The following is a 57,116-nucleotide window of genomic DNA, read 5'->3' as shown; positions in this document are numbered from 1 at the left end:
ACCATCGGGCTTTCGGCCAGCACCGTGACGGGGGTGAGGTCGGCCGCGGGGTCGTAGTCCAGCCGGGCGTAGAGGGACTTGTTCACGGCGTGGCCGGTGTTGCTGAACAGCAGGGTCGCGCCGTCCGGGCGCGACTTGGCCACCACCGAGGCGCCGATATTGCCCCCCGCGCCGGTCCGGTTCTCGACCACCACACGCTGGGGCAGGCGCTGGGAGAGTGCGTCCGCGATCATCCGCGCGATCACATCCGTGGGGCCGCCGGGTGCGTAGGGAAGGACCAGGCGCACGGGCTGGGTCGGCCAGACCTCCTGGGCGAGGGCGCCGCGCGGGGCCAGGAAGGGGGCGGCGCAGGTCGCCAGGGCAAGGCGGCGCGAGAGGCCACGGGGTCCAGCCGGCACGGTCATTTCCTCTTTTTTCCACTTGACAGAAAATATTTCTATTCCGAGTATTCCGTCACGGAACAGCTTCTGGCGTCAAGGGAAATGCGCTCCGGCCCGCCCTCCTCAGCTTCTCTGCCGGAGAGCGGCCCGGCGCCCGCCGGCCGCCGGCGCGGGCGGCCGCCGGGCGCGGGACGGGCCGCGGAGGAGGGCCACCGCGTGGAAGCGGTGGAGCGCGCGCTCTCCGTGCTCGAAGCCTTCGCGGATGGCACGCCGCGCCTGGCCCTGGCCGATATCGCGGCCCGCACCGGCCTCTATCCCAGCACCATCCTGCGCCTGGCCGGCTCGCTCGGGCGCTTCGGCTATCTCCGGCGGGACGAGCACGGGCTGTTCCGCCTGGGGCCAGCCTCGCTGCGTCTTGGCGCGCTCTACCGCCAGGCCTTCTCGCTCAGCGACCATGTCCGCCCCGCCCTGCGCCGGCTTGTCACCCGCACGGGCGAGACGGCCGCCTTCTATGTGCGCGAGGGCGAGAGCCGGATCTGCCTCTACCGCGAGCCCTCGCCGCGCCCGATCCGCCACCATGTGGAGGAGGGGGCCGCGCTGCCGCTGGACCGTGGCGCCAGCGGCCATGTGCTGATGGCCCATACGGGCGGGGAGGGGCACCGGCTGGATGCGGTGCGCGCCCGTGGCCTCGCCGTCTCCCTCGGGGAACGCGACCCGGAGACGGCGGCGGTGGCGGCGCCCATCCGGGGCCATGGCGGCACCTTTCTCGGCGCGCTGGGCGTGACGGGCCCGCGGGGACGCTTCGAAGGGGCCGATCTCGCCTCCATCGAGGAGGCGGTCGCCGAGGAGGCGCGCGCGCTCAGCCATGCGCTCGGCGGATGAACCACCGGAAGGGGGAGGGCAGGATGCTGCCATCGGACATCGAAACCCGGCTTCTCACCGAGATGCCTGCCGCGCTGCGGCGGCCGGTCGTCACCGAATGGTCGCGGGCGAACAAGCGCGGGCTGCCGGTGGACAGCTTCCTCGAGGGGCCATGCCTTGACAGGGCGGGGAACCTGCATGTCACGGACATCCCGCATGGGCGCATCCTCCGCATCTCGCCGGAGGGAGAATGGTCCGTCCTCGCCGAGTATGACGGCGAGCCGAATGGGCTGGCCCTGCACCCCTCGGGGGAGCGCATGGCGATCGCGGATTACAAGCAGGGCCTGCTGTCACTCGACCTCGCCTCCGGCGCCGTGACGCCGCTGCTCACCCGGCGCAACAGCGAGCGGTTCAAGGGGCCGAACGACCTGCTCTATGCCGGCGACGGCACGCTCTACTTCACCGACCAGGGCCAGTCCGGCCTGCACGACCCCACGGGCCGCGTCTACCGCCTGCGCCCGGATGGCGGGCTCGACGTGCTGCTATCGAACGGGCCCTCGCCCAACGGGATCGTCCTTTCCGCCGACGAGGAGGTGCTCTTTGTCGCCATGACGCGCGACAACGGCATCTGGCGCCTGCCGCTGCTGCCGGATGGCAGCACCGCCAAGGTGGGGCGCTTCGCCGCCTTCCACGGCACCAGCGGGCCGGATGGCATGGCGATGGACGGGGCCGGCAACCTGCTCGTCGCCCATGCCTCGCTCGGCTGCGTCTTCGTCCTCTCGCCCCAAGGCGAGGTTCTCGCGCGGCTGCGTTCCTGCCGCGGCCGCACGGTGACGAACCTGCTGCTGACCGGGGACGGCCGGGCCCTGATCACCGAATCCGAGACCGGCGCCATCCTCTGGGCAGCCTGGCCCGGCCCGGGCTGAGCGGGGGCGCCGGAAGGCGGGATTTCGCCGGAGGGCCCGGCGGTTGTACATCCCGGGCATGCCCATCGATCCCCGCCCGACCCTGGCCGCCCCGGATGACGATCCCTGGCTCTGGCTCGAGGAGGTGGAGGGCGAACGCGCCCTGGCCTGGGTGGCCGCCCAGAATGCCGCCACCCTCGCCCGGCTGGCCGATTCCCGCTTCGAGGCGGACCGGGATGCGGTGCGGACGGCGCTGGACCGGCCGGACAAGCTGCCCGCCGTCACCCGGCGTGGCGCCTGGCTCTACAACTTCTGGCAGGATGCGGCCCAGCCGCGCGGACTCTGGCGCCGCACGACCCTCGAATCCTACCGTGGCGCCGCCCCGGACTGGGAGCCGCTGCTCGACCTCGACGCCCTGGCGCGGGAGGAGGGCGAGGACTGGGTCTGGCATGGCGCCACGACCCTGCCCGGCACGCATGACCGCGCCATGCTTCGCCTCTCCCGCGGCGGCGGCGACGCGGTGGTGCTGCGGGAGTTCGACCTCACCGCCCGGCGCTTCGTGCCGGATGGCTTCGCCGCGCCGGAAGCCAAGGGCGGCGTGGATTGGCTGGACCGCGACACGCTCCTCCTCTCCTCGGCACTGGGGGAGGGGATGGCGACGCGCTCGGGCTATGCGCGCAGCGTGCGGATCTGGCCCCGCGGCACCGATCCGGCCGCCGCGCCCGTCATCTTCGGCTGCGACGCGGAGCATATGGGCGCCTGGGCGGGGGTGGAGCGGGAGGGCGGGGAGCGTCTCGCCTTCATCGACCAGATCGGCTTCTACGAGACCACCGTGCATATCGGCGATCGCGGCGGCCCGAGGCAGCGGATCGACCTGCCGGCGGATGCCGAGTTCCGCTGGCAGCGCGGCTGGATGGTGGTGCGCCCGCGCAGCCCCTGGGCCGTGGACGGCCAGACCCATGCGCCCGACACGCTGCTCGGCATCGGGTTGGACGCCTTCCTGGCCGGCGACCGCCGCTTCCAGACGCTGTTCACCCCCGGCGAGCGCCGGGCCTTGCAGGGCTTCTTCTGGTGCGACGGCCGGCTGGTCATCTCCGTGCTCGACGAGCTGCGCCCGGACTTCACGGTCTTCACCCCGGGGGCGGAGGGTTGGGCCGGCGCCCGGCTGCCGGGGCTGCCGGAGGCCGGCGTCGCGCATCTCTGGCCGTTGGATATGGAGTCGGAGGAATCGGACGGCTCGCTGCTCGCCCAGGTCGAGGACCCGATCACCCCGGCCAGCCTGCTGCTGACCGATGTGCGCCTCGCCACGCCCACGCTGCTCCGCCGCTCCTCCCCGACCTTCGACGCGCGCGGGATGGTGGTGACGCGGCACGAGGCGGTTTCGGTGGATGGCGAGCGCATTCCCTATGTGCAGACAGGGCCCGCCGGGGAGACGGGCGAGGCGCCGGTGCATCTCTCCGGCTATGGCGGCTTCCGCATCTCCCGCCTGCCCCATTACCAGGGGATGCTGGGCAAGCTGTGGCTGGAGAAGGGTGGCACCACCGTCGTGGCGAATATCCGCGGCGGCGGCGAGTTCGGCACGCGCTGGCACGAGGCGGGGCGGCGAGAGGGCAAGCGGCTGTCGCATGACGACTTCGCGGCGGTGGCCGCCGACCTCGTCCGGCGCGGCGTCACCCGGCCCGGGCGCATCGCGGCGGAGGGGGGCTCGAATGGCGGGCTGCTGATCGCCAACATGCTCACCCGCTATCCCGAGCGGTTCGGCGCGCTGTTCTGTACCATCCCGCTGATCGACATGCGGCGCTACACGAAGCTGCTCGCGGGGGCGAGCTGGATCGCGGAATACGGCGATCCCGACAAGCCGGAGGACTGGGCCTTCCTCCAGCACCTCTCCGCCTATCACGCCGCGGAGCCCGGGCGGCCCTATCCGCCGATCCTGCTGGCCACCACGCGGCGCGACGACCGCGTGCATCCGGGCCATGCGCGCAAGATGGCGGCGAAGCTGCAGGCCATGGGCTACACGGCCCTGTTCCATGAGCCCGGGGCGGGCGGCCATGGCTATGGCAAGGACAATGCGGAGATCGCGGGCTTCGCGGCGCTCGGCGCGGCCTTCCTGCGCCGGGCGATCGGGTGGGAGGCGGCGGAGGTTTAGGGCGGGCGCGCGGGCGCTCGCGCCGTCCTCGCTGCCCGGAACCGGCCCGCCGTGCGGCGGGCCGGTGCCTTCAACTGGCTGGCTGCAGGGACCCTGTGCGGCGCAGCTCCCCGTCGAAATGCGCGATGGTCGCGCGCAGCCCTTCCAGCAGCTTCACCTTCGGCTGCCAGCCCAGCACCTCGCGCGCCTTGGTGATGTCGGGCCGGCGCTGGCGCGGGTCGTCGCTCGGCAGGGGCTGGAAGACGAGGCGGCTCCTGCCGCCGATCTCGGCGAGGACCAGCTCGGCGAGCTCGCGGATGCTGAACTCCTCGGGGTTGCCGAGATTGATGGGGCCGGTCACCGAGGCCGGTGATTCCATCAGGCGCACGAAGCCGTCGATCAGGTCCGAGACGTAGCAGAAGGAGCGGGTCTGGGTGCCCTCGCCATAGATGGTGATGGGCTCGCCCCGCAGCGCCTGCACGATGAAGTTGGACACCACGCGCCCGTCATTCGGATGCATGCGGGGCCCGTAGGTGTTGAAGATCCGCGCCACCTTGATCTCCAGCCCATGCTGGCGGTGGTAGTCGAAGAAGAGGGTCTCGGCGCAGCGCTTGCCCTCGTCGTAGCAGGAGCGGATGCCGACCGGGTTCACGTTGCCCCAGTATTCCTCGACCTGCGGATGCACCGTCGGGTCGCCATAGACCTCGCTGGTGGAGGCCTGGAAGACCGGCACGCGCAGCCGCTTGGCCAGGCCCAGCACGTTGATGGCGCCGTGCACGCTCACCTTCGTCGTCTGCACCGGGTCCTTCTGGTAGTGGATGGGCGAGGCCGGGCAGGCGAGGTTGTAGATCTGGTCCACCTCCAGATAGATCGGGAAGGTGATGTCGTGCCGGATCACCTCGAAATAGGGGTTCGAGAGGAGCGGCGCGATGTTGTCGCGCGTTCCGGTGAAGTAGTTGTCGAGGCAGAGGACGTGATCGCCCCGGGCGAGCAGCAGCTCACACAGGTGCGAACCGAGGAAGCCCGCGCCTCCGGTGACCAGGACGCGCCTGCGTGTGTGCATCAAAGGCTCCCTTGGTGAATGCGCCGGCCCCTCTTCGCGCCGGCGCCGCCCGGCTTCAATAGAGGCTCGCCTTGAAGGTGCCCACCGGCGGCGGCGGCATCTGCCGCTGACCATAGGCTTCGGTGCAATTGGTCTCGTAGATCTTCCGCTCGGCCAGGTTCATGGCGGTCAGCCGCTCCTCGTCCGGCCAGTCGAAGTCCGGGAGGGGATCGGTGAAGATCTGCTCCTGCCCGTAGCCCCGCTTGGCATAGGCCTCGGGCGTGAAGTTGAGGCCGCTGGCGCCGACATAGCTCGCCTGGCACACGAAAGGCATGAGGCGGACCCGCCCGAGCCAGGCGGTGGCGATGGTCTTCATCGCATCCTGCGACAGGGCCCGGGTGGCGAGGCCGAGGGATTTGTGCACGCCGCCGATCCGCGACTTCGGCCGCTTGCGGTAGTCGCATTCCGAGACGATCTGGATATAGGGGTCGATCACCTCGCGCACCTTCAGCCAGTGCTCGCGGTTCACGGCATAGCCCCAGGCATGCCCCATCTCGACGATCTCGCGCTGGCGGGCGCGCTGCGTCTCGAGCGTGGCGCGGTGGTTCCCGTAGGCCGCGACATAGCCGACCTTGCCATGCGCGGCGGGAGAGGCCGCGAAATCCAGCATGCGCTGCAGCGTTTCGACATAGTGCGGGCCGAGGACCATGTCGTCCTCGAAGAACATGGCGCTGGGAAAGCCGCGTTCGATGAACACGTAGCGCTCCGCGCGGTCGAAGTTCAGCGCCACGCCGATGTTCTTCTCGGAGAGATGGACTTGGCCCTCCGGGAAGACCTCCTGGAAGGTGGCCACCGACGCGGCGATCTCCTCATCGGTCGCGTAGCGCTCGCCGCTGATGAAGTTGACGCCGTGGTCCTGGAAGAGGTGCACCTCGCGCAGGCCCTTGGCCACCTGCTCCTGCGCGCGGAGCGACAGCAAGGTCTCGCGCAGGTAGTCCGGCCGGTTGAAGGCCATGACCACGACGGGGCCGAGCCCGGCAGAGCCCGTGGCGGCCGCCAGGGCGTCTGACCGGGCGTCCGACCGGGTCTGGGTGTCGGCGGGTGGGGTCAATTCCCGTTCTCCAAGGCAGCGGCGTGGCGGTGGAGCCCCGTCGGGTGGCAGGCGGCGTCTCGGGCGGGGAGGGGTGGGCGGGACGAGGCGCAGCGCCCGAAGGCTCGCTCTCGCCGCGGGTACCGCAAGCTGGAACCGACGACCAGAGCCCACCTCCGTCCCGTGGCCGATGAGATGGCCGCCCCGGCATGGCGTTGTCTCACGCCGCCGTGTGGCGAGGCTAATCCAGGCACATGGCCGAAACAAGGGCGCTGCACCGCAGCGTAGCCGCCTGGGAGAGGGGCGGGGAGAGGGGCGGGCGGCCCTCCCCACGGCCCCGCCGCCGGCCTATCATTGCGGGTCCGCGCCCGACCGAGCCGCGGCCTCGCCCAAGACGGAAGACCGATGGCAGAGACCGACACCTTGCCCCTGGCGCAGCCCCCGACGGAGATCGACGAGGGGGAGGGGAAGGTGTTCCGCCACGCGCCCCGGATCTTCGCCGAGCGCGTTCCGGGGGCGGTGCGCCTGGGCGACGCCTGGGCGCCCGGGCCGCTCGAAGGGCTCGCGGACCGGGTCTTCTGCCCGGACGAGGCAAGCTGGGCCGATCTCGTGAAGGCGCAGCCCGGCTTCGCCGCGGCAGGGCTTCCCCTGCCGGCGGCCTCCCTCCTGCAGCTGCCGGCGGCCTCGCTCCTGCACCATGCGCGCGTCGAGGGCTTCGTCTTCACGGAAGGGCCCCGCTTCGTCAGGGAGTCGCGGGGAAGCCCGCGCGTGAATCCGGACAACGACCTCGTCCGCAATGTCGGGCGCGAATGGTATCTCGGCACCGAGCATCCCTTTGCCGGACAGCTGCGGCGGGGGGTGGTCTGCTACGATTCCGCCTCCCGCAACTACGCGCATTTCCTGATGATCTTCCTTCCCCGGATCGTCTTCGCGAACCGGCGGGTCTCCGATATGCCCTTCATCGTGCCCGACCTGCCGAGCTATGCGGCGGGGGGCGCGGGCATCCGCAACGAGATGCTCTACCGGCTGGCCGACATCCTCCCGCTCGACCGGGGCAACGTCTACTGGCACCTCCCGGACGGGCGCTGGTCCTTCGACGAGATCTCCGTCGTCGCGGTGGGGCCGGACCGCTGGGGCCTCGTCTTCCACCCCGAGGTGCAGGCCTGCTTCACCCGGATCTCGCGGGAGGCGCTGCGGCGCCGTGACCTGCTGCGGGGCGGGGGCGAGGGGCCACGCCGCATCTATGTCTCCCGCCAGGGCGCCCAGCGACGGCGCGTGCTGAACCAGGAGGCGCTGGACCCCGTGCTGGCGCGGCATGGCTTCGTGCCCGTGCGGCTGGAGGCGCTGGACTTCTTCGAGCAGGCGGCGCTTTTCGCCGGGGCCGAGGCGGTGATAGGCCTGCATGGCGCGGGGCTCGCGAACATCCTGTTCAACGACGGTGGCGCCACCCTGTTCGAGCTCTATCCAGAAGGCGAGGCGCAGCCGCATTTCGCGAATTCCGCCCTGAGCCGCGGCTGCCGCTACGTCCCGCTGCGCTGCCGCAAGATGAGCAAGCACCGGGACGTGGCGATCGACCCGGCGGCGGTCGAGGCCGCCCTGTCGCGGCTGCCGCCGCCGGCGGCGTGATCAGCCCGCGGGCTCGGGGTAACGGATGCCGGTGATCTCGATGCTGCTGGGGCCCGCGGGCGTTCGCACCACCACCTCGTCACCCACGCGCGCGCGGAGCATGGCCAGTGCCATGGGCGAGGCGATGCTGATCTTGCCCTGGGCCATGTTCGCCTCGTCCACGCCCACCAGCGTCACCGTCGCCTCCTCGTCGCGTTCGTTGAGATAGGTCACGGTCGCGCCGAAGAAGACGCGGTCCCGCTGGGTCTGCGCCGCGGGGTCCACCACCTCCGCCGATTCCAGCCGGTGGCCGAGGAACCGGAGGCGCCGGTCGATCTCGCGCAGGCGGCGCTTGCCCTCCTTGTAGTCGGCATTCTCGCTGCGGTCGCCATTGCCCGCCGCCCAGGCGACGATCTCCACCACGCGGTGCCGCTCCGCGCGCATCGCCTCGCGCTCCGCCCGCAGCGCGGCCTCGCCGGCGGGCGTCATGTAGAACTTGCCCCGGGGCAGTTGCGGTGCCGCGCCTTCCTCATCCTCGTCCATCAACCGCTCCAGCGCCTGCTATGGCGGCCGCCCATAGCACGGTCCGGGAGGGGATGGCCCAGAGGGGGTGGTTCCAGGCTCAGGCCCCGGCGGGGCGTGGGGCGCGGCCGTTCAACATTCCTTGGGCGGGGCTCGGCGGCCCTGGCCGGGGGCGCTCCGCCCTCCCATCCTCTCTCCGGAACGGGCAGGGGTGAGCGGGTGCGGTGTGTCGGCGCGATCGAAAGAGTCCGGCTGGCGCCAGCCCTCAGCCCCTTCATCCCCGAGGCGGTGGTGCTCGACATGGACGGCACGCTGCTGGACACGGAGAGCGCCTATCGTGAGGCCTTCCGCGCCGCCATGGCGCGCCTCGGCCATGAGCTGGACGAAGCCTTCTATGCGCGGCTGCTTGGCATCTCGAGCCGGGAGCGGGGGCCGATCATGCGCGCGCGCCTCGGCCGGGACTTCCCCTGGGAGGAATGCCTGCGGGACTACCGGACCCGGAAGGCGCTTCTGCTGGAAGGCCCGGTGCGCATCAAGCGCGGCGCGGCGGAACTCCTGGCGGCCCTGGCGGCGGAGGGGATGCCCTGCGCCATCGCCACCTCCGCCGGCCGCCGCACCGCGCTGACGGCGCTGGAGCGGGCCGGCCTGCTCCCCGCCATTCGCGTCCTGGTCACGCGCGACGAGGTTTCGGCCGGCAAGCCGGACCCCGCCCTGTTCCTGCGCGCCGCCGAGGCGCTGGGCGCGGCACCGGCGCGCTGCCTGGCGGTGGAGGATTCCCCGCCCGGCATCGCCGCGGCGCGCGCTGCCGGCATGCGCGTGGTGGTGGTGCCAGACCTCTTGCCGCCCGGGCCGGAGGCGGAGGAGGCCGGGCTGACGATCGCCGCCGATCTTCTGGAAGTGCGCGCGCTGCTGCGGAACTTACGAAATGGTGAAGCGCCGACGGCTTGATGGCGCGCCCCATCTGCCGAGGATCGTCTCTGGATATCCGGACGGATCTGATGCCCCTGCCTGCCCCATCCGCCGCATGTCCCCGGCCGCATGCCGCGCCGCCTGAAGAGGGCGCGGCATGAGGCTCGTCGTCTTCGGGCTCGCTCTTTCCTCCTCCTGGGGGAACGGGCATGCCGCGCTGTGGCGCGCCCTCATCGCCGCGCTGCTCGCCGATGGCCACCGCGTGACCTTCTTCGAGCGCGACGTGCCCTATTACGCCGAGAACCGCGACCTGCACGCGCTGCCCGAGGGCGGCGAGCTCGTTCTCTACAAGGATTGGGCGGAAGCCCTGCCGCAGGCGCGCCGTGCCCTCGCGGAGGCGGATGCGGGGATGATCACCTCCTATTGCCCGGATGCGGCGGAGGCGACGGCGCTGCTGCTGGACAGCCGCGCGCTCCGCGTCTTCTACGACCTGGACACGCCCGTGACCCTCGCGCGCCTCGAGGCGGGCGAGCCGGTCGGCTATATCGGCCCAGAGGGGCTGGGCGCCTTCGACCTCGTCCTCTCCTATACCGGGGGCGCCGCGCTGGATGCGCTGCGCGAGCGGCTGGGTGCGCGGCGCGTGGTGCCGATCTACGGCTCGGCCGATCCCGCCATCCATTGCCCCGTGCCGGCGCGGCCCGAATACGCGCTCTCCTATCTCGGCACCTATGCGGAGGACCGGCAGGCGCTGCTCGAGTCGCTCTTCCTCGAACCGGCGCGCCTCCGCCCGGCGCACCGCTTCGTGATCGGCGGCGCGCAATACCCCAAGGACTTTCCCTGGACGCCGAACACTTGGTTTCTGCGGCATCTTCCACCGGCGGAGCACCCGGCCTTCTACGCCGCCTCGCGCCTCACGCTGAACGTAACGCGGGAGGCGATGGCGCGTTCGGGCTGGTGCCCCTCCGGCCGGCTCTTCGAAGCGGCGGCCTGCGGGGTCGCGATCCTGTCGGACTGGTGGGAGGGGCTGGATGCCTTCTTCGAGCCGGGCCGCGAGATCCTGATCGCCCGTTCCACGGAGGAAGCCCTGGCCGCCATCGACCTGCCCGAGGAGGAACTGGCCGCGGTGGCGCGGCGCGGCCGCGAGCGCTGCCTGGCCGAGCACACCGCCCAGCGCCGCGCGCGCGAGATGGTGGCGGCCATTGAGGCCGCCAGTTCGCCCTTGCATTCCCCTGCATTCTCGCCGGCCCAGGGCGCGGGCGGATGAGCCGCGTCTGGGGCATCGTGCCCGCCGCGGGGCAGGGCACGCGCATCCAGCCGCTCGCCTTCTCGAAGGAGTTGCTGCCGGTCGGCAGCCGCGTGGACGAGAGCGGCGTGGAGCGCCCGCGCGCCGTCAGCGAGCATCTGGTCGAGCGTATGCTGCTCGGCGGGGCGGACCGCATCCTCTTCGTCATCTCCCCGCTGAAATCCGACATCCTCCGCTACTACGGCGCGAGCTACGGCGATGCCGCCATCGCCTATGCGGTGCAGGAGCGCGCGGCCGGGCTTTGCGACGCCATCTTCCGCGCCGTTCCCTTCGTCGCGCCGGAGGACCAGGTGCTGGTCGGCCTGCCGGACACGGTGTGGTTCCCCGCCGGGGCCCTGCGCGAGCTGGCCGATGACCGCCTCTCCTTCCTCCTTTTCCCCGTCGAACGCCCGGAGCTGTTCGATGCGGTGGACACGGACGCGGCGGGGCGCGTGCGTGAGGTGCAGGTCAAGCGCCACGGCGCCGCCACTCGCTGGATCTGGGGCGCCTTCAAGATGCCCGGCGCCACGCTGCATGCCCTGCATGAGCTGTGGGAGGCCCGTGACCGGCAGGACGAGTATATCGGCACGCTCGTCAATGCCTGGATCGCGCGCGGCAACGCCGCCTGGGGCGTGCGCGCGGGAAGCAGCTATGTGGATACCGGCACGTTGAACGGCTACCGCGACGCATCCCGGCTGCTCGATGGCCCGAGCGACACGCTCGGCCATGCGCTGCGGGAGATTGGCCGCGACACGGCGGGAGAGAAGGCTTGAGCGAGACGGAAGGCTGGACGAGCGAGCGCATCGCCGCCCGCGCGGTGGAGCTGGGCCCCTGGTTCCACAACCTCGACCTGCGGGGCGTGCGCACCGCGCCCGACCACTTCCTTGGCGACTATCCCGCGAGCAAGTTCCGCGGCTTCGCCCATGCCATTCCCGCCGATCTCACGGGCAAGACCGTGCTCGATATCGGCTGCAACGGCGGCTTCTACTCGATGGAGATGAAGCGGCGCGGCGCCGCGCGCGTGCTGGGCGTGGACTTCGACGAGGACTACCTCGCCCAGGCGCGCTTCGCCGCGGAGGTGGAGGGGCTGGACATCGAGTTCCGCCGCCTCTCGGTCTATGATGTCGCGCGGCTCGGCGAGCGCTTCGATGTCGTCGTCTTCATGGGCGTGCTCTACCATCTCCGGCACCCGCTCCTCGCGCTCGACCTCCTCTACGAGCATGTCGCGGACGACCTGCTGATCTTCCAGTCCATGCAGCGCGGCAGCGACCGCGTCGCGCCGGTCGCGCCCGACTACCCGTTCAGCGAGACAGCGGTCTTCGACGATCCCGGCTTTCCGAAGATGCATTTCATCGAGCAGTCCTATTCGGACGACTTCACCAACTGGTGGGCGCCGAACCGCGCCTGCTCGGCGGCCATGCTCCGCTCCGCCGGCTTCGCGATCGAGGCCGAGCCGGAGCCGGAGGTCTTCGTCTGCCGCCGCGCGGGGCGCGACCAGCGCTTCTACGGCGCCGTCTATCCCGCGCGCGGGCCGGAGGATGCGGAGGGCGGCGGCATCGCGCCCTGGGACGAGCGGCGGGACGAGTGAGCGCCACTTCCCTCCTCGCGCGCCTCGCCCGGCGCGAGGCCGTGGAGGAGCCGGTCGCCTTCGTCCTTGCCCATCCGGATGACGAGACTCTCGCAGCTGGGGCGGTGATGTCGCTGTTCCGCCGCCTGCTGCTGGTGCAGGTGACGGATGGCGCGCCGCGCAACCTGGAGGATGCGCGCGCCGCCGGCTTCGAAAGCGCCGCCGATTATGCCGCCGCGCGGGAGCGGGAGGCCCAGGCCGCGCTCCTGCGGGGCGGGGTGGAGGCGCGGCGCGTCACCCTCGGCGCCGCGGACCAGGGCGCCTCCCTGGCCATGGCGGAGCTGGCGCGCGCTGTGGCGGAGCAGCTGGCAGGGCACGGGGCGCGGGTGGTGCTCACCCATCCCTTTGAAGGCGGCCACCCCGACCATGACGCCGTGGCCTTCTGCGCCCATGCCGCGGCGGCGCTCCTCGCGGCGCGGGGCGAAGACAGGCCCGCGATCATCGAGGCGCCCTTCTACCACGCGGCGCCGGAAGGCTGGTCCATCGGCCGCTTCCTCCCCGGGCCGGAGCCGATCCGGCTGCAACTCACGCCGGGCGAGAGCGCTCGGAAGCGTGCCATGATGGACGCCTTCGCGACCCAGGCCGCCACGCTTCGCCAGTTCCCGCTGCGGCAGGAACTGTTCCGCCCGGCGCCGGCCTATGACTTCAGCGCGCCGCCGCATCCGGGGCAGCTCCTCTACGAGCGTCATGGCTGGGGCATGGAGTGGCCGCGCTGGCGCGCCCTGGCGGCAGAGGCCCGCCAGGCCCTCGGCCTCGCATGAGCGCCGCCCCGCTCTCCATCCTCTCGGTCGCCTATCCGCTGGCGCCGGTTGGGTCCGATGCGGTGGGCGGTTCCGAACAGGTGCTCTCGGCGCTGGACCGGGCCCTCCAGGCCGCGGGCCACCGCTCCATCGTCGTCGCGCAGGAGGGATCGGCGGTCGCCGGCACGCTGCACCCCGTGCCACGCCCGCGCGGCCCGCTGGACGAGGCCGCGCTCCGCCGCGCGGAGGACGAGACGGCCTCGGCCATCGGGGCGGTCCTCCGGACGGAGCATGTGGACCTCATCCACCTGCATGGCATCGACTTCCACGCCTATCTGCCGCCGCCCGGCCCGCCGGTTCTGGCCACGCTGCACCTGCCGCCCTCCTGGTACCCCATGCGCGCGCTGGACCCGCCCCGCCCGCGCACCTGGCTGCATGCCGTCTCCGCCTCCCAGAACGCCGCGCTGCGCTGCCGGCAGGATGCACGCCTGCCGCCCATCCCGAACGGTGTTCCGGTGGAGGAACTCGCCCGCTTCCGGCACGCCCGCCGCGGCCATGCGCTGATGCTCGGCCGCGTCTGCCCGGAGAAGGGGCAGCACCACGCGCTCGATGCCGCCCATGCGGCCGGCATGCCCCTGCTGCTGGGCGGGGAGGTGTTTCCCTATGAGGCCCATGAGCGCTTCTTCGCCGAGGAGGTGCGCCCCCGGCTGGATGCGTGCCGGCGCTTCCTCGGGCCGCTCGGCTTCGCCCGCAAGCGCCGGCTCCTCGCCTCGGCCCGCTGCCTGCTCGTGCCCAGCACCGCGCCGGAGACCAGCTCCCTCGTCGCCATGGAGGCCGCCGCCTGCGGCACGCCCGTCATCGCCTTCCGCGCCGGCGCGCTGCCGGAGGTGGTGGAGCATGGCCGCACCGGCTTCCTCGTGGAGGATGCCGGGGAGATGGCGCAGGCCATGGCAAGGGTCGGCGAACTGGACCCCGAGGAGATCCGCCACGTGGCGCGGGAACGCTTCTCCCGGTCCCGCATGGCGGCCGACTACATCGCCCTCTACCGGCGCCTCGCCGCATGAGGGCCGAGCTGCTCGACACGGAGGCGGCGCTCGCCGCCGTCCGGCCGGAATGGGAGGCGCTGTGGCGCCGCGCCGACGCGCGCCCCGGCGGCACCACACCTTTCCAGTCCCCGGCCTGGCTCTTGCCCTGGTGGGAGGCCTTCGGCACCGGCCAGCCTCGCATCGCCGTGCTGCGCGGCCCCTCGGGCCTGCTCGGCCTTCTCCCGCTCTACCGCCTGGAGGAAGGCGGGACGCGGAAACTGCTGCCCATGGGCGTCGGGATCACCGACTACCTCGATGCCCTGCTCGACCCCGAGGCGCCCGAGGGCGCGGCGGCGGCGCTGCTGCGCGCGGCGCTGTCCCGCCCCGGCGACGACACCCCCTGCGACCTGCCGGACCTGCCCCCCGGCGCCGCGCTGCGCGCCGCCCCCGCGCCCGAGGGTTGGCGCGAGGAGGGGTGGACCGGGGAGCCCTGTCCCGTGCTCGAGCTTCCGGGAACGGTGGAGGCGTTGCGCGGCCCCGTTCCGGCGAACACGCTCCGCAAGCTCCGCATGGCCCGGCACCGCGCGGATCGCGCCGGTAGCTGGAGCGCCGCCACCGCCGGGGAGGAGGAGGTCCTCCCGTTGTGGGATGCGATGGTCGCCATGCACCAGTCCCGCTGGACCCGGCGCGGCGAGGAAGGCGGCGTGCTGGCGGACCCGCGCGTGCTCGGCTTCCATCGCGCGGCGCTGCCTCGGCTCCAGGAGGCGGGCGCGCTGCGGCTTTATGCGCTGCGCATCGGCGGGGCGGTCGCCGCCGTGTTCCACGCCCTGGCCGCCGGGCCGGACCGGCTCCTGTTCTATCTGAGCGGCTTCGACGAGGCCCGGGCCTTCGAGAGCCCCGGCACCATCCTGCTCGGCCACGCCATCGAGGAAGCCATCGCTGAGGGCCGGCGCGAGATCCACTTCCTGCGCGGCGGGGAAGCCTACAAATATGCCTGGGGCGGGGTGGACCGGGTGAATGCCGGCCGCCGCCTCCTGCCGCCATGACGGCGCCGGACCCGATCGCCCTCTGCCTCTCGGGCCAAATCTCGCCGGAGGTCGCGCTCGCGCGGCTTCTGCTGGGCGGGGCGGCGCCGGCCGAGGTCGCGCAGGCCGTGGACGCGCGCCGTGACCCCGAGGATCCGCGCTGGCGGCGCCTGGACGCGCTCGCCGCCTCCGGTGCGGCCGGGCTGGAATCCCTCGCGGCGATGCTGCGCGAGGCCGGGGTGGACCACGCCGAGGCGGACGCCCCGCCGGAAGCGGCCATCGCCGGCATCGCCGCCCTGTTCGACCGCGCCGTGGCCCACGCGCCGGAGGCCAGCGTCGCGGCCTATTCCCTGGGCGACCCCGCCATCCTCGCCGCCGCCACGGATGAAATCCTGGACTGGCTCTCCGCCCAGGATCTGATCGGGCCGGAGCGGGACATCCTCGACCTCGGCTGCGGCATCGGGCGCGTCGCCGCGGCCCTCGCGCCCCGCTGCCGCTCCGTCCTCGGCCTGGACGTCTCGCCCGGCATGGTGGCGGAAGCCCGCGCGCGGCACGGCGCCCTGGCCAACCTTCGCTTCGAGGCCACCCCCGGCACGGGCCTCTCCACCCTCCCGGCGCACGGCTTCGACCTCATCCTGGCCGTGGACAGCATGCCCTATCTCGTCCAGGCCGGCGGCGGGCTGGCGGAGCGGCACATGGCCGATGCCGCCCGCATCCTCCGCCCGGGCGGCGCCTTCGCAATCTTCAATCTCTCCTATCGTGGCGATCTGGAACGGGACCGCGCGGATGCGGCCCGCTGGGCGGAGGCTGGGGGCTGGAGACTCGTGGTGAACGGCCTCACCCCCTTCCGGCTCTGGGACGGGGCGGCCTTCCTGTTCCGGCGGCCGGTGGTGAGGCGGTCCTGAACGGTGGCGCCCCGGGAGGGAGAAGGAATTCTCCCTCCCGGACCCTCCCTCATCTTCTTTTGGAAGACTGCCGTGGAATGTTGGGCTGGAGGTGCGCCTGAGGTCTATGACCTCAGGCGACTGAAGCGGCACCAAGCGCCACCGAAATCAAAAAGGCCTGCGGCGCAGCAGCGATCATCGCATCCCCGGTAGGCTTGGCGCGGGGTCCGGGGAGCCCGCTGGCTCCCGGGGGCAGCAAGCGCAGGCCCGGCATCCCTGTCCCTGTCGCCGCACATGCCGCCACCCTGCCGCATGGGACGTTCTGCGAGGGCGTATGATCAGGGGGGAGCAGATGGCCGGTCTGGCGGCGGAACCGGAGGGGCTGTTGGCCGCCGGGCTGGTGGAGCATGCGGCGCACGGCGGCGCGTTGATCCACCTGGCCCGCAGCGAGGCGCGGGCGGCGCGGCTGGCGGCCGCGGCCCATGCCCTGGCGCCCGGGTTGCGCGTGCTGCTCCTGCCCGCCTGGGACTGCCTTCCCTATGACCGCACCTCGCCGTCCCGCGCCGTGATGGGCCTGCGCATGGCGGCCTTGCACGCGCTCTCCGCGCGCGACGAGGGGCCGGTGCTGGTCCTGGCCAGCGTGGATGCCGCGACGCAGCGCCTGCCGCGGCCGGCAGCCTATGCGGAGCTGCGGCTGGAGGCCGGCCAGGCCGTGGAGGCGGAGGCATTGGAGCGGCGCCTGCGCCAGCTGGGCTACGTGCTGGACGACCGGGTGGACGAGCCCGGCGAGGCGGCGCTGCATGGCATGGTGCTGGACGTGCATCCGCCGGGGGAGGGAGCCTTGCCCTGCCGGATCGAGGTGGAGGAAGGCCGCATCGCCTCCATCCGCCGTTACGACCCGCTCACGCAGCGCAGCCTGGAGGAGGTCGGGGCCGTCACCCTCGGCCCGGTCTCCGAATGGGTCCTGCCCGAGGATTCGGAGGAGGAACACAGCCAGGGGGTGGAGCACGCCCTGGCCGATCTCCTTCCCGCCCTCACCACCCTTTTCGACCTGTTGCCCGGCGCCCCCGTGGTGCTGGACCCGGAGGTGGAGGAGCTGCGCGCGCAACGCGCGGCGGAGGTCGCGGACGCCTTCCGCGCGCGTTTCGCCCTCGCCGCCCCAGGGGAAGGCGTGCACCGCGCGTCGGAGCCGGCGAAGCTGCATCTCGACGAGGCGGCCTGGAAGGACGCCATGGCAGGGCGCGAGGTGACCGCGCTGGAGGAGTCGCCCGAGGACGAGCCCGAGGGGACGCTGCCGCGTTTCCGCGATGCCCGCGAGCCCGAGGATGCCTTCCTCGACTTCCTGGAGGAGGCGACCGAGGCCGGCCGGCGCGTCGCCATCGCCGGCCGGGGCCGCCAGCGCAGCCGTGCGCTCGTCGCGCTCATCCGCCAGCGCCTGGAGCGCGACCCCGTGCCCCTGGAAGGCTGGGCCGCCCTGCGGGAGTCGCCGCCGGGCACGATCGGCCTGCTCGAGGGCATGCTGGAGGCCGGCTTCACGACGGCGGACGCCGTTGTCATCTCCCCCAACGACCTTCGTCCCTCGGCGATCCGGCATGCCTCGCCCGAGCGGGAGCGGATCCTCCGCCTGGCCAGCACGGGCCTGCAGCCCGGCGATGCGGTGATCCATCTCGACCACGGCCTCGGCGCCCTGCGCGGGGTGGAGAGCGTGACGGCGGGCGATGTCACGCTGGATTGCCTGAAGCTGGAATATGCCGCCGGCGCGACGCAGCTCGTGCCGATCGACGAGATGGACCGGCTCTGGCGCTACGGCGCGGAGGCCGAGGGGGTCAGCCTCGACCGGCTGGACGGAGAGGCCTGGCCCAGGCGCCGGGCCGAGGTGGAGGCGCAGATCGCCGAGACGGCCCGGACCCTCATCGCCCTCGCGCAGGAGGCTGGGCAGCGAGAGGCCCCCGTGCTGAAGGCGCGCGGCGGCGCCTATGACCGCTTCGTCGCGCGCTTTCCCTACACGCTGACGGAGGACCAGGCAGAGGCGATCGACGCCGTGCTGGCCGATCTCGCCTCCGGCCACCCGATGAACCGCCTGGTCTGCGGCGATGTCGGCTTCGGCAAGACCGAGGTCGCCCTGCGCGCGGCGGCCGTGGCAGCCTTGGCGGGCAAGCAGGTCGCGCTGCTGGCCCCGACCACCGTGCTCGTCCGCCAGCATCTCACCACCTTCCGCCGCCGCTTCGCCGGGCTGCGCTGGAGGGGCGAGCCGATCCGCATCGAGCAGCTCTCGCGGCTTTCCTCAGCGACCGAGGCGAAGGCGGTGAAGGCCGGCTTGGCGGATGGGGGCGTGCGCATCGTCATCGGCACCCAGGCGCTCGCCGGCAAGGGCGTGCGCTTCGCCGATCTCGGCCTCGTCATCATCGACGAGGAGCAGCGCTTCGGCACGCGGCAGAAGGCGATGGTCCGCGGGCTCGGCGAGGGCGCGCATGTCATGGCGATGACCGCCACCCCCATCCCGCGCACGCTGCAATCCGCGCTGGTCGGGCTGGAGGAGCTCAGCGTCATCGCGACCCCACCCGGCCGCCGCCAGCCCATCCGCACCGTGCATGTGCCGCTGGACGACGCCGTGCTCCAGCAGGCCCTCGCGCGCGAGCATCGCCGGGGCGGCCAGAGCTTCGTCGTCTGCGCGCGCATCGAGGACCTGCCCGGCATGGGCGAGCGGATCCGCTCCCTGCTGCCCGGCCTCGAGATCATCGAGGCGCATGGTGAGATGCCGGCGGATCAGGTGGACACCGCGCTGGTGCGCTTCGCGGAGGGGGAGGGGGATGTCCTGCTCTCCACCAACATCGTCGAGACGGGGCTCGACGTGCCGCGCGCCAACACCATGCTCGTCTGGCGCGCGGACCGCTTCGGCCTCGGCCAGCTCCACCAGCTTCGCGGCCGCGTCGGGCGCGGGAGGGTGCGCGGCACCATCATCCTGATGACCGATCCGGATGACCCGCCCTCGGCCCTCACCCTCAAGCGGCTGAAGGCGCTGGAGGCCTTCGACCGGATCGGCGCCGGCTTCGCCATCAGCGCGCGCGACATGGACCTGCGCGGCGCCGGCGACCTGCTGGGCGAGGACCAGGCCGGCCATGTGAAGCTGATCGGGCTCGAGCTCTACCAGCACCTGCTGGACCGCGCCCTGCACGCGGCGCGCGGCGAGGCGGTGGAGGAGGACTGGATGCCCGTCCTCACCATCGGCATCCCGGCGGGTATCCCGCGCGACTACGTGGAGGACGAGGCGGCGCGGGTGGAGCTGCATGCGCGGCTCGCCGCGATGCAGCGCCGGGGAGACGCCGCCGCCCTGGGCGAGTTCGCCGAGGAGATGGCCGACCGCTTCGGCCCGCCGCCGGGCATGGCCGCCAACCTTCTCGCCCTGGCCCGCTTGCGCGTGCGCTGCCGGCGGCTCGGCATCGCGAAGCTCGAAGTGGGGCCCAGCGCGGCCGCCGCGAGCTTCCGCGGCACGCCGCCCGCCGTCGAGCCGCCGCTGGAGGCGCGGGGCGAGCGCATCCTGCTGCGGCGGAACAGCGAGGACGAGGCGGCGCTGCTCGCCACCGCCACGGAGCTGCTCAAGCGCCTCACGCCACGCAGGCGGCGCGCGGCGGCGAAGGGGGAACGCGAGGCGGCGTAGGGCGCCGCGCTAAAGGCCGGTGGGGAAGGTCTCCTCCGGCCCCGCCTCCTCCGGGCCGGGCAGCGGCGTCACGGCGGTCGTCTCGTCGAACCAGACATAGGCGTCGAACTGCTCCGGCAGGGTGCAGGCGGAGTAGTGGCTCCAGCGCTCCGTCTCCGGCCGGTAGATCACGCCGATGAAGCGCTCCAGCCGCTCCTCCATCAGCGCCTCCCGCAGCGCGGGCGGCAGCCGTCCCTCGCGCAGGTCCAGCAGGAAGCGCCCCAGGCCGCTTTCATGGGCGAGCCATTCATAGCTGTCGGGGCGGGAGGGGTTCACCCGCTTCACCTGCATCGGCTCGTCCCAGTCGGTCGCGCAGGCCACCGTGCCCGTATGCGTCCCGAAGCCGATCAGCGCGGCATCCTGCCCGAAGCGCTCGCGGCAGAGCTGGCCGATGTTCAGCTCCCCCCGCTCGCGCCCCATATCGGTGCGCGACGCATCGCCGATATGGGAGTTGTGCGCCCAGACCACGGCACGGGATTGCGGTCCCTTCGCCTCCAGCAGCGCGCAGAGTGTCTCGAACATATGCGTGTCGCGCAGGTTCCAGCTCCGCGCCCCGCCGTAATACATGAGGCGGTAGTATTCCTCGGCATTCTTCACCAGCCGCGCGCTGGCGGCCGCGTCCAGATAGCTTTCGCCACCGGCGCCCGCATAGTCGCGCCGCTTCTCCAGCAGGTCGCGCAACGTCTCCACCGCGCCCTCCTCGCAGGGCGCGTAGCCGCGGGAGAGGGCCATGCGGCCATAATCCTGCGGCTCGTCCATCCAGGGCATGAGGCAGCCATAGCGCTCCCGCGCCACCGCCGCCGCCTCGGGGTCCACCCGGTCGAGGTAGCGCAGCACCGCCTCCACCGAGGCGGAGAGGTTGTAGAGGTCCAGCCCGTAGAAGCCTGCCTGTGCCCCGGGCTCCCGCCCGGTATTCCACCCCCGCAGCCAGCCCAGGAAGGCGGCGACATCCGTGTTGCGCCACATCCAGGTCGGGAACCGGCGGAAGGGGGCCTCGCCATCCGGCTCGGGGGGGCGGCCGCGGAGCTGCCGGTCGATCGCCGCCGCATCGGGCCAATCCGCCTCCACCGCCACGATCGTGAAGCCATGCGCCTCGATCAGGCGCCGCGTGATGGCGGCCCGGGCGCGGTAGAACTCGGCCGTGCCATGGCTGCATTCGCCCAGGAGCACCACCCGCGCCCCGGCGAAGCGGTCGAAGAAGGCGCCGAAGCCCGGCTCCTCGGGGGCGGGCAGGGGCTCGGCTGCCTGGCCGATCATCGGTGCCAGGCTCTCAGTCGCGTTTCGCATGGGGCGTTAACGCGCCGCGCTCCCCTCCGGTGCGGGCCGCGCCGCCTCCAGGGTGCCATTCTTGCGCTGCCGGGGGCACCACCATAAGCTGCACCCTTCATCGCGCGAGGGTTGTGCGTGGCCAGTAGCCAAGACGTTCCCGACCCCATCCCCGACATGGGAATCGCCAGCATGCGCCTGCTGGTCCTCGAAATGACCGTGGCCGCCGTCGCCGCGCGCCTGCCGCAGAACGACTTGCAGGAAGTGGTTTCCATGCTGGTCTTCGTGGCCAAGAGCTCCGAGGCCGCGCGGGACCTGGACGAGCCGCCGGCCGACGCGCCGGGCCTGACGGATGCCAGCCATTACGCGACCCAGATGCTCGACCGCATCGCCCAGTCGCGCCGCTCGGATCGGACTGACGGGCGGCACTGACGCGGCCTGGCGCCCTCACTCCTGGCGGGGTTCCTTCTCCGCCCGGAGCCAGCGCGTTCTCAGTGCTTCCCGATCCCCCCGGCCATCGCTGAACAGGCGCAGCAGGTCATCGGGCACCGGCTCGTCCAGCGCGCCGTCCCAGCTCTGATGCAGGCTGCGCCGTAGCCAGAGATCGAAGGGATCGGCCTCCGAGAAACCCTGGTTTCGCCGAGCGGGACCGAGCGGCATGATGGCGCCTCCACGAAGCAGCACAGCGGCGAAAACGCACGGGGGCGGCATTCGCTTCGGGATCATGGTCTGGTCTGTTGGTCTGTCCCGGGGAGAGGAAGAAAGAATTCTTCCTCTCCCCGGACCACTCACCAGAGACCCCGCTGATCCGGGGTATCCACGACAGTCAGACGGGGTTCCAAGGGCCTCAGGCCCTTGGCGGGCGAGGGCGGAGCCCTCAAACGGAATCCAGCAAGCCGGAACTGCCGCAGGAGGGCCTCAGTCCTCCACCTCGATCTTCGCCTCCCGCACCACATCCGCCCAGCGCCGCATATCGGCCCGCCACACGGCGTCGAATTCCGCCGCGCCGGCCGGGGCGGGCTCGGCGCTGATCGTCCGCAGCCGTGCCTGGCCGGCCGGGGAGCGGACGGTCTCCAGGATGGCGTCGGAGAGTTGTTGCACGGTTCTGGCGGGCAGGCCCGCGGGTCCGTAGACGCCCACCCAGCTTGTCACCACGAAATCCGGCACCCCGGCTTCCGCCATGGTGGGCACGTCGGGGAGGTTCGGCAGCCGCGCGGCGGAGGTGACGGCCAGCGCCCGCAGCGTGCCTGCCTGGATCTGGCCGAACACATTGGGCAGGTTGTCGAACATGACCTGAATGCGCCCAGCCTGTAGGTCCACCACCGCCGGCGCGCTGCCGCGATAGGGCACATGGGTCATGGGCAGGCCCGAGCGCAGGCGGAACATCTCTCCGGTCAGGTGGATCGAGGTGCCCGCGCCCTGGGAGCCGAAGTTGAGCCCGGCCGGCATGGCCCGGCCCATCTCGATGAAGCCCTTCACGTCACGCGCGGGCGAGTTGCCGCCCACCACCATGACATTGGCGAATTCCGCCACGCGGGCGATGGCGGTGAAGTCGCGCGCCGTGTCGAAGGGCAGGTTGCGCCGCACCGCCGGCGTCACTCCATGGGAGCCGGCGCCGCCGATCAGCAGCACCGTGCCGTCCGCCGGAGCCTTGGCCACATAGTCGGAGCCGATGGTCCCGCCCGCGCCGGGCCGGTTCTCGACGATGGCATTCACCCCCAGCCGCTCGCGCAGCCCATCCGCCACCAGGCGGCCCGTGACGTCGAAGGAACCCCCGGGCGCATAGCCGACGATCAGCCGGACCGTGCGCGTGGGATCTATCTGCGCCGCCGCCGGGGGCGCGAGCGCGCCCAGGGCCAGCGAGGACAGGATTAGCGATGCGAAAGCGCGCTTCGTCATGTGGTTGGCCCCCAGCCTCCGGCGCCGGCCGTGCCCATCAGCAGCCGGTCGCCCGTGTTCAGCACCGTGGTGAGCTTGGAGCGCACCGCCTCCCTTCGTCCGTCGTTGCGGACCACCCAGGCTTCCGCCACGCGGCCATCCCCGCCGCCGGCGCTGCCCCGTGCCGCGTGGAAATGCCGCTCCCCCCGGAAGGTGAGGGTGAGCGGCCCGCGCAGCACCTCGTATTCGCGGTCGATGCCGCAGCCGCCGGGATGCAACCCCGCGCCGCCGGAACCCCGCCGCACGCGCCAATGGTGCACCCGCACCGGCGCATCGGTTTCCATCGCCTCGACCGGCAGGTTCATCGTGTTGCCGACATCGGTCGAGACGCCATGCACGCCCGGCCCCTGGGCGGAGCCGCCGCTGCCGCCGGCCAGCACCTCCGTCACCACCCGGGCCGAGCCGTCCGCGCGGCGGCCGGACAGCGCCATGACGGTCGAGCAGCCCGAATTGGCCGCCGGGATCCGGTCCGGCAGCGCCTGGGCGAGCGCGCCGAGGATGGCATTGGTCAGCAGCTTCACCGTGCCCGTGCGCGCGTTCAGCGGCGCGGGCATGCGCGGGTTCAGCAGCGACCCCTCGGGCAGGACGACGCGCAGGGGCCGCGCGCAGCCGCCGTTGTTCGGAATGTCCGGCCCCGTCACGGCGCGCAGGGCGAAGAAGCAGCCGGCCATCACCCCGGCGGGCGCGGCATTCACCGGCCCGCGCACCTGGGGCGAGGTGCCGGTGAAGTCGAAGGTGATCGCGTCGCCCTCCACCGTCACCCGCACCCGGATCGGCACCTCGCGGTCCAGCTCGATTCCGTCATTGTCGAGCGCGTCCTCATAGGTCCAGCTGCCATCGGGGATGGCGCGGATGGCCGCGCGCGTCGCGGCCTCGGCGCGGCGCACCAGCTCCTGCATCATCGCCGTCAGCGCATCCGCCCCATGGCGCCCCGCCAGCTCCTCCATCCGCGTCGCGGCCACGCGGCAGGCGGCGATCTGCGCCTCCAGGTCCCAGGCGAAGGCATCGGGCGTGCGGGTGTTGAGCGCGATGATCCGCAGGATCTGCGGGTCCGACACCCCTTCCCGCGCCAGGCGCAGCGGCGGCAGGCGCAGCCCCTCCTGGAAGATCTCGGTGGAGGTGGTGGGCAGGGAGCCTGGGGTGAGCCCGCCCAGGTCCTGGTGGTGCAGGATGGTCCCGGCGAGGGCGATCACCCGCCCCTCGGCGAAGACCGGCACCATCAGCGACACGTCCGGGATATGCGTGCCCCCGTCATAGGGGTCGTTCATCAGGTAGACGTCGCCCGGCCGCATCTCCTCCACCGGGAAGTCCCGCAGCATGCGCGCCACGGCCGGCATCAGGCATCCCAGCAGCAGGGGCAGGGAGATGGACTGCGCCATCACCGTGCCATCCGGCAGGAACAGGCTGGCCGAGGCGTCATTGGCCTCTCGCACGATGGGCGAGACGGCGGAGCGCAGCATCACCGCCTGCATCTCCTCCGCGACCGCCTCCAGCCGGCGGCGGACGATCTCGATGGTGGCGGGGTCGAGGCGTTCGGCGCTCATGCGGCGCGCTCCATCAGCAGATGCGCCGGATGGGCCGTGACGCGCCATTCGGCCGGCACGACCAGCGTCGTGTCATCCTGTTCGAGAATGGCGGGGCCGCGCAGCACCTCGCCGGGCGCGAGGCTCCCGCGCGGCACCACCGCCACCTCCTGCGCCACCCCGCCGATCACCGCGGTGCGGCTTCCGGGCCGCGCATCGATCCGCGCGGCGACGGGAGCCGAGGCCTCCAAGGGCCGCAGCCGCCGTACCACGCGCAGCGAGACGAGCCGCACCGGGGCCTGGCGCGCATGCCCGTAGGCGGCGCGATGCGCGGCGATGAAGCCCTCATGGATGGCCGCGCCCGGCGCGGCGATGTCGGGCGGCAGGGCCACGTCCAGGCTATGCCCCTGGCCGATGAAGCTGGCGCTGGCTGTCACCAGCACCTCCGCTGCATCGGCCTCCGCCCCATCCGCCAGCATGGCCGCCCGCGTCTCCGCCACCAGCGCGCCGATCGCATCGCGCAGCGCCGCATCCGGCAACTCGTCCAGCGGCCGGCCGAAGCCCCGCGCGGCGTCATGTTCCAGCGGCGCCGCCAGCAGCCCCGTGGCGGCCAGCACCCCCGGCGCGGCCGGGACCACGATGCGGGTCTGCCCCAGTTCCTCCGCGATGGCATAGGCATGGAGCCCGCCGCCGCCGCCGGCCGGCACCAGGGGCAGCTCGCGCGGGTCGGTGCCGCGCGCCACCGTCACGCTCCGCACGGCTTCCGCCATGGTGGCGTTGATCACGCGGTGGATGGCCACCGCCGCCTCCCGCAGCCCGAGGCCGAGCGGCCCCGCGATCTCCCGCTCGATCGCCTCGGCCGCCGCCGCCGCGTCCAGCACCAGCTCCCCCGCAGCGAAGCGCGCGGGGTCCACCAGGCCGAGCACCACGGAGGCATCCAGCACCGTCGGCCGCGTGCCGCCGCGCCGGTAGCAGGCCGGCCCTGGCACCGCCCCAGCCGAGCGTGGCCCCACCCGCAGCCCGCCCGCATCGTCGATCCAGGCGATGGAGCCGCCGCCCGCCGCCACGGCCAGCACGTCGGCGGTGGGCACGCGCACGGGGAAGGTGCCGATCATCCCGTCCATCCGCAGCGCCGGCGCGCCGTCGCGGATCACCGCCACGTCGGCGCTCGTCCCGCCCACATCGATGGAAACGCCATCCGGCATGCCCGCGCCGCGCAGCACCGCCGCCGCCCCGATCGCCGCCGCCGAGGGGCCCGAAAGGGTCAGCCGGATCGGCTTTCCGCGCGCCGCCCCCGCGCCCAGCAGCCCGCCGCGCGAATGCATCACCTGCATCGGCACGCCGATCCCGGCGCCCCGCAGGATGGCCTCGATCCGGCCGAGATAGTCGCTCATCACGGGCTTCAGCGCCGCGTCGAAGGCGGTCGCGCAGGTCCGCTCATATTCGCGCGGCGCCGGGTCCACCTCGGAGGAGAGGGAGACCGCCATCGCCGGGCAGGTGTCCCGCACGATCTCCCGCGCACGCCGCTCATGCGCGGGGTCGAGGAAGGCGAAGAGGAAGCAGATCGCGACCGCCTTCACCCCCGCCGCTTCCAACGCCCGCGCGGCCCGCGCCACGCCCTCCTCGTCCAGCGGCTCCAGCACGCTTCCATCCGCGCCAATCCGCTCCAGTACCTCCATCCGCCGCTCCGGCGGGATCAGCGCCACCGGCGTCTGCGGTCCGAAGAGCAGGTCGTAGTTCGAGGCCCGGGTCATCCGCCCGAGCTCGATGATGTCAGCGAAGCCCGCGGTGGTGATCAGCCCGGTTGGCGCCGCCGTGTTCTCGAGGATCGCGTTGGTGGCCACCGTGGTGCCGTGCAGGAAGCGCCGGACCGCGCCCGGCGCCGCATCCCCGCCAAGGAGGCGGGAGAGCGCATGGCCCACGGCGCGCGCCGGATCATCCGGCGTGCTGGGAACCTTCAGTGAACGCAACGCCCCGTCGCCGCCGCGCAGCACGGCATCCGTGAAGGTGCCGCCAATATCGATACCGATGTCCAAGAGCCCGTTCCAACCTTTGCTTCAGCGATGACGAGGAGGGGAGCGGCGCGCGGCGCTCAGTCCAGCCGCACGCCGCCATCCTTCACCACGCGTGCCCATTTCGCCACCTCGGCCTTCACGAAGGCCGCGAAATCCGCCGGCGGCGTGGCCTCCACCCGGAAGCCCTGCTGCGCGAAGGCGTCGCGGATCTCGGGTGCCTGCATGGCGCGCGCCACCTCCTCATGCAGGCGCGCCAGCAGGGCAGGGGGCGTGCCCGGCGGCGCCAAGACGCCCTGCCAGGATTCCGCCTGGAAGCCGGGCAGCGCCGCCTCGGCCACGGTCGGCACCTCCGGCAGCAGCGGATGCCGCTCGGCCCCCGTCACCGCCAGGGCCTTCACCGTGCCCGCGCGCAGCTGCGGCAGGATGACGAGCAGGTCGGCGAAGGAGGATTTCACCAGCCCCGCCATCAGGTCCGTCGTCGCCTGGGCGGAGCCGCGATAGGGGACATGCGTCAGCTCCACTCCTGCCGAGAGCCCGAACATCACCCCGGTGAGATGCATGGAGGTGCCGTTGCCCGGCGTCGCATAGGTGATGCCCCCGGGCGCGGCCTTCGCCGCCGCGATATAGGCGGGCAGGTCCGCCACGGGCAGGGCAGGGCCCGCCACCACCACCAGCGGGGCCGAGACGACGCGGGAGACGGGCGCGAAACCCGCCACGGGATCATAGGGCAGGTTGGGGAAGAGGCTGGCCGCGATGGCGTTGCTGCCGGTCACGCCCATCAGCAGCGTGTGCCCGTCCGGCGCCGATTTGGAGACGAAATCCGCCCCCGTCGTGCCGCCCGCGCCCGGGCGGTTCTCCACCAGCACCGGCTGCCCCAGGGCGGGGGTCATGCGTTCGGCCAGGCGCCGCGCCAGCACATCCGTGCTGCCGCCGGGGGGGAAGGGCACGACGATCCGCACGGGCCGGGTGGGCCAGGCCGCCTGCGCCCGCGCCGGCATGGCCGCCGCCATTCCCAGGGCCCCTCCCAGGGCCCCTCCCAGAGCACCAAGGGCGAGTGCGCGGCGGGCGACGGGCGGGGTCATGGCCGGGTCCTTTCAGGGTGGGGGAGGGTCTGCATCAGGCGGCGCGCCGGAAACGGGTGGGCGCGAAGGGCGCGAGGTCGATCGCGGTCGCGCGGCCGGCGACGAGATTCGCCACCTCCCGCCCCGTGCTGGCCGCGCCACACATGCCGACATGCCCATGCCCGAAGGCGAACCAGGCATTGCCCGCCCGCGGCGCCGCGCCGATCACGGGCAGGCTGTCCGGCAGGCAGGGGCGGTGCCCCATCCATTGCGTCGTCTGGCTGGTGTCGAGATGCGGGAACATCTCCTTCCCCCGGGCGAGCAGCACATCCGCCCTTTCATAGTTCGGCGGTGCCGAAAGCCCCGCGAACTCCACCGAGCCGGCGAGGCGCAGCCCCATGCCCATGGGGTTCACCATCATGTTGTGCTCCACCGCCATGACGGTGTGCCGGAGCGCCAGGTTGTTGCTGCCGACCGTCACATGGTAGCCGCGCTGCGTCTCCAGCGGGATGGCGGGGCCAAGCTGCCGCGCGAGCCGGGCGGACCAGGCGCCGCCCGCCAGCACCACACCGTCGCATTCCACCTCGCGCCCGCCCTCCAGCCGCACGGCGGCCACCTCCGTGCCCGCCTTGCGGAAGCCGGTGGCGCGCGCCCGCACCACGGCCGCGCCATCCTGCGTGCAGCGGTTGAAGATGGCGCGGGTCAGCGCGGCCGGGTCGGTGGTGGAGCCGTTCTCCGGCGCCAGGATGCCGAAGCGGAAGCGCCCCTTCAGGTCCGGCTCCAGCGCGATGAGCTCATCCTCGTCCACGTCGCGCATCTCGACGCCGAGCGAACGGCGGAGATCCATCCCCCACTTCCACTGCCGCGCCGCCTCCGGCCCGGAATAGACATAGAGGCAGCCGCTGCGGTTCACGAGCGAGGTCGCCCCCGCCCGCTGCAGCAGCGGCTCGTAGCATTCGAAGATCGGCGCCAGCAGCCCGCGCAGCGCCGCCGCGATCCGCACGACCTGCGCGGGCTCGCTTGCCCGCAGGAAGCGCAGCAGCCAGGGCGCGGCCACGGGCGCGTAGGACCAGCGCACGGAAAGCGGGCCGAGAGGATCGAGCAGCCAGCCCGGCACCTTCTTCCACATGCCCGGCATGCCCACGGGCAGGCAGGCCGAGGGGGAGAGCGAGCCGGCATTGCCGAAGGAGGTCGCCTCCGCCGGGCCGAGCGGATCGATGAAGGTGACCTGGTGCCCGTCGCGCTGCAGCCAGGCGGCGCAGCAACTGCCCACGATCCCATTCCCGATGACGGCGATCCGCATCCCTGTCCCCATCATGGCCGCGGAGTCGGCACCGCCCCCCGGGGGAGCCTAGGAGAGGTCGGGCGATGCTGAACAGAGGCGGATGGCGGGCTGCCAGGTCATGAACCCCGCGCCCCGCCGGCCTCAGCCCTCGCCATCTTCGCCGAGAAGACGCGAGGCCCTCCGCCGCAGCCTTTCCAGCATTCCCCCCAGCGCCGCGATCTCCTCGGCCGTCAGCACCTCAGCCAACTCGGCCTGCAGCGCATGGGCACGGGGCACGATGCGGCGGTAGAGGGTCAGACCCCGCGGCGCGAGGCGCAGCACCTGCGCGCGCTGGTCCTCCGGATGCGCCGCCCGGCTGATCAGCCCCTTATCCGCCAGCCGGATCACCGCTCGGCTGACCTTCACCCGGTCCATCTCCGTCCGCGCGATCACCGCCTGGGTCGAGAGCGACTCCCCTTCGCCCAGCACCGCCATCACCCGCCATTCCGGGATGGAGAGGCCGAATTCCGCCTCGTAGCGCTCGGCGAAGGCCCGGCTCACGCTCTCGGCCGCGACCGAGATCCGGTAGGGCAGGAAATCCGCGAGGCGGAGCGGGGCATCGGTTTTCGGCGGGGGGATGGCGCGCCTCCTCATCGGGCACTTGATTTCGTCTCAAACGAGATGATATGCGGTGAGCATAACATCCAGGCCGCATCGCCCGCCAGAAGCGGGGCAAGAAGGCGGCATCAGGGGAAATGCCGGGAGGGGTCGGTCGTGCATATCGACTACCAGTTGCTGCGCTTCGAATACCAACGCTCGCCGGACCAATCGGCGGCGCAGGTCGCGCATCACCCCGTTGTGGTGGTGGGCGCGGGGCCCGTCGGCCTCGCCACCGCCATAGACCTCGCGCAATCCGGGCTGCGCGTGCTGCTGCTCGATGACGACCGCTGCCTCTCCCACGGCTCCCGCGCCATCTGCTTCGCCAAACGCACGCTCGAGATCTTTGACCGCCTCGGCTGCGGCGACCGCATGGTGGAGAAGGGCGTCACCTGGAATCTTGGCCGGGTCTTCCACCGCGACGAGCCCGTCTACAGCTTCGACCTGCTGCCCGAAGGCGGCCACCACCGGCCCGCCTTCATCAACCTCCAGCAATACTATGTCGAAGGCTTCCTGCTCGACCGCGCCCGGTCGCTTCCCAACATCGAGATCCGCTGGGGCAACAAGGTGGCCGCGCTGGATGCGCGGGAGGATGGCGTCGAGCTGACGGTGGAGACGCCGGAGGGCGACTACCGGATCCTCGCCGACTACGTGGTCGCCGCCGATGGCGCGCGCTCCCCCATCCGCCGGGCCATGGGTCTGGAAAGCAAGGGCCGCACCTTCCGCGACCGCTTCCTCATCGCCGATGTGCGCATGAAGGCGGACTTCCCGGCCGAGCGCTGGTTCTGGTTCGACCCCCCCTTCCACCCGAACCAGTCGGTCCTGCTGCACAGCCAGCCCGACGGCGTCTGGCGCATCGACTTCCAGTTGGGCTGGGATGCCGACCCGGAGGAGGAGAAGCGGCCCGAGAGGGTCATCCCCCGCGTGCGGGCGCTGCTGGGCCGGGACGCCGAGTTCGAGCTGGAATGGGTCAGCGTCTACACCTTTTCCTGCCTGCGGATGGAGCGCTTCCGCCATGGCCGCGTGATCTTCGCCGGCGATGCCGCGCATGGGGTTTCGCCCTTCGGCGCGCGGGGCGCCAACAGCGGCATCCAGGACGCCGAGAACCTCGCATGGAAGCTCGCCCTCGTGCTCCGCGGCGCGGCACCGGATTCCCTGCTGGACAGCTACGATGCCGAGCGGGTGGCGGCGGCGGACGAGAACATCCTCAACTCCACCCGCTCCACCGATTTCATCACCCCCAAGAACGAGAGCAGCCGCGCCTTCCGCGACGCCGTGCTGGAGCTGGCGAAGGACTGCGCCTTCGCCCGCCGCATGGTGAACAGCGGCCGCCTCTCGCTGCCCAGCACCTATCGCGCATCCCCGCTGAACACGCCGGATTCCGACGTGTTCGATGCTCCCATGGTCCCCGGCGCGCCCGCGCTCGACGCCCCGCTGGGCGATGACTGGCTGCTGCGCCGCCTGGGCGGCGGCTTCACCCTGCTGCATTTCGGCGCCTCAGCCCCCACCATGCCGGAAACGGTGCCCGCGATCCGCGTCGTCAATCTCTCGACGGAGGAGGATGCGGGGGGCGTGGCCGCGGCCCGCTACGACGCCCGCCCCGGCACCACCTATCTCCTCCGCCCGGACCAGCATGTCTGCGCCCGCTGGCGGCGCTTCGACCCGCAGGACGTGCGCGCCGCGCTCGACCGTGCGACCGGGAGGGCCTGATGCTCAATACCGAGACCAACATCGCCGCGCCGGACGAGTTCTACGAGGCGCTGCTGGCGATCCACCAGGATCTCACCCCGGACCAGGCGCGCGCCGTGGATGCGCGGCTGATCCTCCTCCTCTCCAACCATATCGGGGACATGGCCGTTCTGCGCCAGGCCATGGCCCGCGCCCGCCAGGGCATCGAGCCCGCCGGGCACGACGCCACCATCGCCGCCCGCGCCTGAAGGAATCCCGCATGTCCGGTTTCGCCAGCACCAACGACCTCGCCGAGAAGACCATCTCCTTCGACGAGCTGGGCCCGGGGCTCTATGGCTACACGGCGGAGGGCGACCCGAATTCGGGCGTCGTCATCGGGGACGAGGGCGTTCTGGTGGTGGACGCCCAGGCGACGCCCCGCATGGCGCAGGACGTGATCGCGCGCATCCGCACCGTGACGGACAAGCCGGTGACGCATGTCGTCCTCTCCCACTACCACGCCGTCCGCGTGCTCGGTGCCTCCGGCTACGAGGGCGCGCAGATTATCGCCTCCGACGTCACGCGCGACCTGATCGTCGAGCGCGGCCAGCAGGACATGGACAGCGAGATCGGCCGCTTCCCACGCCTGTTCCGCGGAAAGGAGAGCATCCCCGGCCTGACCTGGCCGCATGTGACCTTCCAGAAGAAGATGACGCTCTGGATGGGCAAGCGCGAGGTGCAGATCATCCATATCGGCCGCTCCCACACCGCCGGTGACACGGTGGTCTGGCTGCCCAAGGAGCGCGTCCTCTTCGCCGGCGACTGCGTGGAATACGGCGCCACCCCCTATTGCGGCGACGCGCATTTCGCCGACTGGCCCGGCACGCTCGACGCGATCCGCGCGCTCAGGCCTGCCGCCCTCGTCCCGGGCCGTGGCGCCTCGCTCACCACGCCGGAGAGGATCGAGGAAGGGTTGACCGGCACCGCCGACTTCACGCGCGACCTCTTCGTGATCGCGAAGAAGGGCGTCGCCGCCGGTGCCTCGCTGAAGCAGGTCTATGACGAGGCCATCTCCGCCATGCGCCCGAAATACGGGCACTGGGTGATCTTCGACCACTGCATGCCCTTCGATGTCTCGCGCGCCTATGACGAGGCGAAGGGCCTCGACCACCCCCGCATCTGGACCGCCGAGCGCGACGTCGAAATGTGGCGTTCGCTCGAGCACGGGACCGAGATGAAATCCGCCGAACTCGACCGGTAACAGGAGGCTCCCCCATGAATGCCCCGTTCCGCCCACAGCCGCTGACGAGGAACGAGACGGGCTACATGCCCGGCTTCGGCAACGGCTTCGAGACCGAGGCCCTGCCGGGCGCACTGCCCATCGGGCGCAACTCGCCCCAGCGCTGCCCCTACGGCCTCTATGCCGAGCAGCTCTCCGGCTCGCCCTTCACCGCGCCGCGCATGACGAATGAGCGGTCCTGGCTCTACCGCATCCGCCCGACCGTCGCGCATTGGGGCTCCTTCACGAAGATGGATGCCGGCCTCTGGCGCACGGCCCCCGCGGTGGAGGTGGACCTGCCCCTCGCGCCCCAGCGCTGGGACCCCATCCCGCTGCCGGAGGAGAAGGTCTCCTTCCTCGAGGGCATCCGCACCATCACCACGGCGGGCGATGCCGGCAGCCAGACCGGCATGGGCGCCCATGTCTATCTCGTCACCCGCTCCATGCAGGACGAGTACTTCTACAACGCCGATGGCGAGATGCTCTTCGTGCCCCAGCAGGGCGCGCTGCGCCTCGCGACCGAGTTCGGCATCATCGACATCGCCCCTGGCGAGATCGCGGTGATCCCGCGCGGCGTGAAGATCCGCGTGGAGCTGCCCGGCGGTCCCGCCCGCGGCTATCTCTGCGAAAACTACGGCGGCGCCTTCACCCTGCCGGAGCGCGGGCCCATCGGCGCCAACTGCATGGCCAACCAGCGGGACTTCCTCACCCCGGTCGCGGCCTATGAGGACCGCGACGCGCCCTCCACCATGGTGGTGAAGTGGGGCGGCACCCTCTGGCGCACCGAGCTGGCCCATTCGCCGCTGGATGTCGTCGCCTGGCACGGCAATTACGCGCCCTACAAATACGACCTGCGCCGCTACTCCCCGGTCGGCCCGATCCTGTTCGACCACGCGGATCCCTCGATCTTCACCGTCATGACCTCGCCCAGCGAGACGCCGGGCACGGCGAATATCGACTTCGTCCTCTTCTCCGACCGCTGGCTGGTCGGCGAGAACACCTTCCGCCCGCCCTGGTACCACATGAACGTCATGAGCGAGTTCATGGGTCTGGTGGAGGGTGTGTACGACGCCAAGACCGGCGGCGGCTTCGTCCCGGGCGGCTTCTCGCTTCACAACTGCATGCTGCCCCATGGGCCCGACATGTCCGCCTTCGAGGCCGCCAGCAACGCGGAATTGAAGCCGCACAAGCTGGAGGGCACCATGGCCTTCATGCTGGAAACGCGCCTGCCGCAGCGCGTCACGCGTTACGCCGCCGAGGCCCCGCAGTTCCAGCGGGACTATGCCGGCTACGGCGCGGGCCTGCAGAAGCACTTCAATCCGAACCAGCGCTAAGGGGTGACAAACCAGGAATGACCGACGCCACGCACGACCCCGCGCTCCGCAGCTGGGTGGAATCCGCCAACGGGCATCCGGACTTCCCCATCCAGAACCTGCCCCTCGGCACCTTCATCCCGCTCGACATGGGCGGCGCGCGGGTCGGCGTGGCTATCGGGGACATGATCCTCGACCTCACCGCGGCTCCGGTGGATGACGAGATCCGCGACGCCGCGGCGCATCCCGGCCTCAACGCGCTCTTCGCGCTGGGGGAGGGGGTGCGCAAATCGCTTCGCGCCCGCCTGTCCGAGCTGCTCTCGGACCCCGCGCATCGCGCGGCCGTCGAGCCGCATCTTCACCCCACGGAGGGCGCGACGCTTCTCGTGCCGAGCAAGATCGGCGACTACACCGATTTCTACGTGGGCATCCACCACGCGACGAATATCGGCAAGGTGTTCCGCCCGGATAACCCGCTGCTGCCGAACTACAAGCACGTCCCGATCGGCTATCACGGCCGCGCCTCCTCCGTGCGCGCCTCCGGCACGGATATCCGCCGCCCCAAGGGCCAGCTCAAGGCGCCGGACTCCGACACGCCCCGTTTCGCGCCCTGCGAGCGACTGGACTACGAGCTGGAGCTGGCGATCTGGATTGGCCCCGGGAACACGCTGGGCGACGCCATCCCCATCTCCCGCGCCCCGGCCCATATCGCCGGCTACGGGCTGCTGAACGACTGGTCCGCGCGCGACATCCAGGCCTGGGAGTACCAGCCCCTCGGCCCGTTCCTGGCGAAGAACTTCGGCTCGACCGTCTCCCCCTGGGTGATCACGCCGGAGGCCCTGGAGCCCTTCCGGGCCCCGCAGCCGCCCCGCCCGGAGGGCGACCCGGCGCCGCTGCCCTATCTGCTGGATGAGGCCGACCAGGCGGCCGGCGCCTTCGACATCGCGCTGGAGGTGCTGATCCTCACCGCGGCGATGCGCGGCAAGGGCATGGCCCCGCACCGGCTCTCCCTCTCCAACACGCGCCACATGTACTGGACCGTGGCGCAGATGGTCGCGCACCACACCTCCAATGGCTGCGACCTGAACCCGGGCGACCTGCTCGGCTCCGGCACCATCTCCGCCCCCGATGCCGCGGGCTTCGGCAGCCTTCTGGAGACGACGAAGGGCGGGAAGGAGCCCGTCCAACTCCCCTCCGGCGAGACGCGGCGCTTCCTGGAGGATGGCGACGAGATCATCCTCCGCGCCCGCGCCGCGCGCGATGGTTTCGCCGGCATCGGTTTTGGGGATTGCCGCGCGACCATCCTGCCGGCCAACTGACGCCCGACAACAAGCCGGCCAGCCGAGCCGGTACCGGAGAGGAAAGAACCATGAAGAGCATCACGCTCGGCCGCCGCGCCCTGATGGGCGCCGGCCTTGCCGCCGCCCTGCCCGCCTCGCGCGCGCTGGCCGCCTATCCCGATCGCGCCGTCCGTTGGGTCGTCGCCTATGCCCCGGGCGGCGGCACGGACACGCTCGCCCGGCTCGTCGGCGCGGCGCTCTCGCAGCGCCTCGGCCAGCCCGTGGTGATCGAGAACAAGCCCGGTGCGGCCACGAATATCGGCGCCGAGTTCACCGCCAAGGCCCCGGCCGACGGCTACACGGTGATGACCGCCGACAACGGCACGCTCGTCTTCAACACCGCCCTGTTCAATCGCCTGCCCTACGACCCCGTCCGGGATTTCCGCCCGGTGGGGCTGATGGCCCGCTTCCCGCTTTTCCTCGCCGTCGGCCAGAACGCGCCGGCCGACACCGTGCAGGGCCTGGCGGAGCGTTCCAGGGCCCGCCCGATCGACTGCGCGACGCCTGGCGTCGGCTCCCCCCACCACCTCGCGATGGAGCGCCTGGGCCGGGAGGCGGGCATCCGCTTCAACCACATCCCCTATCGCGGCGCGGCCCCCGCGCTCAACGACCTGCTGGCCGGCAACATCCCGATGATGGTGCTCGACTATCCCTCGGGCGCCGAGCACCTCCGGGGCGGCCGCGTGAAGGCCCTCGCCGTTCTCTCGGCCCAGCCGCTGGAGGACATGCCGAGCATCCCCACCGTGCAGTCCGCCCTCAACCTGCGCGGCTTCGAGGCCTATGCCTGGCAGGGCGTGGTCGTCCCCAAGGCAACGCCGGACGATGTGGTCGCGCATCTCACGAAGGAGCTGGACGCCGCGGTGCGCGAGGCCTCGGTGCGGACCCGCATGCAGCAGATTGGGCTGGAGCCGCTGACCGGTGGCCCCGCCGAGTTCGAGGCGCTGCTGCAGCGCGAGCGCGGCATCTGGCTGCCGCTCATCCGCGACCTGAAGATCACGCTCGACTGATGCGCCTGCATGGCTACTTCCGCTCCTCCGCCGCCTGGCGGGTGCGGATCGCGCTGAACCTGAAGGGGCTCACGGCGGAGCACGTCTTCCACCACCTCCGCCGTGGCGAGCAGCGCGCGCCCGATTATCTCCGCTGCAACCCCCAGGGCCTGCTCCCGGCCCTGGAGGTGGAGGATGGCGCGGTGCTCACCCAGTCCCTGGCCATCGTCGAATGGCTGGAGGAGACCCGTCCCGAGCCGCGCCTCCTGCCCGGCACGGCGCTGGAGCGCGCCCGCATCCGCGCCTTCGCCCAGGCCATCGCCTGCGACGTCCACCCCGTGCAGAACCTCAAGGTCCTCGCCCGGCTGCGGGAGGAGGGTTGGCCGGAGGAGAAGGTGACGGGCTGGGCGCGCTGGGTGATCCAGGAGGGGCTGGAGGCCTGCGAGAAACTTCTGGGGGAAGGGGAGGGGCCCTTCTGCTTCGGCGCCACTCCGACGATGGCCGATCTCTGCCTCATCCCCCAGCTCGGCAATGCGAAGCGCTTCGGCGCCGATATCTCCGCCTTGACGCAGATCAAGGCGGTCGCCGCCGCCTGCGCCGATCATCAGGCCTTCATCGCCGCCGCGCCGGAGAATCAGCCCGACGCGGAGTAACGAAGGCGGGAGAGGGAAGGACATTCCCTTTCCTGCCCGCGCGGCAGCATGGCGCGCCTGTCCTGCGGGATATCTTTGGGAATCCGCGCTCTTTCCGGCGGCGCGTGGCCTTCATAGCTTTGTGGGCATGAACGACACGCCCTTCCGCGCCGCCTCGTCCGGCTGTCGCCCGATGCCCTGTCGCGGCTGAACGCCGCCACCGAGCCCCCCCCGGGCCACCGCGACGCCGCCACGCCAGGGCGGCAACCCCGCATCGCCGGAGTTCCCCAGATGTCCGACACGCACGCCCTCGGCGCGCGCGAACGCCTCGCGCCGTCCCTGCCGTTCCGCGCCGCCCTGCCGCGGCTCAATCTCAGGTCCTATCGCCGCTTCCTCTCCCCGCTCGTCCTGATCCTGCTCTGGCAGGCGGCCTCCATGGCCGGGCTGATCGCCCCGCGCACCCTGGCCGCGCCCAGCACCATCATCGCCACCGCCTGGGAGCTGCTTCTCTCCGGCGAGCTGCCGCATCACCTCCTCGTCTCCCTCGGCCGGGTCGCCGGCGGCCTGGCCATTGGCGTGACCACCGGCATCGTCCTCGCGGTCATCGCCGGCCTCTCCCGCATCGGGGAGGAGGTGGTGGACGCGCCGATGCAGATGCTGCGCACGCTGCCCTTCCTTGCCCTCGTGCCCCTTTTCATCCTCTGGTTCGGCATCGGCGAGACGCCGAAGATCGCGCTCGTCGCCCTCGGCAGTGCCTTCCCCGTCTATCTCACCCTCTTCGCCGGCATCCGCGGCGTGGATCCGAAGCTGGCCGAGGCGGGACGCGTCTTCGGCCTGGACCGGCGCGGCCTGGTCCGCCACGTCATCCTCCCGGGCGCGCTGCCCTCCGGCCTCGTCGGCCTGCGCTACGCCCTCGGCAGCGCCTGGCTCTCCCTGGTCATCGCCGAGCAGATCAACGCCACCGCCGGCATCGGCTTCCTCATCAACGACGCGCGGGACTTCCTGCGCACCGACGTCATCGTCGTCGGCCTGCTCGTCTACGCGCTCCTCGGCCTCGGCGCCGACGCCCTCGTCCGCGCCTTCGAGCGCCGCGCCCTCGCCTGGCGCCCCAACCTCATCAAGGCCTGAACCGATGACCGACAACCGTCAGGTCTCTGTCCGCGGCCTCACCCGCCGCTTCGGCACCAACACCGTCCTCCACAAGCTCGACCTCGAACTCGAGCCCGGCTCCTTCACCGCGCTTCTCGGCCGCTCCGGCTCCGGCAAGTCCACCCTGCTCCGCACCCTGGCGGGGCTCGACCCCCGGCCCGTGGAGGCGCGGATCGAGGTGCCCGAGGCCGTGGCCGTCGCCTTCCAGGAACCCCGCCTGCTGCCCTGGAAGCGCGTTTGGGAAAACGTGACCCTCGGCCTGCCGGGCAAGGGCGCCCCGGCGCGCGCCGAGCGTGCCCTGGCCGAGGTCGGCCTCGCCCGGCACCGCGACGCCTGGCCCGCCACCCTTTCCGGCGGCGAGGCCCAGCGCACCGCGCTCGCCCGCGCCCTCGTCCGCGAGCCGCGCCTTCTGCTGCTGGACGAGCCCTTCGCCGCGCTGGACGCGCTCACCCGCATCCGCATGCATGCGCTGGTGCTGGATCTCTGGCGCGCCCACACCCCCACCACACTCCTCGTCACCCATGACGTGGACGAGGCGATCCTGCTGGCCGACCGCATCCTCGTGCTCGATGCCGGCCGCATCGCCGCCGACATCCCAGTGGGCATTGAGCGCCCGCGCTCCCATGGCGATGCCCGCTTCGCCGCGCTCCGCCGCCGCCTCCTCTCCGAACTCGGCGTGGAGGCCGAGGTGATCCGGGAAGCCGCCTGATGGTCACCCGCCGCGCCCCATCTGAACGGAGAGGAAATCCCATGACCCTCAACACGCTCCCCGCCGATGGTGTCGAATTCATCGGCATGGTCCAGCCGCGCCAGCAGTCGGAGATCCATCCGGCCAGCGGCCCCTCGATCGATCCCGGCTATCTCGTCGCCTCCGCCCAGGCGCATGACGAGGGCGGCTTCGACCGCATCCTCATCGGCTGGCACTCGAACGGGCCGGATGGGCTTCAGCTCGCCGCCCATGCGGCCGCGCATACGAAGAAGGTCGGCTTCCTCGTCGCGCACCGCCCGGGTTTCCAGGCGCCCAGCACGGCGGCCCGCGCCTTCAACACGCTCGACCAGCTCTCCAACGGCCGCGCCGCGCTGCACACCATCTCCGGCGGCGACGACCCGGACCAGGCGCGCGACGGCGACTGGCTCGGCAAGGACGACCGCTACGCGCGCACGGACGAGTACCTGTCGGTCCTGAAGTCCATCTGGGCCGCGAGGGAGCCGGTGGACCACGAGGGAACCTACTACCGCATCAAGGGGGCCTCGCCGGAGGTGCGCAGCGTGCAGTCCCCGCGCATCCCGCTCTATTTCGGCGGCGCGTCCGAGGCCGCGCTGCGCGTCGCTGGCAAGCATGCCGATGTCTATGCCCTCTGGGGCGAGACCCACGCCCAGGTGCGCGAGATCGTCAGCCGCGTCCGCGCCGAGGCCGCGAAGCATGGCCGCGCCGACCGCGTCCGCTTCTCGCTCTCCTTCCGCCCCATCCTCGCGGATACGGAGGACGCCGCCTGGGGCCGCGCCGAGGCCATACTGGACCGCGTTCGCGCGGTGCGCGGCAAGGCCGCCCTCGGTCCCGCGAATGGCGCGCCGCAGAATGCAGGCTCCCAGCGCCTCCTGGCCGCCGCCGCCCTGGGCGACCGGCCGGAGGGACGCCTCTACACCGCCATCGCGCGGGAGACCGGCGCGCGCGGCAACACGACCGCCCTGGTCGGCACGCCGGAGCAGGTGGCCCAGGCCTTCCTCGACTATTACGACCTCGGCGTGACCACCTTCCTCATCCGCGGCTTCGACCCGCTGGAGGATGCGGTGGAATACGGCCAGTCCCTGCTTCCCGCCACGCGCCGCCTCGTCGCGCGGCGCCTGGCCCAGCGCCTTCCGGCGGCCGCCGAATGAGCCGCCTCCTCCTCGGCCGCCGCGTCCTTCTCGGCGCCGTCGCCGTCCTGGCCGCTCCGCGCATCCTCAAGGCCCAGGCCCCCCTGCGCGTGGGCGACCAGCGCGGCAATGCCCGCGCGGTGATGGAAGCCTCCGGCCAGCTCCGGGGCTTTGGCGACCGCATCGCCTGGAGCGAGTTCCCCGCCGCCGCCCCGCTGGTGGAGGCCCTGAACGCCGGCGCCATCGACACCGGCCTGGTGGGCGATGCGCCCTTCACCTTCGGCGCCGCGGCCGGCGCGCCGATCAAGGCCATTGCCGCGACGCGCGAGAACCGGGAGGGCCTCGCCATCCTGGTGGCGAAGGACAGCCCCATCCAATCCATCCAGGACCTGCGGGGCAAGCGCATCGCCACGGGCCGCGGCTCCATCGGCCATCAGGTGATCCTCGCCGCGCTGGAGAATGCCGGCCTGCCGCTCGATGCCGTGCAGTTCGTCTTCCTGTTGCCGGCCGATGCGAAGGCCGCCTGGAGCCGCGGCTCGGTGGAGGCCTGGTCCACCTGGGAACCCTATGTCTCCCAGGAGGAGGTGCTGAACGGCGCCCGCCGCGTCGCCCATGGCCAGGGCATCACCCCCGGCCTCGGCTTCCAGGCCGCGCGCACGGAGGCCATCGCCTCCCGCCGTGAGGAGCTGGCCGAGTTCGTCCGCCGCCTCGCCGCCGCCCGCGCCTGGGCGAATGCGAATGTGGAGGGCTATGCGAAGACCTGGTCGGATCTGATGAATATCCCGGCCCCCGTGGCCGAGCACTGGTTCCGCCGCGCCGCCACCCGCGTCGTCCCCATCGACGACAGCGTGGCCGCCGACGAGCAGCGGAACATCGACCTCTACGCCCGCGCGAACCTCGTCCGCCGCCGTATCGAGGCGAAGGAGCTGCTCGACGCCTCCTTCAACACGGCCATCGCCTCCGGGAACCGCGGCGCTTGACCGCGGCCCCGGCCATCGCAACCCTCCCCTCCAGGGGAGCGACACAGGAGAGCACCACCATGCCCGACGGAATTACCACGAAGCCCGCCCCCCAGACCGAAGGCGCCCCCGGCCCCGGCCCCGGTCCCGGCTATGACTGGCGCAACAAGGGCATCCGCCATGTCAGCGCCGCCGACCGCAGCGGCGACACGCCCGAAACCCTGGGCATGAACCGCGAGGTCGCCATCTCCGGCAGCCGCACCGGCTCCCTCCATCTCTGGGCCGGCACCAACCGGATCGAGCCCAATTCGCAGACCGGTCCGCACCACCACGGGCCGCTGGAGAGCATCATCTACATCATCTCCGGCACCGCCCACATGCGCTGGGGCGACCGGCTGGAGTTCATCACGGAGGCGAAGGCCGGCGACTTCTTCCAGGTGCCGCCCTATGTCCCGCACCAGGAGATCAACGCCTCCGCCACTGAGGTCCTGCACTGCGCCCTCGTCCGCAGCGGCACCGAGGAGGTCGTGATCAACCTCCCCGGCATCGGGGTGGCGGAGAGCCCGGAATGGGTGAACGTCAGCACCGCCACCCTGCCCACGAAGAAGCCGGCCTGAGCCGGCCGGGCGGGGCACAGGCCCCGCCCGCCGCATGCACCGATGGACGAGATCGACCGCAAGATCATCGCCCTCCTCCAGGGCGACGCGACCCTCTCCGTGGCCCAGCTCGCCGATAAGGTGGGCCTCTCGCCCACGCCCTGCTGGAAGCGCGTCCAGAAGCTGGAGGCGAACGGCGTCATCACCCGCCGCGTCGCGCTGGTGGACCCGGAGAAGATCGGCGTCGGCCTCATCGTCTATGTCGCCATCGAGGCGGGCGACCACACGCCGGAATGGCTCTCCACCTTCTCCCAGGCCATCGCCGCCATGCCGGAGGTGATGGAGGCCCACCGCATGGCAGGAGAGGTCGACTATATGCTCCGCGTCGCCGTCACCGGCATGGCGGAGTTCGACTCCTTCTACAAACGCCTCATCGGCGCCGTGCCCATGCGCAACGTCACCTCCCGCTTCGCCATGGAGCAGCTGAAATACACCACGGCCTATCCGCTCCATCGCGGCCGCTTCCGGGACCGCTCCGGGCGGGAAGGGGAGGGATAGCGGACAACCCCGCCACCCCCGGGCCGTTGTGCGGAGAGCCCTCTCGGCTTCAGGAGACCTCCGCATGAGCATCTTCCGCTCCATCATGTCCAAGATCTTCGGCCATCCGGCCGCCGCCAGCCCCGCGGATGCGGGCAGCCCGACGCCGGGCACGACCGCGGCCACCTCCCCTGGCGGCATCGGCAGCCTCGGCGGCGCCATGGCGGCCCCGGCCGCCACCCCCAGCACTCCGGCCGCCGGCCAGGCCCCCACCGCCCCCGGCCAGGGCGGCTCCCCCGCCCAGGCCGTGGACGTCCAGGCGGTCCTGACCGACATGGCCTCGAAGAACCCGCAGAAGCTGAACTGGCAGAGCTCCATCGTAGACCTGATGAAGCTCCTCGACCTCGACAGCAGCCTCGCCGCCCGCAAGGAGCTGGCCGGCGAGCTCGGCTACACCGGCAGCACGGATGATTCCGCCGCCATGAACATCTGGCTGCACAAGCAGGTCATGCAGAAGCTGGCCGAGAATGGCGGCCGCGTACCGGACAGCCTGAAGGGCTGAAGCCCCACGGGGGAGGCCCGCGCCTCCCCCGGGTACCCTCAGCCCCGCGCCGCGAAGGCCTCCCCCAGCGCCGCCGCCTCGCCCAGCGAGGTGACGATCGCCTCCGCCGGGCCTTCCTCGCGCAGGGCGGCCAGCATCGCGCTCTCGGGCGGCGCGTCCCACAGCCCGACGATCACCTTTGCCTCCGGCAGCTGCCGCGCGATGCGGCGCAGGAAGTAGCGCAGCCCCGCCACGCTGTTCCCCTCCTCCAGCACGGAGAGGCAGACGAGCCGCACCAGGCCCGGGTCCAGCCGCCCGAGATTGGCGGTCTCCAGCGCCGCGCTCGTCTCCGCCCGCGCGCCCAGCCCGGCCCGGTGCAGCACCAGGGCCGCCAGCCGCGCCGTCAGCTCGTCCATCGGCCCGCGCCCGGCGATGCAGACCACCGCGCCCTCCGCGGCCCAGGCTGTGGGCAGGGCCGCATCCGCCGCCGGGGCGTCGCCGAAGTCGGAAAGGTCGTCCAGCAGCACGCCCACCTGCGTGCGGATCACCTCCAGCCGGTCCGCCTCCAGCGCCTCGCGCGACCAGTCCGTCTGCGCCAGCACCAGCCCCTGCAGCGCCACCATGTCGCCATAGGCGGCCAGGCCCGTGCCGGGCTCGGCCAGGATCTCCCGCGCCTGCTCCACCAGCCCGTCCGCATCGCCCTCCAGCGCGCGCTGGTAGAAGCTCTCCTGCGGCTGGAGGGGAGGGCGGTCGCCCAGCATCACATCGAAGAACTCGAAGCGCGGCACATGCCGCCCCAGCACCACCAGCCCGACCGTGAGCGGGGTGGATATCAGCAGCCCGATCGGCCCCCAGAGGAAGGCCCAGAAGCTCGCCGCCAGCACGACGGAGAGCGGCGAAAGTCCCGTCCGCTTGCCGAAGAGCAAGGGCTCCAGCACCTGCCCCATCACCGCCCCGCCGAGGATGAACACCGCGAGCACCGTGATGGCGAGGGACCAGCCCGGATCCACCGCCAGCGCCAGCACCAGCGGCGGCGCCACCGCGATGGGCGTGCCGATGAAGGGCACGAAGCGCATCAGCCCGGCGAGGATCCCCCAGAGCAGCGGGCTTGGCAGCCCCACCGCCCAGAGCAGCCCGGAGATCAGCACGGCATAGCCCGCGTTCAACGCCACCTGCGCCAGGAACAGGCGGGAGAGCCGCCCGGCGGCGTCGTTCATCGCCGTCATCGTGCGGTGCAGGTCCCGCGCGCCCGCGAGGCGGATCGCCCGGTCCCTCAGGTCCTCGCGGTAGAGAAGGGTGAGGATGGTGAAGATCACCACCAGCCCCGCTGTCGCCAGCGGATGCAGGATGGGCCCCAGCACCGAGCCCACCACGTTCAGCATCGCCGTGTCCGAGCGCGCCGGGGCGGCCACCACCACGGGCGCCTCCGCCGCGGGGGGTGTCTCCAGCGGCCCGCCGATGCCGATGCTGCCGAGCAGCCCTTCTCCCTGGCGCAGCAGCTCCCCCAGCCCGCTCAGCGCCCCCAGCTTCGTCCGCAGCGTCGCGGCATAGCGCGGCAGCTCCGCCGCCAGCTCCGCCGCCTGCACGCCGAGGGCGGCGAAGATGGCGCCGATCAGCGCGAAGGCCGCCAGCACCGTCACCAGCACCGCCACGCCCTTGCCCAGCCGCAGCCGCTGCAGCAGCCGCGCCACCGGGGCGAGCACGAAGGCCAGCAGCACCGCCAGCACCAGCGGCACCAGCACGTCGCGCCCGAAATAGAGGCCGGCCACCACCACGGCGGCCGAGACGAGCACGGCGGCGCCCGCGACCGGCCCGCCCACATGGCTCGCCAGCGGCACCGCCGCGGCATGGACCGGCGCGGCGGCGGGGGAGAGGCGTCGGTCGGGAGGAGCCATCGGCGGCGTTTCGTATCCGGAAGAAGGGCTGGCGCAAGGAACCGGCCACGCCCCCCACAACCCCCCAGCCCCCCCGGGCGTTGCGCGCCCGACCATCTTCGTTCCCGCCGCCAGCCCGGACCGCCGGGCGCGGGCGGGAGCCCGGGGGAAGAGCCTTGCCCGAACCGATCCGCGCGCCCGCCCCCGAGGCCCCGGCGCCCCGCCGCCGCTGGCCGCGCATCCCCCTGCTCGCCGGTCTCCTCGCCCTCGTCGCCGTCGGCGCCGGCACGGTGAGCTACGCCCTGAACGACCGCGACGCGGATGCCATCACGGCCGGGACCGAGACGGTGGTGGCGCTCGAAGGCGCCCTCTCCGCCATCAAGGATGTCGAGACCGGCCAGCGCGGCTACCTCCTGGTCGGCCGGGAGGAGTATCTCGAACCCTACCGGGCCGGCATCGCCGCGGTGGAGGAGCGCCTCACGGCCTTGGAGGCGCTCCGCGCGCCGGCCGGGCTGCCGCCGGAAACCCGCCTGCGCGCCCTGATCGCCCGGCGGGAGCAACTGGCCGAACGCTCCATCGCCGCCCGGCGGGAGAGCGGGGCGGAGAGCGCCCGGGCGGTGGTCGAGGCCGGCGAGGGGCGGGAGGCGATGGACGCGATCCGCGCCGAGGTGGCCACCCTCCAGGCACAGGCGCGCGCGCGGGTGGAGGCGCTGAACCGCCGCAGCGACATCCGCGCCCTCTGGCTCGGCGGCCTCTCCCTGGGTTCGGCCCTGCTCGCCTGCGCCCTGCTCGGCTTCTACGCCGTCACCCGCCGCCGCGCGGAGCGCCGCGCGAACGCCCTGCTCGACGCCGTGATGACGAACGCCCCCGTGGGCCTCGGCCTGATCGGGCGGGACCTGTCCATCACCAATGCCAACCACGCCCTGGGCGAGATCGCCGAGCGCATGACCGGCCAGGCGGCCGGCGCCATGCCCGCCCTGGCCGAGGCCATGCGCGGCCGCATCGAACCCCGCCTGCGCGCGGTGCTGGATGGCGGCCGCGCCCAGTCGGACGTCGCCATCGAATTCACCCCGCCGGACCGGCCGGAGGAGAGGCTGCATCTCCTCGCCACCCTCTTCCCCTTCGCGCGCGGCCAGGAAGGGGTGGGGGAGGCCGCCGGCCTCATCCTGATGGACATCACCCGCCGCCGCCGCGCAGAGGACCGGCTGCGCCGCAGCGAGGCGCGCTTCCGCACCCTCGCCAACTCCCTCCCGCAGCTCGCCTGGCAGACCGATGCCGCGGGCGAGATCGAGTGGTACAACCGCCGCTGGTACGAGTTCACCGGCACCAGCTTCGAGCAGGTGAAGGGCTCCGGCTGGAAGGCGGTGCACCACCCCGACCATCTCGAGCGCGTCGCGGCGCATTTCCAGGAGGCCATCGTCTCGGGCGAGCCCTGGGAGGACTTCTTCCCCCTGCGTGGCGCGGATGGCGAGTACCGCTGGTTCCTCAGCCGCGCCGTCCCCATTCGCGACGAGCCCGACGAGGAGAACCCGGAAGGCGCCATCACCGGCTGGTTCGGCACCAACACCGATGTCACCGAGCTGCGCACCGCACAGGAGGAAGCCACCCTCGCGCGCGAGGCCGCCGAGGATGCCAACCGCGCGAAGAGCCAGTTCATCGCCAATATGAGCCATGAGCTCCGCACGCCGCTCTCCGCCGTCATCGGCTATTCCGAGATGCTGGAGGAGGAGGCCGCGGATATCGAGGGCGGCGAGGTCCTGACGAAGGACCTGCAGAAGATCGGCGCCAATGCGCGCCACCTCCTCTCCCTCATCAACGACGTGCTGGACCTCTCCAAGATCGAGGCCGGTCGCATGGAGACCCATGCGGAGGAGTTCGAGGTGCCCACCCTTGTCTCCGAGACGGTCGCGACCGTGCAGGCCCTCATGGCGCAGAAGGACAACCGGCTCGAGGTGCGGCTGCCCGAGGGCATCGGCCCCATGCACAGCGACCAGGTGAAGCTGCGCCAGTGCCTCATCAACCTCCTCTCCAACGCAAGCAAGTTCACCGAGGGTGGCCGCGTCACCCTCACCGCCGAGACCGGCCGCGACGCCATGGGCCGGCGCGAGATCGCCTTCCGCGTCGCCGATACGGGCATCGGCATGAACCCGGAGCAGCTGGCGAAGCTCTTCCGCCGCTTCAGCCAGGCCGACAGCTCCACCACCCGCCGCTTCGGCGGCACGGGCCTCGGCCTCGCCATCACCAAGGCCTTCTGCACCCTGCTCGGTGGCGACATCGCGGTGGAGAGCGAGGAGGGGCGCGGCACGACCTTCACCATTCGCGTGCCGATGGACATGCGCGAGACCGGGCCCGAGCCCGCCGCCGAGCAGCCCCTCGCCACCCTGCCGGAAGGAGAGGCGGGAACCGCGGGCCTCGTCCTCGTCGTGGATGACGACCCCGCCTCGCGCGAACTGCTCTCGCGCTTCGTGGTGCGGGACGGCTTCGCGGTCGCCTGCGCGCATGACGGGGAGGAAGGGCTGCGCCAGGCGCGCCGCCTCCGGCCCACGGCCATCCTGCTGGACGTGATGATGCCGCGCATGGATGGCTGGTCCGTCCTCTCGGCCCTGAAGGCCGATCCGGAGCTGGCCGATATCCCCGTGGTGATGGTCTCCATCGTGCAGGAGCGCGCGCTCGCCGTCTCCCTCGGCGCGGCCGACTACCTGGTGAAGCCCGTGCAGTGGCACCGCCTCCGCACCGTGCTGGACCGCTACCGCGCGCCGGGCACGGCCCTGGTGGTGGAGGCCGAGGCGGAGCCGCGCATGGAGCTGCGCCGCTTGCTGGAGAGCGAGGGATGGTCGGTGGAGGAGGTGGAGAACGGTGCCGCCGCCCTGGCGCGCCTCACCGCGCCTCCTCCATCCGCCCCGCCGCTCGGCCTCGTCCTCGTCGCGGTCCCCGGACCGGAGGAGGACGGCCTCAGCCTCGTCCACCAGCTTCGCCGCAACGAGGCCCTGCGCGACATTCAGGTCATCGCCCTCACCGGCGGCAACGTGGCGCCCGCGGAGCTCGAGGCCCTGCGCGGCCAGGTCCGCCGCATCCTCCCCGCCGATGACGAGCCGCCCGAGGCGCTGCTGAGTGAGCTGCGGCGCATTGCCGCCCAGCGGAACCCGAATGCGCCCCCAGGGAACCCGCCGCCCCCGCCGCCGTTGGAGCGGCAGACGGAGAGCACGACACGATGACGAAGATACTGCTGGTGGAGGACCATGAGGAGCTGTGGGACTTCCTCTCCCGCCGCCTCCGCCGCCGCGGCTTCGACGTCGTCCTCGCCCATGACGGCCAGCAGGGCGTGGAGATGGCCGCGGCTGAGAAGCCCGACGTCATCCTGCTCGACATGAACCTGCCCGTGATGGACGGCTGGACCGCCGCCCGCATGATCCGCGAGGGGGCCGAGACCGCCCGCATCCCGATCATCGCGCTCACCGCCCATGCCATGTCCGGGGACCGCGAGAAGATGATCGCCGCCGGATGCGACGACTACCACCCCAAGCCCGTGGACTTCCCCCAGCTCCTCGCCCAGATCGACGCGGCGATGCTGGCGACCGAGGAGGGTTAGCCCTCTCCGGCCGACCGTTGGGCGATGCGGCGGCACGGTGGTAGCCTCAGCGCAGCCGAAGCCATGGCCGGGCGTTGACCCGGCGGATCAGAGAAGGACAGGCCCGATGCGCCGAACGCCCCTCCGCGCGTTCATCCCAGCCCTCGCCCTCGCGAGCCTCGCCGCCTGTTCTCCCGACCCGCCACCCGCGATGATGGGCGAGATCCCGCTTCGCGCGCCCACCCTGCCGCCCGCCATCGTCCTCGTCTCGCTGCCGGGCGTCGCGCCCGTGCCGCGCGTGTTGAGCGCCGAGCTGAGCCGGGGCGGCGAGGCCGTCTGCGCCCCGCTGGTGGGCACGCGGCTGGAACCGGTGGCGGACAGCACCTTCCGCCTCATGCTCAACCCGCCCGGCTTCGCCGTGACGCGCGAGACGGTGTTCCGGCGGACCGTGGATGCCCCGTTCGGTGGCCCGGAACTCGCCATGGATGGCGCGAATAACGGCCGCTGCGACTACGTCTTCCGCACGGCCTCGGCCGGCTGACACGGATGGGGGGAGGGGCAGCCCCCTCCCGCCCGCCTATTCCGCGCGGATGCCGGCGCGCTTGATCACCGGCTCCAGCGTCCGCTTCTCCCGCTCAATCAGCGCCGCGAAGGCCTGCGGCCCCTGGCCGCCGAGGATCGTGCCCTGCTCGGCCAGCCTGCCGCCCACCGCCGGGTCCCGCAGCGCCGCGGCCACGCCCTCCGCCACGGCGGCGATCACCTGATCCGGCGTGCCAGCCGGCGCCGCCATGCCGAAGGCCGTGCCGAAGACGAAGCCCGGGACGCCAGCCTCCGCCGCAGTCGGCACATCCGGCAGCTGCGCCAGCCGCTGCTCCGTCGCCACCGCCAGCGGCCGCACCGCATTCCCCCGGATATGGCCGAGGATGTTCGGCACGTTGTCGATCACCATGTCGATATTGCCGGAGATGAGGTCGGTGATCGCCGGCGCCGCGCCGCGATAGGGGATGTGCTGGATCTCCGTGCCCGTCGCGCCCTTGAACAGCTCCAGCGCCAGATGAAGGCTGCTGCCGGCCCCAGCCGAGCCGGCGGTGATCGTCCCCGGCTTGTCCTTTGCCGCCGCGACGAGCGCCGCGAGGTTCCGCCACGGCCGCGCATTCGCCACGCAGATCACCTTCGGCGTGGAGGCGAGCAGCGTGACCGGCGCGAAGGCCGTGTTCGTGTCATAGGGCATGGTCGGGTAGATGAACTGGTTCACCGCCAGCGGCCCCATGGAGGAGGCGAGCAGCGTGTAGCCATCCGGCGCCGCCTTCGCGACGAGATCGGCGCCGATATTGCCGCCCGCCCCCGCGCGGTTGTCCACCACGAAGGGCTGGCCGAACTTCGCGGCCAGGGCTTGCGAGACCGAGCGCGCCAGCGTGTCCACCAGCCCGCCGGGCGGGAAGGGGACCACGATGCGCACCGGCTTGTTCGGCCAGGTGCCCGCCCCGGCCGCGCCCTGGGCCCGCACGGCCGGCGCCGCCAGCAAGGCCCAGGCGGCGCCCAGCGCCGCCCGGCGGGTGATGGTGATGCTCATTTCTTGTGTTTCCTCCTCTGCACGCGGGGTGGCGCTAATGCGCGCCGGGCGTCGCCGGTGGCGGTGCCTTGGCGGCGGGCGGGAAGGGGTATTGCCCCGGCTGCGTCTCCACGGTGATCCAGCGCAGTTCCGTGAACTCCGCGATCCCGGCGCGCCCGCCGAAGCGCCCGTAGCCGCTTGCCTTCACCCCGCCGAAGGGCATCTGCGCCTCGTCATGCACGGTCGGGCCGTTCACATGGCAGATCCCGCTCTCGATCCGCTGCGCGAGCGCCAGCCCGCGCGCCACGTCCTTGGTGAAGATGGCCGCCGACAGCCCGTATTCCGTGTCGTTCGCCACCCGCACCGCCTCCTCCGCGTCCTTCACGCGGATCATGGCGACCACGGGACCGAAGCTCTCCTCGGCATAGATCGCCATATCAGGCGTCACCCGGTCGAGGATGGAGGCCGGCATGATCGTGCCCTTGCGCGGCCCGCCGCCCAGCTGGGTCGCGCCCTTGCCGACGGCATCCTCGATCAGCGCCTCCACCTTCCGTGCGGAGACCTCGTCCACCACAGAGCCCAGGAACACCGTCCCAGTGCGGGGGTCGCCCACTGGCAGCGTCGCGACGAACTCGGCGAAGCGGCGCGCGAACTCGTCCGCCACGCTCTCCACCACCACCAGCCGCTCGGTGGACATGCAGATCTGGCCCTGGTTCATGAAGGCGCCGAAGGCGGCGGCCTTCACGGCCTCCTCCAGGTCGGCATCCTCCAGCACGATCATGGGCGCCTTGCCGCCCAGCTCCAGCAGCACGGGCTTGAGGTGCTTCGCCGCATGCATCGCGATGATGCGCCCCACCGGGGTGGAGCCGGTGAAGTTCACGCGCCGCACCGCCTTATGGGCGATCATCGCCTCCACCACCGCCGGCGCATCCTCGGCGGCATGCGTCACCACATTCACCACGCCCGGCGGCACCCCGCCCTCGCGCAGCGCCTGGGCGATCAGGCTGTGGGTGCCGGGGCAGGTCTCGCTCGCCTTCAGCACCACCGTGTTGCCGCAGGCCAGCGGCAGCGCCAGCGCGCGCACGCCGAGGATGACGGGCGCGTTCCACGGCGCCATGCCCAGCACCACGCCCACCGGCGCGCGGATGCTCATGGCCAGGCAGCCCGGCTTGTCCGAGGGGATGACCTCGCCCGTGGTCTGCGTCGTCGCCGCCGCCGCCTCCCGCAGCATGCCGGCCGCGAGATGCACGTTGAATCCGGCCCATCCCGCCGTCGCGCCGATCTCCTCGGCCATCAGCCGGATGAACTCCGGCGCCTTCGCCGCCAGCGCATCCGCCGCCTTCAGCAGGATGGTGCGCCGCGCATTCGGCCCCAGCTTCGACCAGGCGGGGAAGGCCGCGGCGGCGGCGTCGCAGGCCGCCCGCGCATCCTCCGCCGTGGCGGCGGCTGCGCGCGTCGCCACCTCGCCCGTCACGGGGTTGCGGCGTTCGAAGGTCCCGGCGCCGGTCGCGGGCCGGTCGCCCTCGCCGATGATCAGCGGTACGTCGAGCATCGTCTGTCCTCCCCTTACGTCTTTTCGTCGTAGAGGGTGGCGATGGCGCCATCGACGGCCACCTCCACCAGATAGGGCCCGTCGGCGCTCATGGCCCCGGCCAGCGCGGCCTCCAGCGCCTCCGGCGTCTCCACCGCGCGCGCCGGGCATCCCATGCCGCGCGCCAGCGAGACAAAGTCGATCCCCGGCAGGTCGATCCCCGGCGCGTCCCGCACCTGCAGTACGCGGGAGAAGGAGCGCATGGCGCCGTAGCCGGCATTGTTCATGACGATCACGGCCAGCGGCAGCCGTTCCTGCACCGCCGTCCAGAGCGCCTGCGGCGAGTACATGAAGGAGCCGTCGCCGATCAGGCAGGCCACCCGCCGCCCCGGGCTGCCCAGCGCCACGCCGACCGCGGCCGGGAGCCCGTAGCCGAGCCCGCCGCTCGCCATGGTGAAGAAGCCGCCCCATTCGCGGATGGGCATCTGCGCGTGCATCGCGGGCCGGTGGGAGGGCGCCTCCTCCACCAGCACCGCGTCGCGCGGCATCGCCCGGTGCAGCCGGTGCAGCGCATAGGCCGCGCTCAGCGGCGCGGCCGCCGCCGGCGGCGCCGGGCGCGGGCGCGGGGAGGGAAGGGCGCGCGCAGCCCCCGGCAGCAGGGCCGCCAGCGCCGGGATCCCGTGCCGCAGCGCCCCCAGCACCGCCATCCCGGCGGGAGCGGAAGAGGCGGCCTCGGCATCCGTCGTCATCTGGATGATGGGGATGCCACTGCGGAACAGCGCGCATTCTCCCGCCACATGGAAGGTGAAGACGGGCGCCCCGATCACCAGCACCAGGTCATGCCCGATCAGCGTCTCGGAGACCTGCTGCGGCGCCGCGTGCAGATGCCCGGCGAAGAGCGGATGATCCTCGGGGAAGGAGAGGCGTGAGGAGAAGGGGCTCGTCCAGACCGGGGCCCCGACCCGCTCCGCGAGCGCCACCAGTGCCGGCCCGCAGCCCTCCGCATCCACATCCGACCCCACCACCAGCACGGGCCGCCGCGCGGCCGAGAGCAGCCGCGCCGCCTCCGCCAGCGCCGCCGGATCGGGCGCCGTATCCGGGAACCAGGCCCGCGGCACCACCGGCTGGCACGGCGCCGCCCAGTCATCCGAGGGGATGGAGACGAAGCACGGGCCGTAGGGCCGCTGCATCGCGATCCGGTGGGCCTGGGCGATCGCCGCCGGCACATCGGCCGCCCGCGCCGGCTCGATGCTGAACTTCACATAGGGCTTGGGGAACTGCGCGGCATCCGAGGCGCCGAGGAAGGGCAGGTTCGGCAGCAGCGCCCGCGTCTGCTGCCCCGCCGTGATCACCAGCGGCGCGCCGTTCCGGTAGGAGGTGAAGAGATTGCCCAGCGCATGCCCCACCCCGGCTGCCGAATGCAGGTTCACGAAGGCGCAGCGCCCGGTCGCGCGCGCATAGCCATCGGCCATGCCCATCACGCTCGCTTCCTGCAGCCCGAGCACGTAGCGGAAATCCGAGGGCCAGCGATCGAGGAAGGGCAGCTCCGTCGATCCCGGATTGCCGAAAACAGTGGTCATGCCCAGCCCGCGCAGCAGGTCGAACACCGCCTCCCGCACCGTCATGCCGGTTCTGGTCGTGGGCGTGGTCGTGCCATCCATCATGTGTCGTCCGAATCCAGCCCCGCGATCAGCCGGCGGAGCGTTTCGAGAAAAGCCTGGCGGTTCTCCGGCCCCACCAGCCGGTCCAGCGCCGCGTCATGCGCCGTCGCATGGCGCTGCAGCTCGGCCAGCGCCTCCTCCCCCTCGGGGGTGAGGCGCAGCGCGTAGCTCCGCCGGTCGGCTGCCGCCCGGTCACGCCGGATCAGCCCGCGCCGCTCCAGCTCCGTCAGCTTCGGCGTGAGCGTGGATTTGTCGCGCCCCACGGCGGCGCCGAGCGCCGTCTGCGAGAGGCCCGGATTCTCGTGGATAACCAGGAGCGCCGCGAAATGCCCCGGCTTCAGCCCGGAATCGCCGGTCCTCCGCGCGAAGCCGGCGAAGGAGGCCTCCTGCGCCAGGCGCAGCTGGAAGCCGAGCATGTCCTGAAGCGGGCCGAGGCGCACCGACGCCAGCCCGCCGGGCAGGACGCGCAGGGTTGGCTGCTCCGCGCGGGGCTTGGACGTCCTGGCACGCGCGGGGGTCGCCCGGGTTGGCTGCGCCACGAAACCGCTCCTCCTGCCGGCGCGTCACGCCGCGCGCGCCGTGCCGGGTAAGATCGTAGGATATCAAACGATCTCGGCGCAAGCCTTCCGTGAAGGGCCGGACATCCCCGCGATCGCCAGGTCTCGACCCCTCCGCTCGTCGCGCAGGGCCGCGCGCTCCCCTCGTCCCGCCCCCCGGGCGGCTGGCTTCAGGGCCCCAGCAGCCAGCACGCCCCGGCCTGGCCGGAGACGTCCCGCGCCTCCGCCACGGCCAGGTGCAGCCATTCCGCGTCCCGGTTCCCCGCGATGATGAGATCCGCGCCCAGCCTCCGGGCCGCATCGAGGATCTCACCCGGCAAGTGCCCCTCCACCGGCCCGTCCGGCAGCACCTCGGCCGGCACGTCATGGCGCAGGAGGTAGCGGGCCATGTCCGCCAGCTCGCGCCGCTGCTCCTCCTCGGGTCGGCCATCCCGCACCGGCAGCAGCGCGACCCGCTCCGCCAGCCGCAGGATCGGCAGCGCCGAGGCGATCCCGCGCCGCGTGGCCCGCGTGTCCCGCCAGGCGACGAGCACCTGCCTGGCATCCAGCACCCGGGTCCGCTCGGGCACCAGCAGCACGGCGCGCCCCGCGCGCGCCGCCAACGCATCCAGTTCGCCCTCCGCCGCCTCGGCGAGGCCGAGGATGAGCAGATCCGCCGCCCGTGCCTCGCGCGCCAGCACGCCCGCCAGGGGCTCGGCGGAACCCCGCCACTCCCGCCGCCGCGCCGCCTTGCGGCTCGTCGCGTGGAAGCTGTCCCTCGCGCGGTCCAGCCGCTCCGTGGTCTCCAGGGAACCCGCCGCGAGGCCGATCAGCGTCGCATCGAACCGGTCCGCCAGATCCGCCGCGAGGAGGATGCGCGCCTCGGCCGTGTCCTCCAGACCCGCATGCACCAGGAGAGCCTTGTAGTCCCGCATCGCATCTCCCTCCGGGGCAGCGTCTCCGGCCCCGGCACCAGCCGCCGCGGTCATCCCGATGCAGGAAGCATGCGCGCCGCGCCGGCGCTTTGATCCGGATCAGCCCCGCGCCGCCGCGCCCGCCATGCGGCGGCGGCGCGCGGCCCGCGCCAGCTTCACGCCCTCGAGCAGCGCGAGCATGGCCAGCACCGCCAGCACCGCCCCGCCCATCCCGGAAAGGCCGGGCGGCCCCAGGCGGAACAGCGCCGCCGCCGGCGGCAGCAGGAAGACGACGAGGAGCAGGGCGCCGATGGCGGCCAGCACCCAGCGCAGCGCGGCATTCGGCCGCAGCACCGTCTCCCGCAGCGAGGTGCCGAAGACGCGGTTGACGAGGATGAGCCCGAGGCTGGCGAGCAGCAGGGTGAGGAAGGTGCGGCTGCGCAGCACCTCCTCCGGCAATCCCGCCCGCAGGCCCAGCAGGTAGATGGTGCCCGCCGCGGCCAGCGCGGCCAGCCCCTGCAGCGCGGACCAGCCGAATTCCGCGATCGAGATGAGCGGCGCGTCCGGCGCGCGCGGCGGCCGGCGCATCGCGTCCGGCTCCTCCGGCTCCGCCTCGAAGGCGATGGAGCAGACGGGGTCCACCACCATCTCCAGCAGCGCGATGTGCAGCGGTCCGAAGATTGGCGGCAGGCCGAAGGCCAGCGGCAGGAAGGCCAGCCCCGCGATCGGCACATGCATGGCGATGACATAGCCCATCGCCTTCCGCAGGTTGTCGAAGATCCGCCGCCCCATGCGGATGGTGCGCACGATCGAGCCGAAGTCGTCCTCCAGCAGCACGATCGCCGCCGCCTCCCGCGCCACGTCGGTGCCGCGCCCGCCCATGGCGATCCCGATATGCGCGGCCTTCAGCGCAGGCGCGTCATTCACGCCGTCGCCCGTCATGCCCACCACCTCGCCATCGGCCTTCAACGCCTCGACGATGCGCAGCTTCAGCTCGGGCGGGATGCGCGCGAAGACAGCGGCGCGGCGCACCGCCTCGCGGAACGCCTCCTCCGGCATCGCCGCCAGCTCCCGGCCGGTCACCACCGGCGCGCTGTCCAGCCCGGCGGCGCGGGCCATGGCGGCGGCGGTCGCAGGGTGGTCGCCCGTCACCATCGCCACGCGGATGCCCGCCGCCCGGCACTCGGCCACCGCCACCGGGACCGAGGGCCGCAGCGGGTCCACCAACCCGACCAGCCCGCGGAAGGCCAGCGGCGCCGCCTCCAGCCCGGCCGGCAGCGCCTGGCCCGGCGCCAGCCGCGCCTCGGCCAGCCCCAGCACCCGCAGCCCGCGCCCGGCCATCCCGGCCGCCACGGCCAGCACGGCGGCCGCCTCCTCCGCCTCCAGCCGGCAGAGCCCCACCACGGCCTCCGGCGCGCCCTTCACCGCGATCACGGAGGATCCGTTGCCCTCCCCCTCCTGCCAGACCCGGCCCATGGCCAGCAGGTCCGGGCGCAGCGGGTAATCCGGCCCGGCGGGCTCGCCCCTCCCGGGCAGGCCCGCCACCAACTCGCGCAAGGCGCGCTCCATGGGGTCGAAGCCCTCCGCGCGGCTCGCCCGCGCGGCGATGCGTGCCAGCGCCGCCCCGGCCGGCAGCAAGGGCCCGCCGCCCTCCTGCCGCGCGGCATGCACCAGCAGCCCGGCGGCATCCCGCAGCTCCGCCACCATCATCCGGTTCTGCGTCAGCGTGCCGGTCTTGTCCGTACAGAGCACGGTGGCGGCCCCCAGCGCCTCGATGGCGGCCGCACGCCGCGTCAGCACGCCGGCCCGCGCGATGCGGCTCGCCCCCATCACCGTGAAGACGGTAAGGATCAGCGGGAACTCCTCCGGCAGCATCGCCATGGCCAGCGCGATGCCGCCGAGCGCGGCGGCCAGCCAGTCGCCGTTCAGCAGCCCGTGCAGCAGCGCGGCCAGCACGCTCACCCCGATCCCCAGCACTGCGAAGAACCGCACGAGGCGCCGCACCTGCGCCCGAAGCCGCGGCGGCTCGCGCTCGATCTCCCCCAGCGCCTGGCCGATGCGGCCGAGCGCCGTGTGCCGCCCCGTCGCCGTCACCTGGGCGAGGCCCTCGCCGCCCACCACCAGCGTGCCCGAGAAGACCCTGGCCTCCTCCGCCGCATCCTCCCCGCCAACATTCTCCCCACCCGGCGGGCGCGCCCGCTTGCGCGCGGGGACGGACTCCCCCGTCAGCAGCGATTCGTCGGCCTCCAGCGCCGTGGCCGAGAGTAGCCAGGCATCGGCCGGCACGCGGTCGCCCTCGGCGAGCACCATCAGGTCGCCGCGCACCACCTCCCGCCCGGGAATGCGCCGCCGCACCCCGTCGCGGATGACGAGGGCGCGCGGGCTGGAGAGGTCGCGCAGCGCGTCCAGCGCGCGCTCGGTCCGCACTTCCTGGGCAATGGCGATGGTGACGGAGAGGGTCGCGAAGACGAAGAGCAGAAGCGCCTCCCCCGTGTCGCCGATCACGAGGTAGATCAGCCCGGCCGAGAGCAGCAGCGCGAACATCGGCTCGCGCACCGTGTCGAGCGCGACACGCGCGACGGAACGACGTTCCGCGCGCGGCAGGTCATTGGCGCCCTCCTGGCGCAGCCGCGCGGCGGCGGCGGCCTCCGTCAGGCCCTGGGGCCCGGCCGGCGTCACGGCACGCGCGCCACGGTCCTCTCCGAAGGTGCTGCTGTCGCTCACATCCGGTCCCCGTATGCTTCGCCGCCACCTCGCGCGCAGCGCCGGAATATCCGGTCAGCGGCGGTCAGCTTGTCTCAGGGCGGGGAAACCCGTTCCGGCAGAGGTGGCCGGAGCCGCGGGAATGCGCCCCTGCCGGCACTCTGCGCCTTGCCAGGCCAGCGCGCCTAGCAGGTCGCTGAATTACTCGGCGTTCTGGAGCGTTTTCCCGTCGGAGGGACCAGCGGCTTTGCGCGTCCGGCCCGTTCCTACGAGCGGCATGGACGCCGGATGCCGGTTTTCGGCTTCATGCTGCCAGCAGCCGGGGCAGTCGGGCCAGGTTGTTGGCGACCATCGTCAGGATGAAGCGGGATCGCACGCGTTCGATGCGACGATAGACGGTCTGGGCCATGCCGCCGACGGTCTTGGCCCAGCCGAAAGCCTCCTCGATGCGCTTGCGGTGTTTCTGGGACAGGG

The 57,116-nt window shown here is 72.5% G+C and carries 51 protein-coding genes (1 of these 51 running past the window's edge); 31 read left to right on the top strand and 20 right to left on the bottom strand.

Going from position 1 to position 57,116, the window contains the following annotated elements:
- Positions 1-398: the beginning of a Bug family tripartite tricarboxylate transporter substrate binding protein gene (locus BUB97_RS20150; RefSeq protein ID WP_175562691.1), read on the bottom strand. The gene continues 595 nt to the left of window position 1, outside the view; the window shows 398 of its 993 coding nt (coding positions 1-398); its start codon is at positions 396-398; the stop codon falls past the left edge of the window.
- 198 nt (positions 399-596) lie between these two features.
- Here BUB97_RS20150 and BUB97_RS20145 point away from each other — a divergent pair, with 198 nt between their 5' ends.
- Genes BUB97_RS20145 through BUB97_RS20135 form a run of 3 tightly spaced genes read left to right on the top strand, consistent with a single transcriptional unit; the run spans position 597 to position 4,295 of the window.
- The gene (locus BUB97_RS20145; protein WP_073138140.1) at positions 597-1,262 is read left to right on the top strand and encodes an IclR family transcriptional regulator; all 666 of its coding nucleotides are present in this window, start codon (positions 597-599) and stop codon (positions 1,260-1,262) included.
- Positions 1,263-1,285: 23 nt separating this feature from the next.
- A complete protein-coding gene (locus tag BUB97_RS20140) occupies positions 1,286-2,167 on the top strand; it encodes an SMP-30/gluconolactonase/LRE family protein (RefSeq protein ID WP_073138138.1) in 882 nt (293 codons plus the stop codon).
- A gap of 58 nt (positions 2,168-2,225) precedes the next feature.
- The gene (locus BUB97_RS20135) at positions 2,226-4,295 is read left to right on the top strand and encodes a prolyl oligopeptidase family serine peptidase (protein ID WP_073138136.1); all 2,070 of its coding nucleotides are present in this window, start codon (positions 2,226-2,228) and stop codon (positions 4,293-4,295) included.
- A 70-nt stretch (positions 4,296-4,365) separates the two neighbouring features.
- On the opposite strand, the gene BUB97_RS20130 is transcribed toward BUB97_RS20135, so the two are convergent.
- Both BUB97_RS20130 and BUB97_RS20125 read right to left on the bottom strand, forming a co-directional pair.
- Entirely contained in the window at positions 4,366-5,337 is a 972-nt protein-coding gene (locus BUB97_RS20130; protein WP_073138098.1) for a UDP-glucuronic acid decarboxylase family protein, read from the bottom strand.
- Between the two features lie 55 nt (positions 5,338-5,392).
- On the bottom strand, positions 5,393-6,427 hold the full coding sequence (locus BUB97_RS20125; RefSeq protein WP_073138097.1) for a glycosyltransferase family A protein: 1,035 nt from the start codon (positions 6,425-6,427) through the stop codon (positions 5,393-5,395).
- A gap of 384 nt (positions 6,428-6,811) precedes the next feature.
- On the opposite strand from BUB97_RS20125, the gene BUB97_RS20120 reads away from it, so the two are divergent.
- Entirely contained in the window at positions 6,812-8,032 is a 1,221-nt protein-coding gene (locus BUB97_RS20120) for a glycosyltransferase family 61 protein (protein WP_073138095.1), read from the top strand.
- Here the strand turns inward: BUB97_RS20120 and greB are convergent, their stop codons facing one another.
- The gene (greB, locus tag BUB97_RS20115; RefSeq protein ID WP_073138093.1) at positions 8,033-8,554 is read right to left on the bottom strand and encodes a transcription elongation factor GreB; all 522 of its coding nucleotides are present in this window, start codon (positions 8,552-8,554) and stop codon (positions 8,033-8,035) included.
- Positions 8,555-8,752: 198 nt separating this feature from the next.
- Here greB and BUB97_RS20110 point away from each other — a divergent pair, with 198 nt between their 5' ends.
- The 9 genes from BUB97_RS20110 to BUB97_RS20075 all read left to right on the top strand — a co-directional run bounded on the left by BUB97_RS20110 (position 8,753) and on the right by BUB97_RS20075 (position 19,683).
- On the top strand, positions 8,753-9,481 hold the full coding sequence (locus BUB97_RS20110) for an HAD family hydrolase (RefSeq protein ID WP_086062396.1): 729 nt from the start codon (positions 8,753-8,755) through the stop codon (positions 9,479-9,481).
- A 118-nt stretch (positions 9,482-9,599) separates the two neighbouring features.
- Positions 9,600-10,706, top strand: a complete 1,107-nt coding sequence (locus BUB97_RS20105; protein WP_073138091.1) for a CgeB family protein — start codon at positions 9,600-9,602, stop codon at positions 10,704-10,706.
- A complete protein-coding gene (locus BUB97_RS20100) occupies positions 10,703-11,497 on the top strand; it encodes a sugar phosphate nucleotidyltransferase (protein WP_073138089.1) in 795 nt (264 codons plus the stop codon). Before BUB97_RS20105 ends, BUB97_RS20100 begins: the two co-directional genes overlap by 4 nt.
- A complete protein-coding gene (locus BUB97_RS20095; RefSeq protein ID WP_073138087.1) occupies positions 11,494-12,312 on the top strand; it encodes a TIGR04290 family methyltransferase in 819 nt (272 codons plus the stop codon). The genes BUB97_RS20100 and BUB97_RS20095 overlap by 4 nt, the downstream gene beginning before the upstream one ends.
- Positions 12,309-13,112, top strand: a complete 804-nt coding sequence (locus BUB97_RS20090; RefSeq protein ID WP_073138085.1) for a PIG-L deacetylase family protein — start codon at positions 12,309-12,311, stop codon at positions 13,110-13,112. The genes BUB97_RS20095 and BUB97_RS20090 overlap by 4 nt, the downstream gene beginning before the upstream one ends.
- Complete coding sequence (locus BUB97_RS25590) at positions 13,109-14,155, top strand: glycosyltransferase (protein WP_086062394.1); 1,047 nt, start codon at positions 13,109-13,111, stop codon at positions 14,153-14,155. Before BUB97_RS20090 ends, BUB97_RS25590 begins: the two co-directional genes overlap by 4 nt.
- On the top strand, positions 14,152-15,162 hold the full coding sequence (locus tag BUB97_RS25585; protein WP_086062393.1) for a GNAT family N-acetyltransferase: 1,011 nt from the start codon (positions 14,152-14,154) through the stop codon (positions 15,160-15,162). Before BUB97_RS25590 ends, BUB97_RS25585 begins: the two co-directional genes overlap by 4 nt.
- Positions 15,159-16,046, top strand: a complete 888-nt coding sequence (locus tag BUB97_RS20080; RefSeq protein ID WP_073138083.1) for a class I SAM-dependent DNA methyltransferase — start codon at positions 15,159-15,161, stop codon at positions 16,044-16,046. Before BUB97_RS25585 ends, BUB97_RS20080 begins: the two co-directional genes overlap by 4 nt.
- 331 nt (positions 16,047-16,377) lie before the next feature.
- Complete coding sequence (locus BUB97_RS20075; protein ID WP_086062392.1) at positions 16,378-19,683, top strand: DEAD/DEAH box helicase; 3,306 nt, start codon at positions 16,378-16,380, stop codon at positions 19,681-19,683.
- Positions 19,684-19,692: 9 nt separating this feature from the next.
- Here the strand turns inward: BUB97_RS20075 and BUB97_RS20070 are convergent, their stop codons facing one another.
- Complete coding sequence (locus tag BUB97_RS20070) at positions 19,693-21,009, bottom strand: erythromycin esterase family protein (RefSeq protein ID WP_086062391.1); 1,317 nt, start codon at positions 21,007-21,009, stop codon at positions 19,693-19,695.
- 117 nt (positions 21,010-21,126) lie between these two features.
- Between BUB97_RS20070 and BUB97_RS20065 the strand changes: the two genes are divergently transcribed.
- A complete protein-coding gene (locus BUB97_RS20065; RefSeq protein ID WP_139281403.1) occupies positions 21,127-21,420 on the top strand; it encodes a hypothetical protein in 294 nt (97 codons plus the stop codon).
- A gap of 15 nt (positions 21,421-21,435) precedes the next feature.
- Here BUB97_RS20065 and BUB97_RS20060 read toward each other — a convergent pair whose 3' ends face one another.
- From BUB97_RS20060 to BUB97_RS20030, 7 genes are all read right to left on the bottom strand, one after another.
- Positions 21,436-21,648: a hypothetical protein gene (locus BUB97_RS20060; protein ID WP_073138075.1), complete on the bottom strand. Its 213-nt coding sequence runs from the start codon at positions 21,646-21,648 to the stop codon at positions 21,436-21,438.
- 258 nt (positions 21,649-21,906) lie between these two features.
- Positions 21,907-22,887 (bottom strand): Bug family tripartite tricarboxylate transporter substrate binding protein, encoded by a 981-nt coding sequence (locus BUB97_RS20055; RefSeq protein WP_073138073.1) that lies wholly within the window; start codon positions 22,885-22,887, stop codon positions 21,907-21,909.
- A complete protein-coding gene (locus tag BUB97_RS20050; protein WP_073138072.1) occupies positions 22,884-24,470 on the bottom strand; it encodes a hydantoinase B/oxoprolinase family protein in 1,587 nt (528 codons plus the stop codon). The genes BUB97_RS20055 and BUB97_RS20050 overlap by 4 nt, the downstream gene beginning before the upstream one ends.
- On the bottom strand, positions 24,467-26,485 hold the full coding sequence (locus BUB97_RS20045; RefSeq protein WP_073138070.1) for a hydantoinase/oxoprolinase family protein: 2,019 nt from the start codon (positions 26,483-26,485) through the stop codon (positions 24,467-24,469). Before BUB97_RS20045 ends, BUB97_RS20050 begins: the two co-directional genes overlap by 4 nt.
- 56 nt (positions 26,486-26,541) lie before the next feature.
- Complete coding sequence (locus tag BUB97_RS20040; RefSeq protein ID WP_073138068.1) at positions 26,542-27,546, bottom strand: tripartite tricarboxylate transporter substrate binding protein; 1,005 nt, start codon at positions 27,544-27,546, stop codon at positions 26,542-26,544.
- Positions 27,547-27,580: 34 nt separating this feature from the next.
- Entirely contained in the window at positions 27,581-28,828 is a 1,248-nt protein-coding gene (locus BUB97_RS20035) for an NAD(P)/FAD-dependent oxidoreductase (RefSeq protein ID WP_073138066.1), read from the bottom strand.
- Between the two features lie 123 nt (positions 28,829-28,951).
- Positions 28,952-29,443 carry a MarR family winged helix-turn-helix transcriptional regulator gene (locus tag BUB97_RS20030; protein ID WP_073138064.1) on the bottom strand — a complete coding sequence of 164 codons (492 nt, stop codon included), beginning with the start codon at positions 29,441-29,443 and terminating at the stop codon, positions 28,952-28,954.
- Between the two features lie 120 nt (positions 29,444-29,563).
- Here BUB97_RS20030 and BUB97_RS20025 point away from each other — a divergent pair, with 120 nt between their 5' ends.
- The 14 genes from BUB97_RS20025 (at position 29,564) to BUB97_RS19960 (ending at position 42,324) form a co-directional block, all read left to right on the top strand.
- Positions 29,564-31,156, top strand: coding sequence for an FAD-dependent oxidoreductase (locus tag BUB97_RS20025; RefSeq protein ID WP_073138062.1), 1,593 nt, complete (start codon positions 29,564-29,566; stop codon positions 31,154-31,156).
- Positions 31,156-31,383 (top strand): DUF2783 domain-containing protein, encoded by a 228-nt coding sequence (locus BUB97_RS20020; protein WP_086062388.1) that lies wholly within the window; start codon positions 31,156-31,158, stop codon positions 31,381-31,383. Before BUB97_RS20025 ends, BUB97_RS20020 begins: the two co-directional genes overlap by 1 nt.
- 11 nt (positions 31,384-31,394) lie before the next feature.
- The gene (locus BUB97_RS20015) at positions 31,395-32,375 is read left to right on the top strand and encodes an MBL fold metallo-hydrolase (protein ID WP_073138058.1); all 981 of its coding nucleotides are present in this window, start codon (positions 31,395-31,397) and stop codon (positions 32,373-32,375) included.
- A gap of 14 nt (positions 32,376-32,389) precedes the next feature.
- Complete coding sequence (gene hmgA / locus BUB97_RS20010; RefSeq protein ID WP_073138056.1) at positions 32,390-33,727, top strand: homogentisate 1,2-dioxygenase; 1,338 nt, start codon at positions 32,390-32,392, stop codon at positions 33,725-33,727.
- 17 nt (positions 33,728-33,744) lie between these two features.
- Positions 33,745-35,025, top strand: coding sequence for a fumarylacetoacetase (gene fahA / locus BUB97_RS20005; RefSeq protein ID WP_073138054.1), 1,281 nt, complete (start codon positions 33,745-33,747; stop codon positions 35,023-35,025).
- Between the two features lie 50 nt (positions 35,026-35,075).
- The gene (locus BUB97_RS20000; RefSeq protein WP_073138052.1) at positions 35,076-36,053 is read left to right on the top strand and encodes a Bug family tripartite tricarboxylate transporter substrate binding protein; all 978 of its coding nucleotides are present in this window, start codon (positions 35,076-35,078) and stop codon (positions 36,051-36,053) included.
- Positions 36,053-36,685 carry a maleylacetoacetate isomerase gene (gene maiA, locus BUB97_RS19995; protein ID WP_073138050.1) on the top strand — a complete coding sequence of 211 codons (633 nt, stop codon included), beginning with the start codon at positions 36,053-36,055 and terminating at the stop codon, positions 36,683-36,685. Before BUB97_RS20000 ends, maiA begins: the two co-directional genes overlap by 1 nt.
- Positions 36,686-36,955: 270 nt before the next feature.
- On the top strand, positions 36,956-37,792 hold the full coding sequence (locus BUB97_RS19990) for an ABC transporter permease (RefSeq protein WP_086062387.1): 837 nt from the start codon (positions 36,956-36,958) through the stop codon (positions 37,790-37,792).
- 4 nt (positions 37,793-37,796) lie between these two features.
- A complete protein-coding gene (locus BUB97_RS19985; RefSeq protein ID WP_073138048.1) occupies positions 37,797-38,522 on the top strand; it encodes an ABC transporter ATP-binding protein in 726 nt (241 codons plus the stop codon).
- 41 nt (positions 38,523-38,563) lie between these two features.
- Positions 38,564-39,691 (top strand): LLM class flavin-dependent oxidoreductase, encoded by a 1,128-nt coding sequence (locus BUB97_RS19980; protein ID WP_073138046.1) that lies wholly within the window; start codon positions 38,564-38,566, stop codon positions 39,689-39,691.
- Positions 39,688-40,650 carry an ABC transporter substrate-binding protein gene (locus BUB97_RS19975; protein ID WP_073138044.1) on the top strand — a complete coding sequence of 321 codons (963 nt, stop codon included), beginning with the start codon at positions 39,688-39,690 and terminating at the stop codon, positions 40,648-40,650. The genes BUB97_RS19980 and BUB97_RS19975 overlap by 4 nt, the downstream gene beginning before the upstream one ends.
- A gap of 59 nt (positions 40,651-40,709) precedes the next feature.
- Positions 40,710-41,246, top strand: coding sequence for a cupin domain-containing protein (locus tag BUB97_RS19970; RefSeq protein ID WP_086062386.1), 537 nt, complete (start codon positions 40,710-40,712; stop codon positions 41,244-41,246).
- A 42-nt stretch (positions 41,247-41,288) separates the two neighbouring features.
- Positions 41,289-41,783, top strand: coding sequence for an Lrp/AsnC family transcriptional regulator (locus BUB97_RS19965; RefSeq protein WP_073138042.1), 495 nt, complete (start codon positions 41,289-41,291; stop codon positions 41,781-41,783).
- Positions 41,784-41,847: 64 nt separating this feature from the next.
- A complete protein-coding gene (locus tag BUB97_RS19960) occupies positions 41,848-42,324 on the top strand; it encodes a DUF3597 domain-containing protein (RefSeq protein WP_073138040.1) in 477 nt (158 codons plus the stop codon).
- A 38-nt stretch (positions 42,325-42,362) separates the two neighbouring features.
- On the opposite strand, the gene BUB97_RS27295 is transcribed toward BUB97_RS19960, so the two are convergent.
- Complete coding sequence (locus BUB97_RS27295; RefSeq protein ID WP_073138038.1) at positions 42,363-44,198, bottom strand: AI-2E family transporter; 1,836 nt, start codon at positions 44,196-44,198, stop codon at positions 42,363-42,365.
- Between the two features lie 155 nt (positions 44,199-44,353).
- Between BUB97_RS27295 and BUB97_RS25935 the strand changes: the two genes are divergently transcribed.
- The 3 genes from BUB97_RS25935 (at position 44,354) to BUB97_RS19940 (ending at position 48,286) form a co-directional block, all read left to right on the top strand.
- On the top strand, positions 44,354-47,392 hold the full coding sequence (locus BUB97_RS25935) for a response regulator (protein ID WP_073138036.1): 3,039 nt from the start codon (positions 44,354-44,356) through the stop codon (positions 47,390-47,392).
- Entirely contained in the window at positions 47,389-47,766 is a 378-nt protein-coding gene (locus BUB97_RS19945; RefSeq protein ID WP_073138034.1) for a response regulator, read from the top strand. Before BUB97_RS25935 ends, BUB97_RS19945 begins: the two co-directional genes overlap by 4 nt.
- Positions 47,767-47,872: 106 nt before the next feature.
- Positions 47,873-48,286, top strand: coding sequence for a hypothetical protein (locus BUB97_RS19940; protein ID WP_073138032.1), 414 nt, complete (start codon positions 47,873-47,875; stop codon positions 48,284-48,286).
- A gap of 36 nt (positions 48,287-48,322) precedes the next feature.
- Here the strand turns inward: BUB97_RS19940 and BUB97_RS19935 are convergent, their stop codons facing one another.
- The 7 genes from BUB97_RS19935 to BUB97_RS19905 form a co-directional block, all read right to left on the bottom strand.
- A complete protein-coding gene (locus tag BUB97_RS19935) occupies positions 48,323-49,318 on the bottom strand; it encodes a Bug family tripartite tricarboxylate transporter substrate binding protein (RefSeq protein WP_073138030.1) in 996 nt (331 codons plus the stop codon).
- 34 nt (positions 49,319-49,352) lie between these two features.
- Positions 49,353-50,849, bottom strand: a complete 1,497-nt coding sequence (locus tag BUB97_RS19930; RefSeq protein WP_073138028.1) for an aldehyde dehydrogenase — start codon at positions 50,847-50,849, stop codon at positions 49,353-49,355.
- Between the two features lie 14 nt (positions 50,850-50,863).
- Positions 50,864-52,492, bottom strand: a complete 1,629-nt coding sequence (gene mdlC, locus BUB97_RS19925; protein WP_245818386.1) for a benzoylformate decarboxylase — start codon at positions 52,490-52,492, stop codon at positions 50,864-50,866.
- Positions 52,489-53,028: a MarR family winged helix-turn-helix transcriptional regulator gene (locus BUB97_RS19920; RefSeq protein ID WP_245818385.1), complete on the bottom strand. Its 540-nt coding sequence runs from the start codon at positions 53,026-53,028 to the stop codon at positions 52,489-52,491. Before BUB97_RS19920 ends, mdlC begins: the two co-directional genes overlap by 4 nt.
- 188 nt (positions 53,029-53,216) lie before the next feature.
- Positions 53,217-53,960, bottom strand: a complete 744-nt coding sequence (locus BUB97_RS19915) for a universal stress protein (RefSeq protein ID WP_073138026.1) — start codon at positions 53,958-53,960, stop codon at positions 53,217-53,219.
- A 99-nt stretch (positions 53,961-54,059) separates the two neighbouring features.
- Positions 54,060-56,663: a cation-translocating P-type ATPase gene (locus BUB97_RS19910; protein WP_245818384.1), complete on the bottom strand. Its 2,604-nt coding sequence runs from the start codon at positions 56,661-56,663 to the stop codon at positions 54,060-54,062.
- Between the two features lie 283 nt (positions 56,664-56,946).
- Positions 56,947-57,116 (bottom strand): transposase (locus BUB97_RS19905; RefSeq protein WP_175562690.1); only part of this gene is annotated, 170 nt, incomplete at its 5' end.

This window comes from Muricoccus roseus, from assembly GCF_900141905.1.
Lineage (GTDB): Bacteria > Pseudomonadota > Alphaproteobacteria > Acetobacterales > Acetobacteraceae > Roseomonas > Roseomonas rosea.
This window is presented reverse-complemented; position numbering and strand designations above follow the sequence as displayed.

Coding starts and splice junctions, on each gene's coding strand:
- BUB97_RS19945 (WP_073138034.1), top strand. CDS start 47,389: ATGACGAAGATACTGCTGGTGGAGGACCATGAGGAGCTGTGGGACTTC.
- BUB97_RS20000 (WP_073138052.1), top strand. CDS start 35,076: ATGAAGAGCATCACGCTCGGCCGCCGCGCCCTGATGGGCGCCGGCCTT.
- fahA (WP_073138054.1), top strand. CDS start 33,745: ATGACCGACGCCACGCACGACCCCGCGCTCCGCAGCTGGGTGGAATCC.
- BUB97_RS25585 (WP_086062393.1), top strand. CDS start 14,152: ATGAGGGCCGAGCTGCTCGACACGGAGGCGGCGCTCGCCGCCGTCCGG.
- BUB97_RS20100 (WP_073138089.1), top strand. CDS start 10,703: ATGAGCCGCGTCTGGGGCATCGTGCCCGCCGCGGGGCAGGGCACGCGC.
- BUB97_RS20120 (WP_073138095.1), top strand. CDS start 6,812: ATGGCAGAGACCGACACCTTGCCCCTGGCGCAGCCCCCGACGGAGATC.
- BUB97_RS20080 (WP_073138083.1), top strand. CDS start 15,159: ATGACGGCGCCGGACCCGATCGCCCTCTGCCTCTCGGGCCAAATCTCG.
- BUB97_RS20105 (WP_073138091.1), top strand. CDS start 9,600: ATGAGGCTCGTCGTCTTCGGGCTCGCTCTTTCCTCCTCCTGGGGGAAC.
- BUB97_RS25590 (WP_086062394.1), top strand. CDS start 13,109: ATGAGCGCCGCCCCGCTCTCCATCCTCTCGGTCGCCTATCCGCTGGCG.
- BUB97_RS19990 (WP_086062387.1), top strand. CDS start 36,956: ATGTCCGACACGCACGCCCTCGGCGCGCGCGAACGCCTCGCGCCGTCC.
- BUB97_RS20015 (WP_073138058.1), top strand. CDS start 31,395: ATGTCCGGTTTCGCCAGCACCAACGACCTCGCCGAGAAGACCATCTCC.
- BUB97_RS20055 (WP_073138073.1), bottom strand. CDS start 22,887: ATGACGAAGCGCGCTTTCGCATCGCTAATCCTGTCCTCGCTGGCCCTG.
- BUB97_RS19940 (WP_073138032.1), top strand. CDS start 47,873: ATGCGCCGAACGCCCCTCCGCGCGTTCATCCCAGCCCTCGCCCTCGCG.
- BUB97_RS20030 (WP_073138064.1), bottom strand. CDS start 29,443: ATGAGGAGGCGCGCCATCCCCCCGCCGAAAACCGATGCCCCGCTCCGC.
- BUB97_RS19980 (WP_073138046.1), top strand. CDS start 38,564: ATGACCCTCAACACGCTCCCCGCCGATGGTGTCGAATTCATCGGCATG.
- BUB97_RS27295 (WP_073138038.1), bottom strand. CDS start 44,198: ATGGCTCCTCCCGACCGACGCCTCTCCCCCGCCGCCGCGCCGGTCCAT.
- BUB97_RS20070 (WP_086062391.1), bottom strand. CDS start 21,009: ATGCGAAACGCGACTGAGAGCCTGGCACCGATGATCGGCCAGGCAGCC.
- BUB97_RS19975 (WP_073138044.1), top strand. CDS start 39,688: ATGAGCCGCCTCCTCCTCGGCCGCCGCGTCCTTCTCGGCGCCGTCGCC.
- BUB97_RS19970 (WP_086062386.1), top strand. CDS start 40,710: ATGCCCGACGGAATTACCACGAAGCCCGCCCCCCAGACCGAAGGCGCC.
- hmgA (WP_073138056.1), top strand. CDS start 32,390: ATGAATGCCCCGTTCCGCCCACAGCCGCTGACGAGGAACGAGACGGGC.
- BUB97_RS19965 (WP_073138042.1), top strand. CDS start 41,289: ATGGACGAGATCGACCGCAAGATCATCGCCCTCCTCCAGGGCGACGCG.
- BUB97_RS19930 (WP_073138028.1), bottom strand. CDS start 50,849: ATGCTCGACGTACCGCTGATCATCGGCGAGGGCGACCGGCCCGCGACC.
- BUB97_RS19985 (WP_073138048.1), top strand. CDS start 37,797: ATGACCGACAACCGTCAGGTCTCTGTCCGCGGCCTCACCCGCCGCTTC.
- BUB97_RS20040 (WP_073138068.1), bottom strand. CDS start 27,546: ATGACCCCGCCCGTCGCCCGCCGCGCACTCGCCCTTGGTGCTCTGGGA.
- BUB97_RS19960 (WP_073138040.1), top strand. CDS start 41,848: ATGAGCATCTTCCGCTCCATCATGTCCAAGATCTTCGGCCATCCGGCC.
- BUB97_RS19935 (WP_073138030.1), bottom strand. CDS start 49,318: ATGAGCATCACCATCACCCGCCGGGCGGCGCTGGGCGCCGCCTGGGCC.
- BUB97_RS20060 (WP_073138075.1), bottom strand. CDS start 21,648: ATGCCGCTCGGTCCCGCTCGGCGAAACCAGGGTTTCTCGGAGGCCGAT.
- BUB97_RS20035 (WP_073138066.1), bottom strand. CDS start 28,828: ATGCGGATCGCCGTCATCGGGAATGGGATCGTGGGCAGTTGCTGCGCC.
- BUB97_RS20130 (WP_073138098.1), bottom strand. CDS start 5,337: ATGCACACACGCAGGCGCGTCCTGGTCACCGGAGGCGCGGGCTTCCTC.
- maiA (WP_073138050.1), top strand. CDS start 36,053: ATGCGCCTGCATGGCTACTTCCGCTCCTCCGCCGCCTGGCGGGTGCGG.
- greB (WP_073138093.1), bottom strand. CDS start 8,554: ATGGACGAGGATGAGGAAGGCGCGGCACCGCAACTGCCCCGGGGCAAG.
- BUB97_RS20050 (WP_073138072.1), bottom strand. CDS start 24,470: ATGAGCGCCGAACGCCTCGACCCCGCCACCATCGAGATCGTCCGCCGC.
- BUB97_RS20140 (WP_073138138.1), top strand. CDS start 1,286: ATGCTGCCATCGGACATCGAAACCCGGCTTCTCACCGAGATGCCTGCC.
- BUB97_RS19915 (WP_073138026.1), bottom strand. CDS start 53,960: ATGCGGGACTACAAGGCTCTCCTGGTGCATGCGGGTCTGGAGGACACG.
- BUB97_RS20135 (WP_073138136.1), top strand. CDS start 2,226: ATGCCCATCGATCCCCGCCCGACCCTGGCCGCCCCGGATGACGATCCC.
- mdlC (WP_245818386.1), bottom strand. CDS start 52,492: ATGATGGATGGCACGACCACGCCCACGACCAGAACCGGCATGACGGTG.
- BUB97_RS20075 (WP_086062392.1), top strand. CDS start 16,378: ATGGCCGGTCTGGCGGCGGAACCGGAGGGGCTGTTGGCCGCCGGGCTG.
- BUB97_RS20020 (WP_086062388.1), top strand. CDS start 31,156: ATGCTCAATACCGAGACCAACATCGCCGCGCCGGACGAGTTCTACGAG.